Source organism: Streptomyces hoynatensis, from assembly GCF_003626535.1.
Lineage (GTDB): Bacteria > Actinomycetota > Actinomycetes > Streptomycetales > Streptomycetaceae > Streptomyces > Streptomyces hoynatensis.
This window is the reverse complement of sequence record NZ_RBAL01000026.1, coordinates 1-57,671: the sequence shown is the minus strand read 5'-3', so window position 1 is coordinate 57,671 and position 57,671 is coordinate 1. Positions and strand designations below refer to the sequence as shown.

40 protein-coding genes, 1 tRNA gene, 1 rRNA gene and 1 pseudogene (1 of these 43 running past the window's edge) are annotated in these 57,671 nt (G+C 73.3%); 17 read left to right on the top strand and 26 right to left on the bottom strand.

What is annotated here, in order from left to right:
* From D7294_RS28465 to D7294_RS28450, 4 genes are all read left to right on the top strand, one after another.
* Positions 1-346, top strand: the end of a protein-coding gene (locus D7294_RS28465; protein ID WP_120684683.1) for an LLM class F420-dependent oxidoreductase. It extends 527 nt beyond the left edge of the window; 346 of the gene's 873 nt are visible here — the last part of the coding sequence; the start codon falls outside the window, past its left edge; it ends in the stop codon at positions 344-346.
* 14 nt (positions 347-360) lie between these two features.
* Entirely contained in the window at positions 361-1,887 is a 1,527-nt protein-coding gene (locus tag D7294_RS28460) for an MFS transporter (protein WP_147450927.1), read from the top strand.
* A 35-nt stretch (positions 1,888-1,922) separates the two neighbouring features.
* Positions 1,923-3,248 carry a glycosyltransferase gene (locus D7294_RS28455; RefSeq protein WP_120684681.1) on the top strand — a complete coding sequence of 442 codons (1,326 nt, stop codon included), beginning with the start codon at positions 1,923-1,925 and terminating at the stop codon, positions 3,246-3,248.
* Positions 3,249-3,349: 101 nt separating this feature from the next.
* Positions 3,350-4,669, top strand: a complete 1,320-nt coding sequence (locus tag D7294_RS28450) for a phospholipase D-like domain-containing protein (RefSeq protein ID WP_147450926.1) — start codon at positions 3,350-3,352, stop codon at positions 4,667-4,669.
* A gap of 19 nt (positions 4,670-4,688) precedes the next feature.
* Here D7294_RS28450 and D7294_RS28445 read toward each other — a convergent pair whose 3' ends face one another.
* A complete protein-coding gene (locus D7294_RS28445) occupies positions 4,689-5,474 on the bottom strand; it encodes a thioesterase II family protein (RefSeq protein ID WP_120684679.1) in 786 nt (261 codons plus the stop codon).
* Positions 5,475-5,593: 119 nt separating this feature from the next.
* Entirely contained in the window at positions 5,594-6,139 is a 546-nt protein-coding gene (locus D7294_RS28440) for an allene oxide cyclase barrel-like domain-containing protein (protein WP_120684678.1), read from the bottom strand.
* 303 nt (positions 6,140-6,442) lie between these two features.
* On the opposite strand from D7294_RS28440, the gene D7294_RS28435 reads away from it, so the two are divergent.
* Positions 6,443-7,207: an AfsR/SARP family transcriptional regulator gene (locus D7294_RS28435; RefSeq protein ID WP_120684677.1), complete on the top strand. Its 765-nt coding sequence runs from the start codon at positions 6,443-6,445 to the stop codon at positions 7,205-7,207.
* A gap of 88 nt (positions 7,208-7,295) precedes the next feature.
* Here D7294_RS28435 and D7294_RS28430 read toward each other — a convergent pair whose 3' ends face one another.
* Positions 7,296-9,518: an MMPL family transporter gene (locus D7294_RS28430; RefSeq protein WP_120684676.1), complete on the bottom strand. Its 2,223-nt coding sequence runs from the start codon at positions 9,516-9,518 to the stop codon at positions 7,296-7,298.
* Between the two features lie 220 nt (positions 9,519-9,738).
* Here D7294_RS28430 and D7294_RS28425 point away from each other — a divergent pair, with 220 nt between their 5' ends.
* Positions 9,739-10,302, top strand: coding sequence for a TetR/AcrR family transcriptional regulator (locus D7294_RS28425; protein WP_158674708.1), 564 nt, complete (start codon positions 9,739-9,741; stop codon positions 10,300-10,302).
* A gap of 88 nt (positions 10,303-10,390) precedes the next feature.
* Here D7294_RS28425 and hflX read toward each other — a convergent pair whose 3' ends face one another.
* From hflX to miaA, 5 genes are all read right to left on the bottom strand, one after another.
* Positions 10,391-11,878 carry a GTPase HflX gene (gene hflX / locus D7294_RS28420; RefSeq protein WP_120684674.1) on the bottom strand — a complete coding sequence of 496 codons (1,488 nt, stop codon included), beginning with the start codon at positions 11,876-11,878 and terminating at the stop codon, positions 10,391-10,393.
* 198 nt (positions 11,879-12,076) lie between these two features.
* Complete coding sequence (locus tag D7294_RS28415; RefSeq protein WP_120684673.1) at positions 12,077-14,218, bottom strand: RelA/SpoT family protein; 2,142 nt, start codon at positions 14,216-14,218, stop codon at positions 12,077-12,079.
* 265 nt (positions 14,219-14,483) lie between these two features.
* Positions 14,484-15,386: a diaminopimelate epimerase gene (gene dapF / locus D7294_RS28410; protein WP_120684672.1), complete on the bottom strand. Its 903-nt coding sequence runs from the start codon at positions 15,384-15,386 to the stop codon at positions 14,484-14,486.
* 29 nt (positions 15,387-15,415) lie between these two features.
* On the bottom strand, positions 15,416-16,132 hold the full coding sequence (locus D7294_RS34065) for a hypothetical protein (protein WP_422070755.1): 717 nt from the start codon (positions 16,130-16,132) through the stop codon (positions 15,416-15,418).
* A gap of 111 nt (positions 16,133-16,243) precedes the next feature.
* Positions 16,244-17,191, bottom strand: a complete 948-nt coding sequence (gene miaA / locus D7294_RS28400; protein WP_120684671.1) for a tRNA (adenosine(37)-N6)-dimethylallyltransferase MiaA — start codon at positions 17,189-17,191, stop codon at positions 16,244-16,246.
* 299 nt (positions 17,192-17,490) lie between these two features.
* On the opposite strand from miaA, the gene D7294_RS28395 reads away from it, so the two are divergent.
* Entirely contained in the window at positions 17,491-17,700 is a 210-nt protein-coding gene (locus D7294_RS28395; protein WP_241562685.1) for an antitoxin, read from the top strand.
* Positions 17,701-17,722: 22 nt separating this feature from the next.
* On the opposite strand, the gene D7294_RS28390 is transcribed toward D7294_RS28395, so the two are convergent.
* The 3 genes from D7294_RS28390 to miaB all read right to left on the bottom strand — a co-directional run bounded on the left by D7294_RS28390 (position 17,723) and on the right by miaB (position 20,418).
* Positions 17,723-18,469, bottom strand: coding sequence for a class III extradiol ring-cleavage dioxygenase family protein (locus tag D7294_RS28390; RefSeq protein WP_120684670.1), 747 nt, complete (start codon positions 18,467-18,469; stop codon positions 17,723-17,725).
* A 65-nt stretch (positions 18,470-18,534) separates the two neighbouring features.
* A complete protein-coding gene (locus D7294_RS28385) occupies positions 18,535-18,825 on the bottom strand; it encodes a hypothetical protein (protein ID WP_120684669.1) in 291 nt (96 codons plus the stop codon).
* A 105-nt stretch (positions 18,826-18,930) separates the two neighbouring features.
* A complete protein-coding gene (gene miaB, locus D7294_RS28380) occupies positions 18,931-20,418 on the bottom strand; it encodes a tRNA (N6-isopentenyl adenosine(37)-C2)-methylthiotransferase MiaB (protein WP_120684668.1) in 1,488 nt (495 codons plus the stop codon).
* A 78-nt stretch (positions 20,419-20,496) separates the two neighbouring features.
* Between miaB and D7294_RS28375 the strand changes: the two genes are divergently transcribed.
* Positions 20,497-21,522 (top strand): TAXI family TRAP transporter solute-binding subunit, encoded by a 1,026-nt coding sequence (locus D7294_RS28375; protein WP_120684667.1) that lies wholly within the window; start codon positions 20,497-20,499, stop codon positions 21,520-21,522.
* Positions 21,523-21,766: 244 nt separating this feature from the next.
* The gene (locus tag D7294_RS28370) at positions 21,767-24,895 is read left to right on the top strand and encodes an alpha-mannosidase (RefSeq protein ID WP_120684666.1); all 3,129 of its coding nucleotides are present in this window, start codon (positions 21,767-21,769) and stop codon (positions 24,893-24,895) included.
* Here D7294_RS28370 and D7294_RS28365 read toward each other — a convergent pair.
* Both D7294_RS28365 and D7294_RS28360 read right to left on the bottom strand, forming a co-directional pair.
* Positions 24,861-26,330: a sensor histidine kinase gene (locus tag D7294_RS28365; RefSeq protein ID WP_120684665.1), complete on the bottom strand. Its 1,470-nt coding sequence runs from the start codon at positions 26,328-26,330 to the stop codon at positions 24,861-24,863. The two genes, D7294_RS28370 and D7294_RS28365, sit on opposite strands and share 35 nt — an antisense overlap.
* Before the next feature lie 15 nt (positions 26,331-26,345).
* Positions 26,346-27,038 (bottom strand): response regulator transcription factor, encoded by a 693-nt coding sequence (locus D7294_RS28360; RefSeq protein WP_120684688.1) that lies wholly within the window; start codon positions 27,036-27,038, stop codon positions 26,346-26,348.
* 218 nt (positions 27,039-27,256) lie between these two features.
* Here D7294_RS28360 and D7294_RS28355 point away from each other — a divergent pair, with 218 nt between their 5' ends.
* The 5 genes from D7294_RS28355 to D7294_RS28335 all read left to right on the top strand — a co-directional run bounded on the left by D7294_RS28355 (position 27,257) and on the right by D7294_RS28335 (position 32,289).
* Complete coding sequence (locus D7294_RS28355) at positions 27,257-28,042, top strand: amino acid ABC transporter ATP-binding protein (protein WP_120684664.1); 786 nt, start codon at positions 27,257-27,259, stop codon at positions 28,040-28,042.
* Positions 28,043-28,136: 94 nt separating this feature from the next.
* A complete protein-coding gene (locus D7294_RS28350; RefSeq protein ID WP_120684663.1) occupies positions 28,137-28,982 on the top strand; it encodes a glutamate ABC transporter substrate-binding protein in 846 nt (281 codons plus the stop codon).
* Between the two features lie 85 nt (positions 28,983-29,067).
* A complete protein-coding gene (locus D7294_RS28345; RefSeq protein WP_120684662.1) occupies positions 29,068-29,742 on the top strand; it encodes an amino acid ABC transporter permease in 675 nt (224 codons plus the stop codon).
* Positions 29,739-30,674 (top strand): amino acid ABC transporter permease, encoded by a 936-nt coding sequence (locus D7294_RS28340; protein WP_120684661.1) that lies wholly within the window; start codon positions 29,739-29,741, stop codon positions 30,672-30,674. Before D7294_RS28345 ends, D7294_RS28340 begins: the two co-directional genes overlap by 4 nt.
* A gap of 64 nt (positions 30,675-30,738) precedes the next feature.
* Complete coding sequence (locus D7294_RS28335) at positions 30,739-32,289, top strand: FAD-dependent monooxygenase (RefSeq protein WP_120684660.1); 1,551 nt, start codon at positions 30,739-30,741, stop codon at positions 32,287-32,289.
* Positions 32,290-32,349: 60 nt separating this feature from the next.
* Here the strand turns inward: D7294_RS28335 and recX are convergent.
* From recX to D7294_RS28320, 3 genes and pseudogenes are all read right to left on the bottom strand, one after another.
* Positions 32,350-33,051: pseudogene (gene recX, locus D7294_RS28330) on the bottom strand (recombination regulator RecX); the annotation flags it as partial.
* The gene (gene recA, locus D7294_RS28325) at positions 32,943-34,067 is read right to left on the bottom strand and encodes a recombinase RecA (RefSeq protein WP_120684659.1); all 1,125 of its coding nucleotides are present in this window, start codon (positions 34,065-34,067) and stop codon (positions 32,943-32,945) included. The gene recA and the pseudogene recX, both read right to left, overlap by 109 nt.
* A gap of 185 nt (positions 34,068-34,252) precedes the next feature.
* Positions 34,253-34,447 (bottom strand): DUF3046 domain-containing protein, encoded by a 195-nt coding sequence (locus D7294_RS28320; protein ID WP_120684658.1) that lies wholly within the window; start codon positions 34,445-34,447, stop codon positions 34,253-34,255.
* On the opposite strand from D7294_RS28320, the gene D7294_RS28315 reads away from it, so the two are divergent.
* Both D7294_RS28315 and D7294_RS28310 read left to right on the top strand, forming a co-directional pair.
* A complete protein-coding gene (locus tag D7294_RS28315; protein ID WP_422070754.1) occupies positions 34,446-35,468 on the top strand; it encodes a hypothetical protein in 1,023 nt (340 codons plus the stop codon). The genes D7294_RS28320 and D7294_RS28315 overlap by 2 nt on opposite strands.
* 237 nt (positions 35,469-35,705) lie before the next feature.
* Complete coding sequence (locus D7294_RS28310; RefSeq protein ID WP_120684656.1) at positions 35,706-40,451, top strand: Lhr family ATP-dependent helicase; 4,746 nt, start codon at positions 35,706-35,708, stop codon at positions 40,449-40,451.
* A 258-nt stretch (positions 40,452-40,709) separates the two neighbouring features.
* Here the strand turns inward: D7294_RS28310 and D7294_RS28300 are convergent, their stop codons facing one another.
* The 8 genes from D7294_RS28300 to D7294_RS28265 all read right to left on the bottom strand — a co-directional run bounded on the left by D7294_RS28300 (position 40,710) and on the right by D7294_RS28265 (position 54,512).
* Positions 40,710-41,099, bottom strand: a complete 390-nt coding sequence (locus tag D7294_RS28300) for a helix-turn-helix domain-containing protein (protein WP_120684654.1) — start codon at positions 41,097-41,099, stop codon at positions 40,710-40,712.
* A gap of 167 nt (positions 41,100-41,266) precedes the next feature.
* Positions 41,267-41,794 (bottom strand): CinA family protein, encoded by a 528-nt coding sequence (locus D7294_RS28295; RefSeq protein ID WP_120684653.1) that lies wholly within the window; start codon positions 41,792-41,794, stop codon positions 41,267-41,269.
* Positions 41,795-41,796: 2 nt separating this feature from the next.
* Positions 41,797-42,450, bottom strand: a complete 654-nt coding sequence (gene pgsA / locus D7294_RS28290; protein ID WP_120684652.1) for a CDP-diacylglycerol--glycerol-3-phosphate 3-phosphatidyltransferase — start codon at positions 42,448-42,450, stop codon at positions 41,797-41,799.
* On the bottom strand, positions 42,447-43,982 hold the full coding sequence (gene rimO, locus D7294_RS28285) for a 30S ribosomal protein S12 methylthiotransferase RimO (RefSeq protein WP_120684651.1): 1,536 nt from the start codon (positions 43,980-43,982) through the stop codon (positions 42,447-42,449). Before rimO ends, pgsA begins: the two co-directional genes overlap by 4 nt.
* A gap of 76 nt (positions 43,983-44,058) precedes the next feature.
* Positions 44,059-44,889: a helix-turn-helix domain-containing protein gene (locus D7294_RS28280; RefSeq protein WP_120684650.1), complete on the bottom strand. Its 831-nt coding sequence runs from the start codon at positions 44,887-44,889 to the stop codon at positions 44,059-44,061.
* 137 nt (positions 44,890-45,026) lie between these two features.
* Positions 45,027-47,798, bottom strand: coding sequence for a DNA translocase FtsK (locus D7294_RS28275; RefSeq protein ID WP_120684649.1), 2,772 nt, complete (start codon positions 47,796-47,798; stop codon positions 45,027-45,029).
* Between the two features lie 103 nt (positions 47,799-47,901).
* Entirely contained in the window at positions 47,902-48,573 is a 672-nt protein-coding gene (locus D7294_RS28270) for a response regulator (protein WP_120684648.1), read from the bottom strand.
* Positions 48,574-48,959: 386 nt separating this feature from the next.
* Complete coding sequence (locus tag D7294_RS28265) at positions 48,960-54,512, bottom strand: HAMP domain-containing protein (protein ID WP_241562684.1); 5,553 nt, start codon at positions 54,510-54,512, stop codon at positions 48,960-48,962.
* A 244-nt stretch (positions 54,513-54,756) separates the two neighbouring features.
* Here D7294_RS28265 and D7294_RS28260 point away from each other — a divergent pair, with 244 nt between their 5' ends.
* Positions 54,757-57,366 (top strand): SpoIIE family protein phosphatase, encoded by a 2,610-nt coding sequence (locus D7294_RS28260; protein WP_120684647.1) that lies wholly within the window; start codon positions 54,757-54,759, stop codon positions 57,364-57,366.
* A gap of 97 nt (positions 57,367-57,463) precedes the next feature.
* On the opposite strand, the gene D7294_RS28255 is transcribed toward D7294_RS28260, so the two are convergent.
* Both D7294_RS28255 and rrf read right to left on the bottom strand, forming a co-directional pair.
* Positions 57,464-57,539: transfer RNA gene (locus tag D7294_RS28255), tRNA-Thr, on the bottom strand.
* 4 nt (positions 57,540-57,543) lie between these two features.
* Positions 57,544-57,660 (bottom strand): 5S ribosomal RNA (gene rrf, locus D7294_RS28250).
* Between the last annotated feature and the right edge of the window lie 11 nt (positions 57,661-57,671).

Genomic DNA, 57,671 nt, shown 5'->3' with positions numbered 1-57,671 from the left:
GCCGATCATGATCGGCGGTTCGGGCGAGAAGAAGACGCTGCGGCTGGTCGCCAGGTACGCCCAGGCCTGCAACCTGTTTCCCTCCCCCGGCATGGGCCGGAAGCTGGAGGTGCTCCGGCGGCACTGCGAGGAGGTCGGCCGGGACTACGACGAGATCGAGAAGACCTGCTTCGTGCCGTTCAACGTCGGCGACAAGGGGATGTCGCCGCAGCAGATCGTGGACTTCCTCGGCCGTCTCGCGGAGCACGGGGTGACCACGGTGTTCGGCTCGGTCAACGAGGTGTGGGCGCTGAAGTCCCTGGAACTGGTCGGCGACAAGATCATTCCGGCCGTGGCCGGGCTGTGACGGACGGAGTGGACGTGTCCAGAACCGAGATGTCCGCCGCGGCCCCCGGCTCCCCCGAGTCCGGCGGGCCGGCCCCGGCGGGCGCCGGGGCCGCGGGAAGCGATTCCCGCACCGGCCCCAGGCTGCTGATCATCGCCGTCTGCCAGCTGATGCTGGTGCTGGACGGGACGATCGTGACCGTTGCGCTGCCCGACATCCACGAGCACCTCGGCTTCTCCCCCACCAGCCTGTCCTGGGTGGTGAACGCCTACATCCTCGCCTTCGGCGGCCTGCTGCTGCTCGGCGGCAGGGCGGGCGACATCCTGGGCCGCCGCCGGGTGCTGATGGCCGGCATCGCCCTGTTCGGCCTGGCCTCGCTCAGCGGCGGCCTGGCCGGGAACGAAGCGTGGCTGCTGGTGTCGCGGGCCCTGCAGGGGATGGGTGCCGCGATCGCCTCCCCGACGGCGCTGTCCCTGATCACGACCAACTTCCGCGAGGGCAGGGACCGCAACCAGGCGTTCGCCGGCTACGCCGCGGCCTCCGTCTCCGGCTCCGCCCTCGGCCTGATCCTGGGCGGCGTGCTGGTCTCCGGGGCGTCCTGGCGCTGGGTGCTGCTGGTCAACCTGCCCGTCGCGGCGCTGCTGCTGATCGCCGTGCCGCGGCTGATCAAGGAGTCGGAGCCGCAGCCGGGCCGCTTCGACGTGGCCGGGGCCGCCGCCTCCACCGGGGGGCTGCTCGCCGTCGTGTACGGGCTGATCAGGACGGGGGACGAGGGCTGGAGCGACGGCCTGGCGCTGGGGTCCTTCGCGGTGGGCGGCGTGCTGCTGGCCTCGTTCGCGCTGATCGAGAGCCGCGCCAGGCAGCCGATCACGCCGCTGCGGCTGTTCCGCGACCGGAACCGGGCCGGCGCCTACCTGCTGATGCTGCTGACCGCGGCCGCCATGGGCGGGATGTTCTTCTTCCTCACCCAGTACGTGCAGGAGGTCCTCGGCTACAGCGCCCTGCGCACCGGCATCTCGTTCCTGCCGGTGACGGTCGCGATCGTGGTGGCGGCGCAGGTGTCGAGTGGGCTGATGCCGCGGCTCGGCGCCCGGCCGTTCATGGCGGGCGGCGCGGTCCTGACGACCTGCGGGATGCTGTGGCTGGCGCGGCTGGCCGAGGACTCCGGCTACGTCACCGGCATCCTGCTGCCCGGGCTGCTGCTCGGGCTCGGCATCGGCGCGGTGTACGTGCCGGTGGCGCTGGTGGCGTTCCTCGGGGTGCGGCCGGAGGAGTCGGGGGCGGCCTCGGGGCTGCTCGACACCTCCCAGCAGGGCGGCTCCGCCCTCGGCCTGTCCGTGATGGTCACCGTGTTCGGCTCGGCCAGCCGCGGCGCGGCCGGGGACCTCCCGGCGGACGCGGGGCCCGGGGAGCAGGCGGGTCACCTGCTGGTCGAGGGCCTCCACTCGGCCTTCACGGTAGGGGCGCTGTTCACGGCCTGCGCCCTGGTCGTCGTCCTGGCCGCCACCCGCGTCAGGGCCGCCGACCTGCAGGCGGCGACGCCGCCCGGCGGCGGCGCCTGAGCGCACGCCCACCCACGCCTCTAAGGAGATTCGGCATGTCCCGATTCATGCTCGCCGCCGTGCCCGTGCAGGGCCACGTCAACCCGGTGCTTTCCCTGGTGCGGCCCCTGGTGGACGCCGGGCACGATGTCCGCTTCGTCACCGGGCGGCACTTCGAGGAGAAGGTCACCGAGGCCGGTGCGCGTTTCTTCCCGATCCCCGAGCAGCACGACTTCGACTGGCGCGACCCGGACGCCAAGTTCCCCGAGCGGGCGAAGCTGTCCCGGGTGCGCAAGCTCCAGTTCGACATGGAGAAGACGCTGGTCGCGCCCGCCGCCGACCAGGCCCGCAACATCCTGGGCCTGCTGGCGGAGGAGCCAGCCGACGCGCTGGTGGCCGACCTCGGCTTCGTCGGCGCCAACTTCGTGCAGGCGCTCGCGCCCCTGCCGCTGGCGCTGTGCGGGGTGACGCTGCTGCCCTACCTGAGTCCGCAGGTGCCGCCGCCGGGTCTTTCGCTGCGGCTGCGCACCGGCTGGGCCGGGCGGCTGCGGAACCGGCTGCTGAACGCCGTGATCAGGCGGGCGGTCTTCGGCGGCACCACCCGCGAGTACGCGGCGCAGCGGGCGAAGGTGGGGCTGCCGCCGGTCAAGGGCACCATCTTCGACGCCTCCGTCATCAGGCCCGAGCTGTTCCTCGAGTTCTGCGCGCCGGGGGCCGAGTACCCGCGCACCGACCTGCCGCCCACGGTGCACTTCGTCGGCTCGATGCCGCTGCCCTCCGGCGACTCCTGGGAGCCGCCCGCGTGGTGGCCTGAGCTGGAGGCCGCGCGCCGGGCGGGCCGGCCGGTGGTCGCGGTGTCGCAGGGCACCGTGGAGAACGATCCGGAGATGCTGCTGAAGCCGGCGATCGCCGGGCTGGCGGGCGAGGACGTGTTCGTCGTCGCCGTCATGGGCGGCGGCGACCCGGCGGCGCTCGGCGAGGTGCCGGCCAACACCCGGGTGGCGCGTTACCTGCCCTACGGGCGGCTGCTGCCGCTGTGCTCGGTGTTCGTCACCAACGGCGGGTTCGGCAGCGTGCAGACGAGCATCGCCGCCGGGCTGCCGCTGGTGGTGGCGGGCAAGGTCGACGACAAGGGCGACGTGGCCGCCCGGGTGGAGTACGCGGGCTGCGGGATCGACCTGCGTTCGGACCGGCCGCGGGCCGCCGCCGTCAGGTCCGCGGTGCTGCGGGTGGCGGGCGATCCCGCCTACCGGGCCAGGGCCGAGGAGATCCGCGCCCAGGCGCCGCCCGAGGAGGCGCCGGGCCGGGCGGTGGCGCTGCTGGAGCGGCTGGCGAGCACGGGTGCCCCGGTCCGCAACGCGGCGGCGGCGCAGCGCGCCTGAACTCCCGGCGGGCGCCGGGGGGTTCCCTGGGCGTCCGCCGGGGGTTCACCCTTGCTTGAGGTGAGCATGCTCACATGCGAAGCGAGGGAAGGAAGGTGCCCATGCGTGGACGGCGCGTGCTGCCGCCGGCGGCACTGGTGTGCTGCCTGCTCGCCTGGCTGCTGACGGCGGGGCCCGCACAGGCGGCGAGCCGGGCGGCGGAGCCGGACCCGGCCCCCGGGGCGGCGCAGGCGGCCGCCGGGCAGACGCGGCTGACCGCGGCCGGCGCGCAGGTGGTGCTGGACGGGCCGGTGTTCAACGACCCGGCGGCGGGGCCGGCGAGCGGGGCGGCCACGGCCGCGCAGCGCGCCGTCTTCGACCAGCTCATCGGCCTGATCGACGCGGTTCCCTCGGGCGAGCGCATCCGCCTGGCGATGTTCGAGTGGGTCGCGGGCGCCAGCGGCGCGCCGCAGCAGGTCGCCGAGCGCCTGATCGCCGCCCACGACCGGGGCGTCGACGTGCAGCTGGTGCTGAACACCTCGGCGAAGAATCAGCCGATGCGGGACCTGCTGGACGCCGCGCTCGGGCACGACGAGTCGGCCGCGTCCTGGGTGGTCGGCTGCGGCGACTACGCGTCCTCGGCCCGCGGCTGCCTCGCGCGGAACTACTCGCACGAGAAGTTCGCGCTCTTCTCCAGGGTCGCCTGGGCGGACGGCACCAGCACGCAGAACGTGGTGTGGCAGAGCTCGTCCAACCTCACCGACTGGTACGTCTTCACCTCGTACAACGACGCCTACACCCTCGCCGACGCCGCGATCCACCAGGCGTACCAGACCCACTTCGGCGACCTGCAGGCCGGCCGCAGGTCGGCGGTGGACCCGGACTACTTCTGGGCCACGCCCTCGGGCAGCACCTACAAGGCCCTGTTCTACCCGCGGGCCCTCGGCACGGGCGACCCCGTGGTGAACGTGCTGCGCGGCATCGAGTGCTCCTACCAGGACGGCGGCAGCACCCACCAGACCGACATCAGGCTGGTGATCTCCTCCTTCACCGGAAACCGCCAGGCGATCGCCGACGAGTTGCTGCGGCTGCGCGGCGAGAACTGCTGGATCGACGTCGTGTACGCCGCGCAGGGCATCGAGAGCGACGTGCTGAGCACCCTGCGCAGGACCGCGTCCAACGGCAAGGAGATCCAGCTGACGCCCTGCACCCACGACGTGGCCGCGGGGCACGAGGTGCGCCCGCACGCCAAGGTGATGCTCACCGACGGCTTCTACGACGACGACCTCGTGCCGCGGGTCTACACCGGCAGCGCCAACTTCACGCACCTGGAGAACTCGGACGATTCGCAGCTGCGCATCATGGGCCGCCAGGTCCACGACGCGTACCTGTCCTGGTTCTACGACCTGCGGGCCGCCTGCCAGGCGGGCGCCGCCGCGTAGCCGGGGCGCCCGCGCGGCCTCAGGCCAGGGAGCCGCGGCGCATCCCGCCTGCGGCCAGGCGCAGGCAGTCGGCGAGCCGGCCGAGGAAGACGTCGGGCGACTCCCAGGGGAAGAAGTGGCCCCCGGGGATGCGCTGAATGGTGAACGTCGCCCTGGTGTGCTCGGCCCACTCGTCCGCGTCGCCCTCCCGCATCAGCGGGTCCTCCTGTCCGGTGAACACGTCCACCGGGCAGGGCAGCGGCTCCCACGCGCGCAGCGGGGGGCCCGCGCACAGGGCGAGGTCGTCGCGGGCGAGGGAGGCGGCGGCGCGCAGCCATCGGGGGTAGGCCCGGACGGTGGGCGAGATCCCGCCGAGTTCGACGAGGCGCTGGGCGAACTCCTCCTCGCTCAGCCCCTCGTGGTCCACCGTCACCCGCGGCCGGTGCGGGGCGGGCAGCGCGCCGACCATCAGCCGCTCCGGCAGGGTCCGCCCGGCGGCGGCGCGGCGGCTGACGAGGGAGTAGGCCAGCAGGGCGCCCATGCTGTGCCCGTAGCAGGTCCACGGCGCCTGCAGCCAGGGGTCGAGCTCGGCGTCGAGCTCGGCGAGGAGGGTGGGCAGATGCCGCGGCCGCGGCTCGTCGTACCGGCGCTCGCGGCCAGGCAGCTGCACCGGGAGGACCGCGACGCCGGGGCCGAGGGCGCGCTGCCAGCCGGCGAAGACCGAGGCGGAGCCGCCCGCGTGGTGGAAGCACACCAGGCGCAGCGGCGCGTCGGGGACGGGGTCGCCCGGCAGGTACCCGGTGCGCTGGGGTGGGGTCGTTGCCATGGTGGTGTCCTGCTCTCCTTCCGCTGCCCGCGGCGCGGCGGGCGCCGATCGGCCCGGTGGCCGGGGGCGGGGCGCCTTTGCCCCGCGCTCCCGGCCCCGGGCCACGGGACGAGGAGTGGTCACCTGCCGCACAGGATGATGTGCGTGGCCCAGTTGACCGGCTCCTCCACGATCTCGAACTGCCGGCCGCCGACCTTGCCGCGGTAGACACCGCTGACGCCGAACGCCGGCAGGTAGGGGGTCTGCCCCTGGCTGACGGCGGTGTGGTCGATGATGCCCGCGGTCCGCAGGGTGCCGTCCTCCAGCGTGATCGTCTCGGTGATGTAGTAGAACCAGTGGTCGTTCGCCGGGTTCTGCCACAGCACCGTGACATCGGCGTCGACGGAGCCGATCTGCTCACCCTCGGAGTTCGACAGAATCGTCTGGTAAGTGCCCTGGTTTCCCGGCTCGATGACGCTGCCGGTGCCACCGGTCACGAACTCCGAGATGTCGTCGTGCGACACGCAGTTCGTGCCGATGGACCGGCCTCCGTTCCCGTGGTGCTCGGGCGCTGCCGCGGACGCGGTCTGCGGCGCGAGCACCGCCGCGAGAGAAATGGCCGAGGCGGCGGCCGCGATAACCGTGGCCCGCTTGCCGCGCGCCCGCCGCCTTTCCTTCACGTTCATCAGGTACCTCTCTGCTGGTCGACATCGTGGCCTGTCAAGTGCCGTCGGCAAGCGTCATTGAGGCGTCTAAAGCCGACCTAAGTGGCCCCCCGTAAGCCACTCAGGCCGGCTCCCCCCGGAGTTATCGCTCCAGGAGACATCATTCGACGCGCATCTAAAGCGGGTCTAAATCACTCTGCAATTTACATCGGGCAGGGGGCGTGCAGATTAGGGGTTGGGAGGTAAAGGAAGCGGATGGCAGGCTGTATGCGCCGCACGGCATGAGCACATTCGACCAGGGGGAACACGGGGAATGGGAGCGCCATGAGGTACGAAGTACTGGGGAATTTGCGGGTACTGGACGGCGGCCGGGAAGTTTTGATCAACGCACCCAAGGTGCAGGTCCTGCTGGCCGCTTTCCTCTCCCGCCCGGACGAGGTGCTGACCACCGACCAGCTCATCACCGAGGTGTGGCGGCACCACGCGCCGCGCCGCGCCGAGGCCTCTCTCTACGTGCACGTCTCGCAGTTGCGGAAGGCCCTCGACCGCCCGGGCGCGGCCAATCCGATCGTGACCAGGCCGCTGGGCTACCTCCTCGACGGGGCCTCGGGCGAGCGGGACGCGGTGGACTTCCGGCGGCTCCTCGACGAGGGGCGGCAGGCCCTCAGGGAACGCCGGGCCACCGCGGCGGTGCCGGCCTGCGAGGCGGCGCTCGCGCTGTGGCGCGGGCCCGCGCTGGACGACCTGCCGGTCGGGCCCCTGGCCGGGGCCTGGGCGGGCAGTCTCACGGAGTCGCGGGTGGAGTGCACGGAGCTGCTGATGGAGGCGTACTTCCAGCTGGGCCGCCACCGGGAGACGGTGGGCCAGCTGTACTCGCTGATCGCGGAGCACCCGCTGCGGGAGTCGCTCTACCGCTACCTGATGCTGGCGCTGTACCTGTCGGAACGGAAGGCGGACGCCCTGGAGGTGTACCGCAGGGCCCGCAGAACTCTCCGCGACGAGGCGGGAGTCGAGCCGGGGCGCCGGCTGCGGGCCGCGCACCAGGCGATCCTCGCCGGCGGGGCGGTCGCCGCGAGGTCGGGGGCCTGAGCCGGCCGGGGACCGGGCCGGTCCGCGGGCGGCCGGCGAAGGAGGGTACGCCGACCGCCCTGGGACCGGCCCGATCCCTCCGGCGCGGTCAGTGCCCGGACCCGACCGGCGCGGAGGCGTCCGCGGCCGGCGCGGCCGTGGCCCCGGCGGGCGGGCGCGCGGCCGGGGAGCCGGGGCGTTCCACGGACAGGTGCGGCAGGACGCGGTCGAGCCACCCGGGCAGCCACCAGTTGGAGCGGCCCAGGACGTGCATCGCGGCGGGCACGAGGACGGTCCGCAGGATGAAGGCGTCCAGCGCGACGGCCACCGCGAGCCCGGCGCCGAACATCGAGATGACCCGCTGGCCGCCCAGGATGAAGGCGAGGAAGACGGCGATCATGATGGTGGCGGCCGCCGTGATGACCCGGCCGGTCTCCGACTGCCCGACGATCACGGCCCGCCGGTTGTCCCTGCCGTGCACCCATTCCTCGTGCATGCGGCTGACGAGGAAGACCTGGTAGTCCATGGAGAGCCCGAACAGCACCGGCAGCATCAGCACGGGAAGGAAGGGCTCCACCGGGCCGGTGCCCATGCCCACCGCGTCGGACACCCAGCCCCACTGGAAGGCGGCGACCACCACGCCGAACGCGGCCAGCGCGGCCATCAGGTTCATCACCGCCGCGGTCAGCGGGATCACCAGGCTGCGAAAGGCCAGCAGCAGCAACAGGCAGCCCAGGGCGACGATCACGCCGATGAACAGGAACATCCGGTCGGCGATCGTGTCGGAGAAGTCGTCGTTGACCGCGGTCTGGCCGCCGACGTAGACGTGCAGGTCCGTGCCCTCCGCGGCCTGGGGGATGACCTCCTCGCGCAGCCGCGAGATGAGCTCCGAGGTCTCCTCGGCCTGGGGCGAGGTGCGGGGGGTGACCTGGACGATGCCGATCGGCGAGCCGGCCTGCATCGGGTAGGCGTGCACCTCGGCCACGCCCGGCACGCCCGGCAGGTCCCGGGTCAGCGCGCCGAGCGCCTGCCGCCCCGCCTCGTCCCCGGCCTCGGCGACCAGCAGCAGCGGCCCGTTGAAGCCGGGTCCGAAGCCCTCGGCGAGCATGTCGTACGCCTTGCGGCTGGTGAAGGAGTCGGGGTTGGTGCCCTGGTCCGAGTTGCCCAGCCGCAGCGAGAGGGTGGGCGCCGCCAGCACCGCGATGACCAGCACGGCGACGGCGGAGAGCAGCAGCGGGCGGCGCTCGACGACGGCGGCCCAGCGGGCGATCAGGCCGGGCCTGGCGGGCGCGGCGGCCGGCCCCTGCTCGGCGAGCTCGCGGCGTTCCCGCGGCCTGAGCACCCGCATCCCCATGAAGCCGAGCAGCGCGGGCAGCAGGGTCACCGAGGCGAGGACGGTGCACAGGACGGTGAGCGCGGCGGCGATGGCGACGCCGTTGAGGAAGCCCATGCCGAGGGCGAACAGGCCGAGGACGGACAGGATGACGGTGATCGCGGCGAAGACCACCGCGCGGCCCGCGGTGTCGAGCGCCGTGACCACGGACTCCTCGGGGCCGAGCCCGGCCTTGAGCCCCGACCTGTGCCTGGTCACGATGAACAGGGCGTAGTCGATGCCGACGCCGAGGCCGATCAGCGCGCCGAGGGTGGGCGCGATGTCGGCGATGCCGATGCCGTGGGCGAGCAGCCCCATGGAGAGCATCGCGGTGCCGACCCCGGCCACGGCGATGACCAGGGGCACGGCCATCCCGACGAGCGAGCCGAAGGCGACGAACAGCACGACGGCGCCGAAGACGACGGCGACGATCTCGCTGGCCGCGGCCGAGGGCTCCTCCGCGACGGAGATCGCCTCCCCGCCGAGTTCCACGGTGAGGCCCTCGGTCGCGGCGGCCCGCGCGGTGTCGATGACGTTCTGGACCAGGCCCTTGTCCAGCTCGTAACTCTGCTCGGTGAAGGCGATTCTGGCGTAGGCGATGCGTTCGCCCGCCCCGATCTGGCCCGCGCCGCCCTCGTCCCAGGGGCCGACGACCGAGCCGACGCCCGGCAGGGCCGCGATCTGCGCGAGCGCCGCCTCGACGCGGTCGCGCGGCGCGGCATCGGCGACCGAGCCCTCGTCGACCTCCCACACGACGCCGGCGGTCGCGCCGGCCGTGTCCGGGGTCGCCTCGCTCATCAGGTCGAGCGCGGTGCTCGACTCGCTGTCCGGCAGGGTGAAGTCGGTCCGGTAGCCGTCACCCGCGACGCCGCTTGCGACGCCGAGGCCGACGAGGCAGGCGAGCCAGAGTAAGAGGACCAGGAGCCGGCGGCGGTGGCACCAGCGGGCGAGTGTGGACATCGGGTCTCCAAGGGTGCGTCAGGCCGGGGCGAGACGGCTCGCGTTGGCCGGAACGGGCCGGACCCGGGCCCCGGTATCGTTGATGGGCATGCCAGGTGTCCCTGCTGCGCAAGGGAGTTCCCCACGAACAGACACCTATAGTGAACCATCATTCATGTTAGGCGGGCAACACGCACCACGGAGTTGCGAGCCATCTGCGAACGACGAGGCGGAGGTTGGGATGACTACCGCACCACACCGGCTGCGCGCCGACGCCGCACGCAACCGGGAAAAGATCCTGCGCACCGCGCGCACCCTCTTCGCCGCGCGCGGCGGCTCGGTGGGCATGGACGAGATCGCCAAGGAGGCCGGCCTCGCCGTCGGGACCCTCTACCGGCACTTCCCGACCAAGGCCGACCTCATCGGCGCCATCACCTCGGAGCTGTCCGACCGCATCTTCACGGCGCTCGACGAGGCCGTGGCGCGCATCGACGCCGGGGGCAGCGCCCTGGAGGAGCTGACCACCCTCACCGAGCGGATCAGCACGGCCGCCGGCGAGGACCGCACGGTGAAGGCCGCCATGAGCAACCTGGGCATCGAGGCGGCCCCCGAGCTGAAGGACCGCGCCATGGCCGGGCTCGCCCGCATCGTCGAGGCGGGCCACGCCGAGGGCACCCTGCACCCCGACGTCACCGCCGCCGACCTCGTCCTGACGATGAGCACCCTGCCCGGGGACGAACTCCCCGAGCCCGCCCGCCGCCGCTGGGTCACCCTCATCCTGCGCGGCCTCACCCACCGCTCCTGAGGCCACGGCGCACCACGCCCGCGCCCCCGCCTCCCGTGGGACGGGAGAGCGGGGGCGCGGGCGTGAGGCGGGGCCGGCGCGGCCTCGATCAGCTCCTGGCGGCGGGCGCGTACGGCTCCAGCAGGGCCGCCAGCTCCTGGTGCACCTGGGCCTTCAGCAGGGTCCCCTCGGGCGTGTGCTCCTCGGAGAGCACCTCGCCCTCGGCGTGCACCCGCGAGACCAGCGCCCCCTGCGTGTAGGGCACCAGCACCTCAAGCTCGACGCCCGGCCGCGGCAGGTCCGCGTCGATCCACGCCAGCAACTGCTCGATGCCGAGCCCGGAGTGCGCGGAGACCGCGATCGCCCGCTTCTCCTGCCGCAGCAGCCGCTGCACGGTCAGCTCGTCGGCCACATCCGCCTTGTTGACGACGACGATCTCGGGAATGTCGTGCGCGCCGACCTCCCTGACCACCGAGCGGACCGCGGCCAGCTGCTCCTCGGGCGCCGGGTGCGAGCCGTCCACCACGTGCAGGATCAGGTCGGCCTCCCCGACCTCCTCCATCGTGGAACGGAAGGCCTCCACCAGGTCGTGCGGCAGGTGCCTGACGAAGCCGACGGTGTCGGTCAGCGTGTAGACCCGGCCGCTCGGCGTCTCGGCCCGGCGCACCGTCGGGTCCAGGGTGGCGAACAGCGCGTTCTCCACCAGCACGCCCGCCCCGGTCAGCTGGTTGAGCAGCGAGGACTTGCCCGCGTTGGTGTAGCCGGCGATGGCCACCGAGGGCACCCGGTTGCGCTTGCGCTCCTGCCGCTTGACCTCGCGGTCGGTGCGCATCTCGGCGATCTCGCGGCGCATCTTCGCCATCTTCTCGCGGATGCGGCGCCGATCGGTCTCGATCTTGGTCTCACCGGGACCGCGGGTGGCCATCCCGCCGCCCCCGCTGCTGGAGCCACCGCCGCCCATCTGCCGGGACAGGGACTGACCCCAGCCGCGCAGCCGCGGCAGCATGTACTGCATCTGCGCCAGCGAGACCTGCGCCTTGCCCTCGCGGGACTTGGCGTGCTGGGCGAAGATGTCCAGGATCAGGGCGGTCCTGTCGACCACCTTCACCTTGACGACGTCTTCGAGGTGGATCAGCTGCCCCGGCGTGAGCTCGCCGTCGCACACCACCGTGTCCGCGCCGGTCTCCAGCACCACGTCACGCAGCTCCTGCGCCTTGCCCGAGCCGATGTAGGTGGCCGGGTCCGGCTTGTCACGGCGCTGGATCACGCCGTCGAGCACCAGCGCGCCCGCGGTCTCCGCCAGGGCGGCGAGCTCCGCCAGGGAGTTCTCCGCGTCCTTGACCGTGCCGGAGGTCCAGACCCCGACGAGGACGACGCGCTCCAGCCGCAGCCGGCGGTACTCGACCTCGGTGACGTCCTCGAGCTCCGTGGAGAGCCCGGCCACGCGGCGCAGCGCGGCCCGGTCCTCGCGGTCGAACTGCTCGCCGTCGCGCTCCTCGTCGCTCTCGCTCCAGGCCACGTCCTCATCCATCAGGGCGTCGGCCCGGCGGCCCGCGGTGCGGCGCTGGTGGTCCTGAGGAAGGGAAGAAAAGGTCAAGGGAATCCTTCGCGTAGACGGGTCCGGCGGGCGGGGAGCGCCGCCGGGTTCTCAGCCGGGACAACGCCTGTGCAAGGCGGAGAATTCCCGGCGGGCCCTTGAGGGGCCTCCCACATGGTGGCACGCCACCATCGACGCGTCACCCGGATAACGCCGCCCCCGCGCGCGCCTCCCCGGGGCGCGCGGGCGCGCGCCGCCTCAGCTCGACGGGGGCCGCACGGCGCGCGAGACGTCGTACACGCCGGGCACCCGGCGCATCGCCCGCATCACCCGCGGCAACTCCGAGGCGTCGGCAAGACGCAGCGTGTAGGTGTGCCGCACCCGCTGCTGCCGCGGCGGCTCCACCGCGGCCCGGAGCACGGCCGCTCCCTCGGCGGCCAGCGCCTCGGTCAGGTCGGCGAGCAATTCGGGGCGGCCGAGGGCCTCGGCGTGGAGGGTGACCCGGCAGCCCACCAGGCCGGAGGTCCAGCCCACCTCCAGGGCCCGCCGGCCCGCCGCCGCCATCCGCAGGGCGGCCTGGCAGCTCTCCCGGTGCACGGTGACGGTGCCCCCGCGCACCAGGAAGCCCAGGGCGCGGTCCGGGGGCACCGGGGTACAGCAACGCGCCAGGCGCACCGGCGCACCGGGGGCGCCCGCGACCACGACGCCCGCCTCGCGCGGGGAGGTGCGCTGCCTTTCGCGCGCCACGGGCGAGGGCGGGTGCTCCGGCGCCTGCGCGGCCTCCGCCCCCGGCTCCGCGCCCGGCCCGGCCTCCCCGGCCCCCCCGCTGTCCAGCCAGCGCCGGATGGGAATCCTGGCCGCCGGGGTGATGGCGTAGCCGAGCCACTCCGGGGAGGGACCCGAGCTCCCGTCGGGCGCCAGCAGCAGCTGCAGCGTGTCCCCGTCCCGCAGCACGGTGCGCAGCGTGGCGAGCCGCCCGTTGACGCGGGCCCCGATGCAGGCGTGCGCCGCCTCCCCGTGCCGGGCGTAGGCCGCGTCCACGCAGGTCGCGCCCGCGGGGAGCTGGAGGGGGCCCTCCTCGGGGGCGGCGGCGAAGACGGTGATCTCCCGGTCCCGCGCCAGCTCGTCGCGCAGCTCGGTCCAGAAGGTGTCCGGGTCCGTCGCCTGGCGCTGCCACTCCAGCAGCCGCGACAGCCAGCCGGGCCGCGTCGGATCGGCGCGCTCCCCCTCCTCCCCCGCGGCCTCGCCCTCGGCGGACCGGTGCGGGTCGCCGAGCGCGACGACGCCGGTCTCCGCCACCCGGTGCATCCGGTGGGTGCGGACCAGGATCTCCGCGACCCGGCCCGACTCGTCGGCGACGGCGGTGTGCAGGGACTGGTAGAGGTTGAACTTGGGGGCGGCGATGAAGTCCTTGAACTCCGAGACGATCGGCGAGAAACAGGTGTGCAGCTCGCCGAGCGCCGCGTAGCAGTCCGCGTCCTCCGCCACCAGGATCAGCAGCCTGCCGTAGTCGCAGGGGCCGAGCGAGCCGCGTTTGAGCCGGGCCCGGTGCACGGACAGCACGTGCCGCGGCCGGATCAGCACCTCGGCGCTGATCCCCGCCTCGCGCAGCACGCCGCGCACCGCCTCGGCGACCTCGGCCAGCGGCTCCGGCTCGCGGCCGTGCTCCAGGATCAGCTCCCGGGCCCTGGCGTGCTCCTCGGGCTGGAGGATGGCGAAGACCAGGTCCTCCAGCTCGGTCTTCACGGCCTGCACCCCGAGCCGCTCGGCGAGCGGGATCAGCACGTCCCCGGTGACGCGGGCGATCCTGGCCTGCTTCTCCGGGCGCATGACGCCCAGGGTGCGCATGTTGTGCAGCCGGTCGGCGAGCTTGATCGACATCACCCGCACGTCGCTGCCCGTCGCCACCAGCATCTTGCGGAAGGTCTCCGGCTCGGCGGCGGCGCCGTAGTCGACCTTCTCCAGCTTGGTGACCCCGTCGACCAGGTGGCAGACCTCCTCGCCGAAGTCCGCGCGGACCTGGTCCAGCGTCACCTCGGTGTCCTCGACGGTGTCGTGCAGCAGCGAGGCGGTCAACGTGGTGGTCTCGGCGCCGAGTTCGGCCAGGATGAGGGTGACCGCGAGCGGGTGGGTGATGTAGGGCTCGCCGCTCTTGCGGAACTGGCCGCGGTGTGCGGACTCGGCCAGCAGGTAGGCCCGGCGCAGGATGCCGAGGTCGGCCCGTGGATGGTGCCTGCGGTGCACCTGCGCGACGTGCTCGATCGCATCGGGCAGCCGGTGCGAACGGTCGGCGCTCCCGAAGACGGCGGCACGGCCCAGCTGACGCAGCCTCAGCACGTCCCTGCGGTGCCCCCTCCGCCCGCGGGCCATCCCGCTCGACGTGCTCGCCTCAGCGCTCATGGGGTGCGCACCTCCCGCGGTCTCCTGACCGGACCGCGGCGCGGATTGCCCCGGATCGTCCGGGTGGTGTCCGTGACCCGTGTTTCCGCAGCGGCGCCGGTGCTTGATGCTACCGAGCCCACCACGCCCGGCCGCCCGGCGGCCGCCCCTAACGTGGTGGATCACCCATCCGAGTGACTTATGTCCGAGGAAAGCTGGCCGAAAGACGCGGGCGGGCGGCCGGGATTGGCGCCTTCGCGCCCGCGAACCCTCGGGGCCCGGCGCCTCAGGCCGGGAGGTGGACCGTGCCCTCGGCCACGATGACGGCGGGACCTGCCAGGGTGACCGTGCCGTCGGGCGCCTCGGTCACCCGCAGCCTGCCGCCCGGCACGTCCACGAGGTACTCGGCCGGGCGGCCGTCGGCCGCGGGGTCGAGCCCGTCGCGGCGGGCGGCGGCGACCGCGACCGCGCAGGCGCCGGTGCCGCAGGACCTGGTCTCGCCCGAGCCGCGTTCGTGCACCCGCAGCGCGAGGTGGCGCGGTCCGCGGTCGACGGCGAACTCCACGTTGGCGCCCGCCGGATACGCCTCTGCCGGGGCCAGGCCCGGGGGATCGAGGAGCCGCCCGGCGTCCTCCAGCCGGTCCACGAAGGCCACCGCGTGCGGGTTGCCCATGTCCACGTGCCTGGCCGGCAGGCTCAGGCTCCCCACGGTGACGGTGACCGAGGGCTCGGGGCCCGCGGGCAGCCCGGCCCGCCCCATGTCCACGACGATCTCTCCACCGTCTCCGGCGTCTCCACCGCCTCCGGCCGCCGCGCCGGTGAAGCGCACCCGTCGCAGCCCGGCCCTGGTGGCCACCGCGAACTCGGCGTCCTTGACCAGCCCGGCCCGCCGCAGGTAGTGGGCGAAGACCCGGGCGCCGTTGCCGCACATCTCGGCGATGCTGCCGTCGGCGTTGCGGTAGTCCATGAACCACTCGGCGCCGGCGGCCTGTTCGCGGGCGGCGGGGTCCGCGGCCGAGCGGACCACCCGCAGGACCCCGTCCGCGCCGATCCCGGCGCGCCGGTCGCACAGCCACGCGACCGTCTCGGCGGACAGCTCCAGGCGCCCCTCCGGGTCGGGGATGATCACGAAGTCGTTCTCGGTGCCGTGCCCCTTGAGGAAGGGCACGGGCTGCGGTGCGGCGGTCACGGGCCCGATCCTACGGCGCGCCGCTCCGCTCAGCGCAGCTCGGCCACCCGCCAGACGGCCAGGGCGCCGAGGATGACGAGCCCCAGGCCGTAGAGCAGGAGCAGCCGCCAGTCGGGGCGGCGGCCCGAGCCGCGCGGCGGCAGCCCCGGCCAGGTGTATCCCACGCGGCGGGCCGCCATCATGCCCCACCCGGCCGCGCTGCACCCGATGAGCAGGCCGAGCATGGCGACCACGGCGCCCGCCTCGTCGAAGGCGAAGGCGAGCGGGAAGGCGAACATGAGCGAGCCGAGCAGGCTCAGCAGCACGATCGGGGCGAAGAGCGAGGGCCGCAGCCGCCGCGGCGGGCGCAGTTCGGCATAGGACTCGGCCTGGTCCGCGGCGTCGAGCGCCTCCCCCGCCTCCCCGGGCTCTCCCCGGCCGGGGCCGCCTCCTGGCCCCGGGTAGGCGCCAGGAAGCGGCGCGGGCCCCGTGGGCTGGGCGGCGAAGTCCGCGGGGCCCGTGCCCTGCGGCGGGACGGTCTCCTGCGGCTCCTGGTCCGTGGGGGCGCCGAGGCCGGCGGCGCCAGGGGGGGCCTCGGCGGTCGAGTGCGCGGGAGTGGGCGGCTCGTGCCCGGGGGCGCCGGGCTCGGGGCCCGCGGCCTCCCGGCCGGCCTTGTTCCCGGTCCGTTCTGCCCCAGCGAGCCCGGACCGCGAGGGCCGCGGAACGCCTTCGGCGGTGCCGTTGCTTTCGCGAGGGCCGGCCTCCATCGCCACGCGCCCTCCTACTCCACGGCTTCACGGCTGCTGGTGCATTGCTCGATAATGGCACGCGCGCGGGCCGCTCCCGGTCGCTTGGAGCGTCCCGATGCCATCACGTGATCAGGATGTGACCGTCCGTTCGAGCGCTTCCCAGGCCCGTTCCAGGAGCGCCTCCGGGCCCTCCTGCGCCCCGCTCAGCCAGCGCACGCGCGGGTCGCGGCGGAACCAGCTCTCCTGCCTGCGGGCGAAGCGCCGGGTGGCGCGAACCGTCTCCTCGCGCGCCTCCTCCGCGGTGCACTCCCCGGCGAGCGCCGCGAGCACCTGCTGGTAGCCGAGCGCGCGCGAGGCGGTGCGCCCGGCGCGCAGTCCCGCGCGCTCCAGGCCGCGCACCTCCTCGACCAGTCCCGCCTCCCACATGCGGTCCACGCGCGCCGCGATCCGCTCGTCGAGGACCGGCCGGTCGAGCGCGATGCCGAACTGCACGGTGGGGTAGACGCTGGGGTCCTCCCCCGGCCCTGGCAGCTGCGCGGTGAACGGGCGGCCGGTGAGCTCCACGACCTCCAGGGCGCGCACGATCCGCCGGCCGTTGCTCGGCAGGATGGCCTCGGCGGCGCGCGGGTCGGCCGCGGCCAGCCTGGCGTGCAGCGCCCCGCTGCCCTCCGCCGCCAGCTCGGCCTCCAGCCTGGACCTGATCGCGGGGTCGGTGCCGGGGAAGTCGAGGGCGTCGAGGGCGCCGCGCACGTAGAGCCCGGAGCCGCCGACCAGGACGGGGGTGCGCCCGGCCGCCAGCAGGCGGTCGATGGTGTCGCGGGCGAGCCGCTGGTACTCGGCCACGCTCGCCGTCCTGGTCACCTCCCAGACGTCGAGCAGGTGGTGCGGGACGCCCTGCCGCTCGGCGGGGGTGAGCTTCGCGGTGCCGATGTCCATGCCGCGGTACAGCTGCATCGAGTCCGCGTTGACCACCTCGCCGCCCAGCCGCCTGGCGAGCGCGACGCCGAGATCCGACTTGCCGACCGCGGTGGCCCCGACGACGGCGACGACCAGGGGGGCGGACGAAGACGCGTTCACCCGGGCAGTCTCCCAGACCGGGCGCGGGGCCGCTTGACGTGCGGGATTTCACCCGATTGCCTAGCATGGAAAGCTGATATGCACCTTATGTCCGGTGCGGGGTGTCCGGTGCGAGGCGCCCGGCGTGAGCTGCCCGGCTTGCGCGTCGGCTTCGTTCGTGCGGCCGGCGCCTTCGGCCGGTGTCAGGCACGGGCCACCCGCGCGTCCGGCTCCCCGCCGGGACAACGCGGCGGGAAACCCGCCGGGAAACCGCGCCGGGGAAACGTGCCGGGGAAACGTGCCGGTGAGAGGAGAGGACCGTGAACTTCACGGAGCGCATGAGGGAGAAGCTCGTGCAGAACCGCGGCAAGGTGGAGAGCGGCATGGACCGGGCCGCCCACGCGGCCGACTCGGCCACCAAGGGCCGCTTCAAGCGCCAGATCGTCGACGGGACGGACAAGGCGAAGACCGCCCTGGGCCGCGTCGCCGGCGAGGGCAGGCACCGCAAGGGCTCCCGGCCGGGCAGCTGAGCCCCCGGCCCGGGGGCCGCCGTCAGGACCAGGCGGCCACGAAGTACCCGACGCCGTAAGGGGCCTCGTCGTAGAGCAGCCGGCCGGCGAGCCCGCTCCCGGCCGCCGCTCCGGCGAGCACCTGCCAGCAGGACCTTCCCGCGGCGTGCAGCTCCGCGGCAAGGTCGGCATCGAGCGCCGCGAGCGCCGCGGTGTCGGCCGCGCCCAGGGCGCGCGCCACGGCCTCGTCGAAGGCCGCCGCGCGCCCGTCGAAGGCGCCCGGCGCCTTCGCGGAACGGCAGGCGCTGCCGTCGCCGAGCACCAGCAGCGCGAGCCGCTCGCCACCGGCGGACAGCTCGCGCCCGGCCGCGGCGCAGCGCTCCGGGTCCAGCGGCTCCCCCACGCCGAGCCCCTCGACGGGCGCGGCCTGCCAGGCGGTCCGCTCCAGCAGCCAGGCCCCCACGGTCAGCGAGGGCGGCAACTCGCGCGCGGCCTCCTCCGGCCCGCTTCCTGGCGCCGCCTTCTCCGCCTGGGCGGGGGCGGCCCCGAGGGTCACCTCGACGTCCACCCCGAAGCCACGCAGCGAGCCCGGGGTCCCGGCCGGAAAGGGGCCGCGCCCCGGCCGCTCGGCCGGGCCCACCAGGACCAGCCGCTCGGGCCTTGCGGCCGCGAGCACGGCGAGCGCGTCGTCACAGGCGGCCCGTGCGGCGTCCAGTTCGTGGGCCGCGCCCGCGGCGACCTCGGGCACGAGCAACGGGGGGCAGGGGCAGACCGCGGCGGCGACAAGCATGCGGGCAGCCTAACGCCGCGCCGCCCGCCCCTCGGCCGCTGCCGCCCGTTGCGGCAGGCGGGGCGCTATCCGTCCCTCTCCGAGTCCCAGACCAGCCGCCGCACCAGGAAGGTGTAGACGTAGTGGCCGCCCGCGGAGCCGAGGTAGCGGGCCAGGTACCCGTCCGCGTCCCGGTAGATCCACCGGCGGCGCGCCTGGAGCGGGCGCGGCGGGTTGTACAGGTGGACGTGCCGCCACAGGGCCTCCATGGCCTGCAGGTGGGTGCCGCGCACCTCTTCCAGGACCTGGCAGTCGTAGTGGCCCATCGTGATGCGGCCCTCCACGGTGAGCAGCCAGTCGGCGCTCTCCTCGCTCATCTCCGCCCCCTGCGCGGCGTATCCCCGCGGTCTCTTCCCGGTTACTCCGCGCTCACCCGGTGCTCCCGCGCGCCCGGCGTCCTCGTGGCCGCCGGCGGCCCCGGCTCAGGCCGCGCCGCAGCCCCCGGCCGGCTCGGGCAGCGGGGCGGGAGCGCCCACCGAGGGCAGCCCCAGCATCACCCCGGCCGGCCGCGCGGGCGCGGCGTTGCGCAGCTCCCAGGCGTCCCCGGCGCGGGTGCGGCGCACCGCCCTCGCCTCGCCCTCGGCCAGCAGGTGGTGCGGGGCGGCGTAGGTGATCTCCACCGTGGCCACGTCGCCCGGCCTGACCGGCTCGGCCGGGCGGCTGAAGTGCACCAGCCTGTTGTCCGGGGCGCGTCCGCTCAGCCGCCTGGTGGTCTCGTCCTTGCGGCCCTCGCCCTCGGCGACCAGCACCTCCACCGTGCGGCCGACCTGGCGCTTGTTCTCCGCCCAGGAGATGTCGTCCTGGAGGGCGACCAGGCGCTCGTAGCGGTCCTGCACGACCTCCTTGGGCACCTGCCCCGGCATCTCGGCGGCCGGGGTGCCCGGCCGCTTGGAGTACTGGAAGGTGAACGCCTGGGCGAAGCGGGCCTCGCGCACCACGTGCAGCGTCTCCTGGAAGTCCTCCTCGGTCTCCCCGGGGAAGCCCACGATGATGTCCGTGGTGATCGCGGCCTCCGGAATGGCCGCCCGCACCTTCTCGATGATCCCCAGGTAGCGCTCCTGCCGGTAGGAGCGGCGCATGGCGCGCAGCACCCTGGAGGAGCCGGACTGCAGCGGCATGTGCAGCTGCGGCATGACGTTCGGCGTCTCGGCCATCGCCTCGATCACGTCGTCGGTGAAGTCCCTGGGGTGGGGCGAGGTGAAGCGGACCCGCTCCAGGCCCTCGACGCGCCCGCAGGCGCGCAGCAGCTCGGAGAAGGCCCGGCGGTCGCCGATGTCCGAGCCGTACGCGTTGACGTTCTGCCCGAGCAGGGTGATCTCCACGACCCCCTCGGCGACCAGCGCCTCCACCTCGGCGAGGATGTCGCCCGGCCTGCGGTCCTTCTCCCTGCCGCGCAGGGAGGGGACGATGCAGAAGGTGCAGGTGTTGTTGCAGCCCACGGAAATGGCGACCCAGGCCGCGTAGGCGCTCTCGCGGCGGGTGGGCAGGGTGGAGGGGAAGGCCTCCAGGGACTCGGCGATCTCGACCTGCGCCTCGCGCTGGATCCTGGCCCGCTCCAGCAGGGCGGGCAGCCGGCCGACGTTGTGGGTGCCGAAGACCACGTCCACCCACGGGGCGCGGCGCACGATCGCGTCGCGGTCCTTCTGCGCCAGGCAGCCGCCGACGGCGATCTGCATGCCGGGGCGGGCGTTCTTCTTCGGGGCGAGCTGGCCGAGGTTGCCGTACAGCCGGTTGTCGGCGTTCTCCCGCACCGCGCAGGTGTTGAAGACGACGACGTCGGCGCTCTCCGCGCCCTCCTCGGCCCGGACGTAGCCCGCGGCCTCGAGGAGCCCGGCCATCCGCTCGGAGTCGTGGACGTTCATCTGGCAGCCAAACGTCCTGACTTCGTAGGTGCGCGCGACTTCCGGCATGCGAGAACTCGATCCAAATCGACGGGAGACCAGCGGTGGGCAGTCCCCAAGTCTACGTTCCGCTGGTAGCTTGCGAGGATGGCTCCCAGCTCGCCGGTTCGCGGCCGCCTCGCCGCGCTCGACCTGCGCAGGCGGCCCGTGCAGGTGCTGCTGTGCGCGGTGCTCGCGCTCGCCGTGGTGACGGGGGTGCTGTGGCGCCCGGTCCTCGCGGACGATCACCGCCCGCGCGGCTCGGTCGTGCTGAGCACCGGCGTGACCACGGGGGTCTACGCCCGCTACGGGCAGTTGCTGCGGGGGCAGCTCGCCGCGGACGCGCCGGGGCTGACGATCACGCTGCGGTCGAGCGAGGGCTCGGTGGAGAACATCGAGCGACTCGTGTCGGGCGAGGCGGACTTCGCCATCGCCACCGCGGACGCGATCGCCGCCTACCAGACCTCCGGCGGCCCGGGCGCCGCACACCTGCGGGCCTGCGCGCGGCTCTACGACGACTACATCCAGCTGGTGGTCCCCGCCGACTCCCCGGTCACCGAGGTCTCCGACCTGGCGGGGCTGCGGGTGGGGGTGGGCCAGGACCAGTCCGGGGTGCAGCCGGCCGCCCGGGAGCTGCTGGCCGCGGCCGGGCTCGACATGGAGACGGACATCCAGCCGGTCAACGCGGGCATCGACACGATGCCGACCATGCTGGAGGCCAAGCGCCTGGACGCCTTCTTCTGGTCGGGCGGGCTGCCCACCTCGGCCATCGAGCAGCTCGCCGAGTACACCGACATCCGGCTGGTGCCGCTCGGCGACCTCCTCCCGGAGCTGAACCGCCTCGGCCCGCAGAACGCCTACTACCGGGCGGCGGTGCTGCCGCCCGACGCCTATCCCGACATCGTCGGCTCCCACGTGATCGACACCCTGGCGGTGGCCAACCTGCTGATCACCATGGACTCGACCGAGCACGACATCGCCGAGCAGCTCACCCGCTCGGTGATCAACGGCCGCGACCGCATCGGGCAGGAGGTGCACGCGGCCCAGCGGGTGGACCTGCGCACCGCGATCTACACCGGGCCGCTCGAACTGCACCCCGGGGCCCGCGACTACTACCGGTCGGTCAAGTACTAGGCCCCTCACCCGCCGCCGGGGCCGCCCCCGCGCCGCGTTCGGCCTGCACGCAACCGCGGGACAGTAAGAACCGTCACATACCGGGGCGAATCCCGCCGAGATGACCGAGAATCCTCACTGACCTCATCGCCGACCCCACCCAGAACGCCCCGACGAAGCACCCCTCGCGCGCCTTCCCGTGCCCGCATACCCGGCGCACGCGCGCGCAACTCCCCCGCACCCGCACCTCCCACGGAGTCGCACCATGCATGACGACCGCAGCCTCGTCGAACAACGCCTGCGCCGGGCCCTGACCGAGCGGATCAGGCCCGCGGTCCACCGGGACCCGGTGCCGTTGACCATCGAACGCTGGGACGCCCCGGGCGAGCCGGTTCCCGTCGCCGAGGGGCTCTCGGCCCCCTACCGGCCGGCCGCCGCGGGCGATCCGTGGGGGCCCGCCTGGGGAACGACCTGGTTCCGGGTGAGCGGCCGGGTGCCCCGGGAGTGGGCGGGCCGCACCGTGGAGGCGGTGCTCGACCTCGGCTTCGACCGCGGGTTGCCCGGGTTCCAGTGCGAGGGCCTCGTCTACCGGCCCGACGGGGAGGCGGTCAAGGGCCTGCACCCGTTCAACGACTGGGTCCGCGTCGGCGAGAACGTCAAGGGCGGCGAGGAGGTCCTCCTCTACGTGGAGGCGGCGGCCAACCCGATCCTCAACGAGCCGCGGCCGACCCGGCTCGGCGACCGGCTGACGGCCGGGGACCGGCCGCTGTACCTGGTGGAACGGATGGACCTCACGGTCTTCGAGCCGCAGGTGTGGGAGCTGACCCTCGATCTGGAGGTGCTCGGCGGGCTGATGGCCGAGCTGCCGGCCGAGGACGCCAGGCGCTACGAGGTGCTGCGGGCCGTCGACGCCGCGCTCGACGCGCTCGACCTGACCGACCCCGCCACCGTGGCGGCCACCGCGCCCGCCGCCAGGCAGCGGCTCGCGGGCGTGCTGCGCGCCCCGGCGCGCGCCTCGGCGCACCGCATCTCCGCCGTCGGCCACGCGCACATCGACTCGGCCTGGCTGTGGCCGCTGCGCGAGACCGTGCGGAAGGTCGCCCGCACCTCGGCCAACGTGGTGGCGCTGATGGACGAGCACCCCGAGTTCGTCTTCGCGATGTCCCAGGCGCAGCAGCTCGCCTGGATCAAGGAGCACCGGCCCGAGGTGTTCGCGCGGGTCAAGAAGAAGGTGGCGGAGGGCACCTTCGTGCCGGTGGGCGGCATGTGGGTGGAGTCGGACACCAACATGGTCGGCTCCGAGGCGATGGCCAGGCAGTTCGTCTACGGCAAGCGCTTCTTCCTGGAGGAGTTCGGGATCGAGACCCGCGAGGTGTGGCTGCCCGACTCCTTCGGCTACACCGCGGCGCTGCCGCAGCTGGTGCGGCTCTCCGGCTCCTCCTGGTTCCTGACGCAGAAGATCTCCTGGAACCGCACCAACGACTTCCCGCACCACACGTTCTGGTGGGAGGGGATCGACGGCACCCGCGTCTTCACCCACTTCCCGCCCGTGGACACCTACAACTCCGACCTGAGCGGCCGGGAACTGGCCCACGCCGCCCGCAACTACCGCGAGAAGGGCAGGGGTTCGCGTTCCCTGGTGCCCTTCGGCTGGGGCGACGGCGGGGGCGGCCCCACCCGCGAGATGCTGGCCAGGGCCCGCAGGACGCGCGACCTGGAGGGCTCGCCGCGGGTGGAGATCGAGCCGCCCACCGCCTTCTTCGAGCAGGCGCACGCCGAGTACCACGAGGCCGCGCCGGTGTGGGTGGGCGAGCTGTACCTGGAGCTGCACCGCGGCACGTACACCTCGCAGGCCAAGACCAAGCAGGGCAACAGGCGCAGCGAATCCCTGCTGCGCGAGGCCGAGCTGTGGGCGGCGACCGCCGCGCTGCGCGTCCCCGGCTACGCCTACCCGTACGAGGACCTGGAGCGGCTGTGGAAGACGGTGCTGCTGCACCAGTTCCACGACATCCTGCCCGGCTCCTCGATCGCCTGGGTGCACCGGGAGGCCCGGGAGACCTACGCGCGGGTGCGCGGCGAGCTGCTCGGCCTGGTGGACGCGGCCCAGCGGGCGCTGGCCGGCGAGGGCGAGGACGGGGGCGAGGGCACCGTGGTGTTCAACGCCGCCCCGCACGCCAGGGGCGGCGTCCCCGCGGGCGGCGCGGTCGTCCGCCGGGGGGCGGCGCAGGAGGCGCCGGTCGCCGCGACGCGGCGCGAGGACGGCGGCTTCGCGCTGGACAACGGCCTGCTGCGGGTGGAGATCGACGCCCGCGGCCTCGTGGTCTCCGCGGTCGACCTGACGGCCGGCCGCGAGGCCATCGCGCCCGGCCAGGCGGGCAACCTGCTCCAGCTGCACCGCGACCTGCCCAACGACTGGGACGCCTGGGACGTGGACGAGTTCTACCGCAACAGCGTGACCGACCTGGTGGAGGTGGACTCGCTGACGCTTCAGGCCCAGGGCGGGGCGGCCACCGTCGAGGTGACGCGTTCCTTCGGCTCCTCCCGGGTGACGCAGCGCCTGACGCTGCGCGCCGGGGAGCGGGTTCTCGACGTGGACACGGACCTCGACTGGCACGAGCGGGAGAAGATCCTGAAGGCCGCCTTCCCGCTGGACGTGAAGGCCGACCACTCCGAGGCCGAGACCCAGTTCGGCCACGTGCGGCGGCCCACCCACACCAACACCTCCTGGGAGGCTGCCAAGTTCGAGATCTGCGCGCACCGCTGGCTGCGGGTGGCCGAGACGGGCTGGGGCGCCGCGGTGGTCAACGACTCCACCTACGGGCACGACGTCACCCGCACCGTGCGGCCCGACGGCGGGCAGACGACCACCGTGCGGCTGTCCCTGCTGCGGGCGCCGCGCTATCCCGACCCGGAGACCGACCAGGGCGCCCACCGGCTGCGGTACGCCCTGGTCCCCGGCGCCACGCTCGCCGACGCCGTCCGGGAGGGGCACCGGATCAACCTGCCCGAGCGCGCGGTGCCCGGCGGCCGGGAGGTCGCGCCGCTGGTGACGCTCGACGGCGAGGGGCTGGGCGGCCCCGGGAGCGAGGAGCACCTCGTGGTGTCGGCGGTGAAGCTGGCGGACGACCGCAGCGGCGACCTCGTGGTCCGGGTGTACGAGGCCTCGGGCGGCAGGTCGCGCGGGCGGCTGCGGGCCGCCTTCCCGGTGGCCGCGGTCACGGCCACCGACCTGCTGGAGCGGCCCCTGGCCGCGTCGGCCGAGGCGGCGGGCCCGGCGCGCGAGGCGGCGGCGGCGCAGGAGGGCACCTGGCGGGCCACCGGCGACGGCGTGGAACTCGCGCTGCGGCCCTTCCAGGTCCTCACTCTGCGGCTGACACCCGGCGCGGCAGGCTGACCTGGGCGGGGACCGTCCCGGTGCCCTCGTTCCCCGGTGGTTCCTCCGGTTTGGCCCTGGGCACCGAGATGGTCACCCGCAGCCCGTGCGGCTGGTTGTGGGCGTAGGAGATGGCCGCGCCGCCGGCGGCGAGCAGGGCGTCGACGATGGAGAGGCCGAGCCCGGAGCCGTTGACGTTCTGGTGGCGGCCGCTGCGCCAGAAGCGGTCGCCGATGCGTTCGAGCTCGGCGTCGTCGAGTCCTGGCCCGTCGTCGGCCGTCTCGATGGCGACGTGGTCGCTGTCGCGGGTGACGGTCACGGTGACGCTGCCGCCGCCCGGGGTGAACTTGAGCGCGTTGTCCACGACGGCGTCCAGCGCGCTCGACAGGCTCACCGGGTCGGCCCAGCCGGTCACCGCGATCGCGCCGGCGACCCGCAGCGTCACCCCGCGCCGGTCGGCGACCGGGCGCCAGGCGTCCACCCGCTCGCCGGCCAGGCGCGCGACGTCGGTCACCCGCAGGTCGGCGGAGCTGTGCTCGGCCAGCGCCAGGTCGAGCAGGCCGTCCAGCACCTTGGCCAGCCGCTTGCCCTCGGCGCGGACCGAGGCGAACTCCTCGCTGTCCTCGGGCAGTTCGAGACCGAGCAGGTCGATGCGGAGCAGCAGCGCGGCCAGCGGGTTGCGCAGCTGGTGGGAGGCGTCGGCGACGAAGGCGCGCTGCTGCTCCAGGACGTTCTCGACGTGGTCGGCCATCTCGTTGAAGGACAGCGCCAGCCGCCGCAGTTCCGGCGGGCCGCCCGCCGGGGCCACGCGGGCGGTCAGCCGGCCGGTGGCGATCGCGTGGGTGGCCCGGTCGAGGACCCGCACCGGGCGCAGCACCCAGCGGGTCAGCTGGAAGGCGGCGACGACCGCGAGCAGCATCGCCGCGGCCTCCCCGCCCACGGTGGGCAGCCAGCTGTGCAGGATGTGCGAGCGCAGCGGCCCGGTGGGCGAGTCGGTGAAGACGACGGCGATCACGTCGCCGTCCCTGATCACCGGGGAGGCGACGAGCAGCCGCCGGTCGCTGTTCCACGGCCACACCTGGCTGGGGCCCGAGCTGCGGCGCCCGGCGAGCGCCTCGCCGAACTCCTCGCCGTCCGCGCCGCCCGGCGGGGACCAGCCGTGCGGGGCCACGGCGATGGGGCGGCCGTCGCGCTGGAAGACGCCGGCCTTGATTCCGTAGACCTCGTAGTAGCGGTCGAGCTCGTCCTGGAGGGCGGAGATCTGCTGGCTGTGCCGCCCGGTCCCGGTGTCACTGGCGAACTGGGCGTGCGAGGCGAAGCGGGCGGTGTCGTCGATCCGGTCGACGACGACGCGCTGCTGCGCGCTGTGGGCCTGGCTGACGGCGAGCGGGATGCCGAGCGCGAGGAGCACCCCGGCCAGCAGCACGATGAGGAGCGGAAGGAGACGTGAGCGCATGGGGAAGGGGTCCGGTCACGGGGTGGGGGGCAGGGCCAGCCGGTAGCCGACGCCGCGGACGGTCTCGACGAGCTCCGGCCTGCGCAGCTTGGCCCGCAGCGAGGCGATGTGCACCTCAAGCGTGCGGCCGGTTCCCTCCCAGCTGGTCTGCCACACGTCGCTGATGATCTGCTCGCGGCGGAAGACCACGCCGGGCCGCTGGGCCAGCAGCGCGAGCAGGTCGAACTCCTTGCGGGTGAGCGCGATCTGCTCGCCGTCCACCGACACCTGGCGGGTGGCGGTCTCCACCGTGATCGGGCCGAGCGTCAGCACCCCGGCGGGTTCCTCCTGTCCGGCCGGCTCCTCCTCGGGCCCGGTGCGCCTGCTCACGGCGTGGATGCGGGCGAGCAGCTCCCCGGTGTCGTACGGCTTCACCACGTAGTCGTCGGCGCCGAGGTTCAGGCCGTGAATCCTGGACCTGACGTCGGAGCGGGCGGTCACCATGATCACCGGCACCGAGGCGATGCGGCGGATGCGGCCGCACACCTCGAAGCCGTCCACGTCGGGCAGCCCCAGGTCGAGCAGGACGACGCCGAAGCTGCGATCCCGCACCTGCGCGACGGCCTCCTCGCCGCCCCGGGCGCGGACCACTTCGAAGCCGTGCCTGGAGAGTACGGCGACCAGGGCCGCGGCGACGTGCTCGTCGTCCTCGACCAGCAGCAGTCTCATCTTGGCATCCACGCCGATGAGCGGGGTGCACGTCAAGAGGCCGCCCAGGAGCTGAACGCTACCGTTATCCGCCGCTCACAAGCGGTCACCGAATGGCACGGTGCGCAACGAGACCGCGATCACATCGTGATGCTCAATTTCCGCTCAGATCTGCTGACGCTGCGTTGCGTAGCTGGCTATGGTCCGGTGCCAACCGACGAGGACGGAGCAAGCCAACGATGAGCGACGCGTCGCTGACCAAGGAAATCGAGGACGCCGCGCCTCTCGCCGAGGACCTGGTCATCCTGGACGGCGTGAACAAGCACTTCGGTGCGCTCCACGTGCTCCAGGACATCAACCTGACCATCAAGCGCGGCGAGGTGGTCGTGGTGATCGGCCCGTCCGGCTCGGGCAAGTCCACGCTCTGCCGGACGATCAACCGCCTGGAGACCATCGACTCCGGCACGATCACCATCGACAACAATCCGCTGCCCGCGGAGGGCAGGGAACTGGCCCGGCTGCGCGCCGACGTGGGCATGGTCTTCCAGTCCTTCAACCTCTTCGCGCACAAGACCGTGTTGCAGAACGTGATGCTCGGCCCGATCAAGGTCAGGCGTCAGGACAAGGCCCAGGTCGAGGCCCGGGCCAGGATGCTTCTCGACCGGGTCGGCGTGGGCAGCCAGGCCGACAAGTACCCCGCGCAGCTGTCCGGCGGCCAGCAGCAGCGGGTGGCCATCGCGAGGGCCCTGGCGATGGAGCCGAAGGTGATGCTCTTCGACGAGCCCACCTCCGCGCTCGACCCGGAAATGATCAATGAGGTGCTTGAGGTCATGCGGCAGCTCGCCAGCGAAGGCATGACCATGGTCGTCGTCACCCATGAGATGGGCTTCGCCCGCTCCGCCGCGAACCGCGTGGTGTTCATGGCTGACGGCCGGATCGTCGAAGAGGCAGACCCCCACCAGTTCTTCGACAATCCGCGCAGCGACCGGGCCAGGGACTTCCTCTCGAAGATCCTCGCGCACTGACCGGCCCGGCCGTTCCACCCGCGCAAGACCCGCGCGTTCCCCGCACGCGCATCCCCCCGCGACTCACCGCCTGAAGACAACAAGGGAACACCACATGAAACTCCGTAAGGCAAGCGCTCTGGCCGCCGCGGTCCTCGCGCTCTCGCTGACCGCCACCGCTTGTGGCTCCAACGATGACGACGAGGGCTCGGGCGGGGGCGGCAGCGGCGACGGCGACTCCCTGACCATCGGCATCAAGTTCGACCAGCCGGGTCTCGGCCTGAAGACCCCGGAGGGCGACTACACCGGCTTCGACGTCGACGTCGCCACCTACATCGCCGGCAAGCTCGGCGTCTCCCCGGAGAACATCGAGTGGGTCGAGGCGCCGAGCGCCGAGCGCGAGAACCTGCTCAAGCGCGGCGATGTCGACTTCATCGTCGCCAGCTACTCGATCACCGACGAGCGCAAGGAGCAGGTCAGCTTCGCCGGGCCGTACTTCATGGCCCACCAGGACCTGCTGATGCGCGCCGGCGAGGGCGTCTCCAACCCGGACGAGATCAACGACCTGACCCTCTGCTCGGTCACCGGCTCGACCTCGGCCCAGCACGTGCACGACGACTTCGCTCCCGACGCGCAGCTGCAGGAGTTCGGCACCTACTCCGAGTGCCTGACCGGCCTGGAGAGCGGCGCGGTGGACGCCCTGACCACGGACGACTCCATCCTCGCCGGCTACGCCGCCCAGGAGCAGAACCAGGGCAAGTTCGAGCTCGCCGGCCTGGAGCTGAGCGACGAGCCCTACGGCGTCGGCATCCCGCACGGCGACACCGAGCTGCAGGAGCAGATCAACGACGCGATCCGGGAGATGGAGGAGGACGGCTCCTGGCAGGAGGCCATCGAGCGGAACTTCGGCCCCGCCAACTACGAGGCTGAGGAAGCCCCCGAGATCACGGAAACCAGCTGACCCCTCCGGGTCCCCCGGTGGCGCGCCGCCACTCTGGCGGCGCGCCACATCCATTCCACCCCCCTAGTCGAGGCTGAGAGACTCCGTGTTCGACTTCCTAGATCTCGATGAATACGACCTTTTCGGGGCGTTCTGGACAACGATCCAGCTGACGTTCTTCGCCGGGGTCGGCTCCCTCATCTGGGGGACCGTCCTCGCGGCCATGCGCGTCAGCCCGGTGCCCGTCATGCGTGCCTTCGGCACCGCGTACGTGAACATCTTCCGGAACATCCCCCTGACCCTCATCATCGTCTTCTGCTCGATCGGGCTGGGCCAGACGCTGCGGGTGACGATGTTCACCGACGGCTCGGTCGACCCGACGAACTACCGGCTGGCGATCCTCGGCTTCGTCGTCTACACCTCGGCCTTCGTCTGCGAGGCGCTGCGCTCCGGCATCAACACGGTGCCCGTCGGCCAGGCGGAGGCGGCCAGGGCGCTCGGCCTGAGCTTCTCGCAGGTGCTGCGGCTGATCGTGCTCCCGCAGGCCTTCCGCTCGGTGATCGCACCGCTGGCGAACATCCTGATCGCCCTGACGAAGAACACCACGGTGGCCTCCGCCATCGGCGTGGCCGAGGCCGCCGCCCTGATGAGCGAGATGATCGAGAACGAGGCCCAGCTGATCCCGATTGCCCTGCTCTTCGCCCTCGGGTTCATCATCCTCACCCTGCCGACCGGACTGCTCCTCGGCTGGGTGGCCAAGCGCATGGCGGTGAAGCGATGACCAACCTGTCCGTCCTCTACGACGCGCCGGGGCCGCGCGCCAGGCGCTGGCACGCCGTGTACGCCGTGGTGTTCGTCCTGCTGTTCCTCGCCCTCGCCTGGTGGGTGTACGGCGAACTCGACGACAAGCACCAGCTCGACGGCGAGAAGTGGGAGCCGTTCATCAACGACGGCAACGTCTGGACGACCTTCCTGCTGCCCGGCCTGCGCAAGACGCTGGAGGCCGCCGGCCTCGCGCTGGTGATCGCGCTCCCCCTCGGCGCGATCTTCGGCATCGGGCGGCTCTCGGACCACTGGTGGATTCGCCGGCCCTGCGACGTGGTCGTCGAGTTCTTCCGGGCGATCCCCGTACTGCTGATGATCGTCTTCGCCAACGAGGCGTACGCGCAGTGGTCGACCGTCGACCGCGACATAAGGCCGATGTACGCCCTGGTGACCGGCCTGGTGCTGTACAACGCCTCGGTGCTGGCCGAGATCGTCCGCGCCGGCGTGCTCTCGCTGCCCCGCGGGCAGGAGGACGCGGGCCGCGCGCTCGGCCTGCGCAAGGGCCAGATCATGACCAACGTGCTGCTCCCGCAGGCGGTCACCGCGATGCTGCCCGCGATCATCAGCCAGCTGGTCGTGATCGTGAAGGACACCACGCTCGGCGGGGCCATCCTGAGCTACCAGGAGCTGCTGAGCGCCGCGCGCCTCATCTCCTCGAACTACTCGAACACGATCGCCGCCTACACCGTGGCCGCCGCGATATTCGTGGTGATCAACTTCCTCCTCAGCCAGCTCGCCGGCTGGCTGGAGCGGCGCATCAGGCGCGGCACCCGCGGCACCGGGGCCGTCGTGGCCCAGGGACCGGCGGACCTCGGGGACGGCGCCACGGGGAACCTCGAGACGACGGTGGCGCCCCCGGCTCCCCCCGCCACGGTGGCCAAGGGTTAGGGACCGGTCACCGGGCACCGGACCCGACTTGACGCCTGATCACCCGCTGGGTTGCATACGTGCTGTGCTCCCCGTGATCATTGCCGGCGCGGGCCCCACGGGGCTCGCGCTGGCGCTTGCCCTGGCCGGGTACGGGGTACCGGCCGTCGTCCTCGACGGCACAGGCGAGCCACCCGCCAGGCGCCTGGCCAGGACCTGCGTCCTGACGGGCGACGCCGAACGCCTCCTCGCCCTGCCGGGCGTCGGGCGGCACGCGGCGGCCTGGCGGGGCTGGCGCACCACGCACCGCGAAAAGACCGTCTGGCACGAGGAGTTCACCGAGGCCGCGGCGCCGCGCCACGTGCCGCAGCACGTGCTGGAACTCGCCCTGCGCGAGGCGGCCGAAGGCCACCAGCTGGTGACCCTCGTCGCCGGCCACCGCCTCACCGACCTCGAACAACGCGAGACCGACCTCACCGCCCACGTCGTGCGCCGGGCCCCCGAGGGCCGCCGCGGGCAGGCCAGGACCTACCGCGGCAGCTACCTCGTCGGCTGCGACGGCGCCCGCTCCACCGTCCGCAAGCTGCTCGGCGCCGGATTCCCCGGCCGCACGGACGTCGAGCGCTACGCCGTGGCCGCGCTCCGCGCCGAACTGCCCTGGCCCGGCGAGGCGGGACTGCACCGGGCCCCCGGCTACGGGGAGGTCACCGCCCGCCCCCTGACGGAGGACAGGTGGCGGCTCGACTGGCCGCTCCCGCCGGACGGCGCCCTGGTGACCCCGGAGTCGATGCTGGAACGCGTCCACGGCACCCTCACCGCCTGGCACGGCGGGGAACTTCCCCCCTACGAACTCCTCGACACCGGCGTGCACATCTGCCACCAGCGCCTGGCCCGCCGCTGGCGCGCGGGGCGCGTCTTCCTGGCCGGCGACGCCGCCCACCTGCTCGGAGCGCTCGGCACCCAGCAGGTCGCCGAGGGCCTGCGGGACGTCGAGAACCTCGCGTGGAAACTCGCCGTCGCCTGCCACGAGGGCAACGCCGAGACCCTGCTCGACAGTTACGAGGCCGAACGCCGCACCGCCGTGGGCGCCCGGCTGCGCGCGGTCGACCAGGCCCTGCCGCTGGTGCGCGGCGGCGGGCTGGCCGCCCGGCTCACCGGCCGGGGCCGCGGGCGCCTCACCCTCCTCGCCGAGGGCCACCTGGGCCGCGGCTCGCTCGGCGGCCCGAAGGGCCATCCCGCCTCGCCCCTCTCCTGCACCCCCCGCGTGCCCGTGGCGACGCACACCCCCGTCGGCTCCCCCGTGGCCGACGTGCCGGTGATCGCCCTCGACGGCACCCAGAGCCGCCTGCGCGACCGGCTCGGCGGCCCGCTGCTGCTGGTGCTCACCGCGCCGGGCTCCCGGGTGTGGGACGCCAGGCACTGGCTGACGGCCGGCCTGATGCCGGAGCTGGCCGCCGCGGCGCGCACGCTCCCGCTGCCCGCCGAGCTGCTGGTCACCGAGGAGTACCCGGGTGCCCCCGCGCACACCCTGCTCCTCGTCCGCCCCGACGGCCACCTGGCCGCCGCGTTCCCCGGCGCGGACCAGCAGTCCCTCGAATCCTGCGCCCGCTCCCTCAGAGGCACCCCGGCCGGGTGACCACCGGGCCCCCCCGCGGCCCCGTGAACGCCCGGCCCCCGAGGCGGAGGCCGGCTCCTGCTACGCCCCGCCCCCCAGGTACTCGTCGAGCAGCTCGGGGTCCTCGTCCTCCGCCGCCAGGGCCTCGCGAACCACCCGCAGGGCCAGCCCTTCCGGATAGCCCTTGCGGCCCAGCATCCCGGCCAGCCGCCGCATCCGCTTCTCCGGGGGCAGCCCCCGCGTGGCGGGGAGCCTGCGGGCCACCAGGGCCCTGGCGGTCGCCTCCTCCCGCTCGGCGTCCAGCAGGCCGACGGCCTCGTCGATCAGTCCCTGCGCCACTCCCTTCGTCCGCAACTCCCTGGCCAGCGCCCGGCGCGCCAGCCCCCGCCCGTGGTGGCGGGACTCCACCCAGGCCCCCGCGAAGGCCGCGTCGTCGATGAGCCCCACCTCCTCGAACCTGTCGAGCACCTCGGCGATCGCCGGCTCGGGGATCTCCCGCGCCCGCAGCGCCTCGGCCAACTGCCGCCGCGTGCGCGGGGTCCCGGTGAGCAGCCGCAGGCAGATCGCCCGCGCCCGCTCCACCGGGTCCCGCGGCGAGGCGCCCGCCGCCCGCCGCGGGGCCTCGCCGCCCGCGCCCGCCGGCGGCTCGGGCCACTCGCTGCGCCGCGTCACCGTCAGCTCTTGGCAGCCGCAGGCGACTTGGCCGCCCGCGGTGCCTTGACGGCGGTGGCCGCCGCCGCGGCCGGAGCGGCGGAGACGTCCCCGGCCGCATCCTTGCCCGGCTCGCCCTCGGGAGCCTCGGCACGCGGCCCGATGCCGAGCTTCTCCTTGATCTTCTTCTCGATCTCGTTGGCGAGGTCGGGGTTGTCGCGCAGGAAGTTCCGCGCATTCTCCTTGCCCTGGCCGAGCTGGTCGCCCTCGTAGGTGTACCAGGCGCCCGACTTGCGGATGAAGCCGTGCTCGACGCCCATGTCGATCAGGCCGCCCTCCCGGCTGATCCCGATGCCGTAGAGGATGTCGAACTCGGCCTGCTTGAAGGGAGGGGCCACCTTGTTCTTGACCACCTTGACCCGCGTGCGGTTGCCCACCGCCTCGGTGCCGTCCTTCAGGGTCTCGATCCGGCGGATGTCCAGCCGCACCGAGGCGTAGAACTTCAGCGCCCGGCCGCCCGTCGTGGTCTCCGGCGAGCCGAACATCACGCCGACCTTCTCGCGCAGCTGGTTGATGAAGATCGCCGTGGTCTTCGACTGGTTGAGCGCGCCGGTGATCTTCCGCAGGGCCTGGCTCATCAGCCGGGCCTGGAGCCCGACGTGCGAGTCGCCCATCTCGCCCTCGATCTCCGCGCGCGGGACCAGCGCCGCGACGGAGTCGATGACGATGAGGTCGAGCGCGCCCGAGCGGATGAGCATGTCGGTGATCTCCAGCGCCTGCTCGCCGTTGTCCGGCTGGGAGAGGATCAGCTGGTCCACGTCCACGCCGAGCTTCTTGGCGTACTCGGGGTCGAGCGCGTGCTCGGCGTCCACGAAGGCGACCGTGCCGCCCGCCCGCTGGGCATTCGCCACCGCGTGCAGCGTCAGCGTCGTCTTGCCCGAGGACTCGGGCCCGAACACCTCCACGACGCGCCCACGCGGCAATCCGCCGACGCCCAGGGCCACATCGAGGGCCGTGGAGCCGGTGGAGATCACCTCGACCGGCTCGTTCGGCCGCTCCCCCAGGCGCATCACGGCGCCTTTGCCGAACTGCCGCTCAATTTGTGCGAGAGCCGCGTCCAGCGCCTTCTCGCGGTCCGTACCTGCCATGGGTGCCACCCGGTCCGTCTGATTCGATCGCTTCACGTCCACGGACGCTAGCGCCTGCCACTGACAATCGGCCTCACCGCCGATCCGGACGCCGCGCCCGCCCCTACATGAGAATGGCTGTTCGATTTTCGTGTCAAGCCGGGCCCGCAACCTGTGGATAACTCAAAAAGCCCAGGTCAGAGGCGTCAGCGCAGGTGCCGGGGCACATCCATTGCCGCGCAGACCACGCGCCAGACGTCCTTCGCGTCCCACCCCGCGTCCAGCGCCTCGTAAACGGTTCGGCCGCCGAGCTCCGACATCACGTGGTCCCTGGCGAAGGAATCCGCGTACGCGGGACCGAAGTGCTCCGCCATTCGCTGCCAGAAGTCCGTCAACCGCATGCCACCAGTATCCCGCCGCGCGGGTGCAACCGCGGCCGTTCCCCTGCCCGGGGGCCGTCCCGGCCCTACGGTCACCAGAGTGCCCCCAGGAAGATCCCTCCTCGCCCGCGCCGAGCACTTCGTGTGGCTCACCGCCCGGGTGCTGGAGCAGCGACGATTCGCCCACCTCTTCCTCGACGGCCCGCCCGAGGCCGTGGAGACCGCGCTCGCCGCCTACCGCAACCCCGACCACGGCTTCGGCCACGCCCTGCTGCCCGACCTGCGCGGCCCGCTCAGCCAGCCGCTGCACACGGTCGCCGCCCTGCAGATCCTGGACGAGACGGGCCGCTGCCACGGCCGGCACACCGAGCGCATCTGCCGCTACCTCACCTCCGTCTCCACCCACGAGGGCGCCCTGCCCGCCGTGCACCCGAGCCAGCGCGGCTACCCCGCCGCCCGTTTCCTGCCGATCCCCTCCACCGGAAGCGACCTGCTCGCCACCGGCCCCGCCGTCGGCCTGCTGCACCGCAACGACGTCTGGGACGCCTGGCTCTTCCGCGCCACCGACTACTGCTGGTCGGCGATCGAGCGCCTGGGCCACACCCACCCGAGGCAGGCGCTGGCCGCCCTCGCCTTCCTCGACAGCGCCCCCGACCGGGCGCGGGCCGAGACCGTGGCCGACCGGCTCGGCGGACTGGTGCGCGACCAGCGGCTGGTCGTCACCGATCCCGACCGGGCGCACGCCTTCGCGCCCCCGGCCGGGTACGGGCCCGACGAGCTGCACTTCGTCTGCGACTACGCCCGCAGCCCGAACTCGCTGGCGCGGCGCTGGTTCTCCGAGGCCGAGCTGGCCCGCGGCGTCGCCCACCTCGCCGCCCGGCAGTGCGCGGACGGCGGCTGGCCCGCCAGGCACCCGGCCTGGGCCCCGGGCAGCGTGGTCGAGTGGCGCCCGATTCACACCATCGAGGCACTGCTCACCCTCCGCGCCTTCGGCCACGACCTCGCCGCCCCCGCCCCGGCCCCGCCTTCGGCCTCCCCCTGACCCGCCCCGGAACCCCGCACGTTCCCGCTCCCCCGCGCGGCGCCCCCGGCCGGCCCACGCGGGGCGTCCGGGCCGCCCCCACCGCAGCCCAGGGCCGTGCCCCCCACCACGACCCAGGGCCGCCCCCGCACGGCATCCACGACGGGCCCCACGCGGCGTCCCGTGCCTGCCCCTCGCACGGCGCCTCCCGGGCCGGCGGCCGGTGCCGCTGTCAGTGCCGGGGTGCACGATGGGCACATGGCACGGCACGGCGAAGGACAGGCACCACACCCCCGCGAAGGACGGAGCGCTCCCGGCGAGGCGAGCGCGCTCGCCGCCTTCTCGCCTGCCACCCGCGCGTGGTTCTCCGGCGCCTTCCACGCGCCCACGGCGGCGCAGGAGGGCGCCTGGCAGGCCATCGCCGAGGAGGCGGACGCCCTGGTGGTCGCGCCCACCGGCTCCGGCAAGACCCTGGCCGCCTTCCTCGCCTCCCTCGACCGGCTGGCCGCGACCGCCCCGCCCGCCGAGCCCCACAAGCGCTGCCGGGTGCTCTACGTCTCGCCCCTGAAGGCCCTGGCCGTCGACGTCGAGCGCAACCTCCGCAGTCCGCTCACCGGCATCAGGCAGGAGTCGGTCAGGCTCGGCCTGCCCGAGCCCGACATCAGGGTCGGCATCCGCACCGGCGACACCCCGGCCGCCGATCGCAGGTCCCTGGCCAGGAGGCCCCCGGACATCCTGATCACCACCCCCGAGTCCCTGTTCCTGATGCTCACCTCGGCCGCGCGCGAGGCCCTGGCCGGGGTGGAGACGGTGATCCTCGACGAGGTCCACGCCGTGGCCGGCACCAAGCGCGGCGCCCACCTGGCCCTCTCCCTCGAACGGCTCGACGCCCTCCTGCCCCGGCCGGCCCGCCGCATCGGCCTGTCCGCGACGGTGCGGCCGGTGGACGAGGTGGCCAGGTTCCTCTCCCCCCAGCGCCGCGCCAAGATCGTCCAGCCGCCCTCCGGCAAGGAGTTCGACCTCTCCGTGGTGGTCCCCGTGGCCGACATGGGCGAGCTCGGCGGCTCCCCGGTGCCGGACGCGCCGGGTTCGGGCGAGCTGCCCTCGATCTGGCCCTCGGTCGAGGAGCGGATCGTCGACCTCGCCCAGGCCCACCGCTCCACGATCGTCTTCGCCAACTCCCGCCGCCTCGCCGAGCGCCTGTGCAACAGGATGAACGAGATCGCCCACGAACGCGCCACCGGCGAGCCGCTCCCCGAGGAGCACGCGCCGGCCGCGCTGATGGGCGGCTCGGGCGCGGCCAGGGGTGCGCCCGGCCTGCTGGCCAGGGCGCACCACGGCTCGGTCTCCAAGGAGCAGCGTGCCCACATCGAGGAGGACCTCAAGGCCGGCCGGCTGCCCGCCGTCGTCGCCACCTCAAGCCTCGAACTCGGCATCGACATGGGGGCGGTGGACCTCGTCGTCCAGGTCGAGTCGCCGCCCTCGGTGGCCTCGGGGCTGCAGCGCGTCGGCCGCGCCGGCCACCAGGTGGGGGCGGTCTCCACCGGCGTGGTCTTCCCCAAGTACCGCGGGGACCTCGTGCAGTCCGCCGTCGTCACCGAGCGGATGCGGGCCGGGGCCATCGAGTCCCTGCGCATCCCGGCCAACCCGCTGGACGTGCTGGCCCAGCAGATCGTCGCGATGGTGGCGATGGACAGCTGGGACGTGGACGAGCTGCTCGCCCTCGTGCGCCGGGCCGCGCCGTTCGCCGCCCTGCCCGAGTCGGCCTACCACGCGGTGCTCGACATGCTGGCCGGCCGCTACCCCTCGGACGCCTTCGCCGAGCTGCGCCCCCGCCTGGTGTGGGACCGGGTGGCCCACACGGTCACCGGGCGCCCCGGCGCCCAGCGCCTCGCGGTGACCTCGGGCGGCACCATCCCCGACCGCGGCCTCTTCGGGGTCTTCCTGGCGGGCGCGGACCCGAAGCGGGGCGGCGGCCGGGTCGGCGAGCTGGACGAGGAGATGGTCTACGAGTCCAGGGTGGGCGACGTCTTCACCCTCGGCACCACCTCCTGGCGGATCGAGGACATCACCCGCGACCGGGTCCTGGTCAGCCCGGCCCCCGGGGTCCCGGGGCGGCTGCCGTTCTGGAAGGGCGACCAGCTGGGGCGCCCCCTGGAGCTGGGCCGCGCCCTGGGCGCCTTCCTGCGCGAGATCGGCGGCCTCGCCCCCGAGGCGGCCCGCGAGCGGCTGTCGGCCGCCGGCCTCGACGCCTGGGCCGTGGACAACGTCCTGGCCTACCTGGAGGAGCAGCGCCAGGCCACCGGCCACCTCCCCGACGACCGCACGATCGTGGTCGAGCGCTTCCGCGACGAGCTTGGCGACTGGCGGATCGTGGTGCACTCCCCCTTCGGGGCCCAGGTCCACGCGCCCTGGGCGCTCGCCCTGGGGGCCAGGCTCACCGAGCGCTTCGGCATGGACGCCCAGGTGCTGCACGCGGACGACGGCATCGTGCTGCGCCTGCCCGACGCCGACCTGTCGGCGGCCGGGGCCGGGCTCGCCGGGGAGGGCGGGCCGGCCGGGGCCGAGCCGGGCGCCGGGCTGTTCGACGACGGCCGCGCCCCGGTCGGCGCGGAGGACGTCCTCTTCGACAAGGGCGAGGTCGAGCAGCTGGTCACCGACCAGGTGGGCGGATCTGCGCTGTTCGCCTCCCGCTTCAGGGAGTGTGCGGCCCGGGCCCTGCTGCTGCCCCGGCGCGACCCCGGCCGGCGCACGCCGCTGTGGCAGCAGCGCCAGCGCGCGGCGCAACTGCTGTCCGTGGCCAGCGAGTTCGGCTCCTTCCCCATCGTGCTGGAGGCGGTCCGCGAGTGCCTGCAGGACGTCTTCGACGTGCCGGGCCTCACCGAGTTGATGGCCGACGTGGAGGCGCGGCGGGTGCGGCTGGTCGAGGTGACCACCAAGGACCCCTCGCCCTTCGCCCGTTCCCTGCTCTTCGGCTACGTCGCGCAGTACCTCTACGAGGGCGACTCGCCCCTGGCCGAGCGCCGGGCCGCCGCCCTCTCCCTCGACTCCAGGCTGCTCGCCGAGCTGCTCGGCCAGGCGGAGCTGCGCGAGCTCCTCGATCCGGGCGTCCTGGCCGATCTGGAGAGGGAGTTGCAGTGGCTGACCGAGGAGCGCCGGGTGCGGGACGCGGAAGGCGTCGCCGACCTGCTGCGGGTCCTCGGCCCGCTCGGCGAGGCGGAGCTCGCCGAGCGGGGAGCGCGTCCGGAGTGGGCCCGCGAGCTGGCCGCCGCCCGCCGCGCCATCCGGATCAGGTTCGCGGGACAGGAGCGCTGGGCCGCCGTCGAGGACGCGGGGCGGCTGCGGGACGCGTTGGGCGCCGCGCTGCCCGTGGGCGTCCCCGAGGCGTTCACCGAGCCGCTCGCCGACCCCCTGGGCGACCTGCTCGCCCGCTACGCCCGCACGCACGGCCCCTTCACCTCGGCCCAGGCCGCGGCCCACTTCGGCCTCGGCACCGCGGTGGCCGACGGGGTCCTGCAGCGGCTGGCCGCCGACGGCCGCCTGGTCCAGGGCGAGTTCAGGCCGGGCGGCGTGGGCCACGAGTGGTGCGACCCGGCCGTCCTGCGGCGGCTGCGGCGGCGTTCGCTCGCCGTGCTGCGCGAGGAGCTCGAGCCGGTGGCGCCGGCCGCGCTCGCCGCGTTCCTGCCCCAGTGGCAGCACGTCGGCCCGCTCCCCGGCCGCGGCGGGCTGCGCGGCATCGACGGACTGGTGCGCGCCGTCGAGCAGTTGCAGGGCGCCCCGGTGCCCGCCTCGGCCCTGGAGCGGCTGGTGCTGCCCTCGCGCGTGTCCGGGTACGCGCCGCCGCTGCTCGACGAGCTGACCGCCTCGGGAGAGGTGGTGTGGGCGGGCGCCGGTGCGCTGCCCGGCAAGGACGGCTGGATCTCGCTGTACCCGGCCGACTCCGCTCCGTTGCTGCTGCCGCCCCCGCATCCCCTGGAGCTGTCCCCGGCGCACTCGGCGGTGCTCGCGGCCCTGTCCGGCGGCTACGGGCTGTTCTTCCGGCAGATAGCCGAGCAGGTGCGGGCCGCGGGCGAGGAGGTGCAAGACGCCAGGCTCGCCGAGGTGATCTGGGAGCTGGCCTGGTCGGGCCGCCTGACCAACGACACCCTGGCCCCGCTGCGCGCCCTGCTCGGTTCCGGCCGCACCGCGGGCTCGGTCGCCCACCGCGGCAGGCGCCAGGTCCCGCGCGGCAGGTACGGCTCCCTGGCCATCGGCACCGGCCAGGCCAGGCGCCCCACGGCCGGGCGGAACGGCCCGCCGACCGTGGGCGGGCGCTGGTCCCTGCTGCCGCCCCGGGAGGAGGAGACCACGCTGCGGGCCCACGCCCTGGCCCGTACGCTGCTCGACCGGCACGGGGTGGTCACCCGGGGCGCGGTGGCCGCGGAGGGCGTCGAGGGGGGCTTCTCGGCCGCCTACCGGGTGCTCTCGGCCTTCGAGGACAGCGGCCAGGCCAGGCGGGGCTACGTGGTGGAGGGGCTCGGCGCCGCCCAGTTCGCGATGGACGGGGCGGTGGACCGGCTGCGGGCCATCGCCTCGGCGGCGGAGCGCGGCGCCCCGGCGGCCGAGCCGCGCGCCACCGTGCTGGCCGCCGCCGACCCGGCGAACGCCTACGGGGCCGCCCTGCCCTGGCCCGAGCCGCCGCACGGGGCAGGGCACAAGCCGGGGCGCAAGGCGGGGGCGCTGGTGGTGCTGGTGGGGGGCGAGCTGGCGCTCTACCTGGAGCGCGGGGGGCGCACGCTGCTCGCCTGGCCCGGGCAGCGTGGCCGGGAAGAGCCGGGGGCGGCCCTGGAGGCGCTGCGGCCGGCCGCCGAGGCCCTGGCCCAGGCCGCCCGCGAGGGCTCACTCGGCACGCTGACGGTGGAGCGGGTCAACGGCTCCCCGGTTCTGGCCGACCCGTGGTGGACCGGGCTGCTGGAGGGGGCGGGCTTCCACGCGACCCCCCGCGGGCTGCGGCTGCGTCCCTGAGCCACGCCGCAGGGCCCCGGTGCCCGCGGCGAAGGGAAGGGCCGGTGCCCGCCGGCCCGGCTCGGGCACCCGTGGCGGGCCCGCTCCCTCGGCCAGGCGCGTTCATCCGGCCGGGGCCGGGGCGGGGCGGCGGACCGCGCTTGGTTCCACGGGCGGCGGGCCCCCGCGCCCGGGCATGCGAAACCGCCGCGACCCCAAACGGGAGGCGGCGGTTGGCGGGTGACCGGCCCCGGGCGCAGACCCGGTCACCGTGCGCACTCAGGCGGCTACGACGTCGACTGCCTCGCTGGGAGCCTTGATCGTGACCCGCTCGTCGGGGTGGTGCGTCACCGACGTCACCCGCGGCACACGCACGGGGTTGAGCATCGGGCGCATCGGGGACGGAACGGTGTCGCTCGCGGCGGACTGGGCGAGCTCCGCCAGGGCCAGCTCGTCGCTGACCTCACGCAGCAGCTCGGACATCCGCAGATCGAGCGCATCGCAGATGGCGGCCAGCAACTCGGATGAGGCTTCCTTCTGCCCGCGTTCCACCTCGGAGAGATATCCGAGGGAGACCCGTGCCGAGGAGGACACTTCACGCAGAGTGCGGCCCTGACGTTGGCGCTGCCGACGCAGCACGTCACCCAGCAGGCGACGGAGCAGGATCATCGGTGGCTCCCTCCTCGGACCGTTGGCCTCGCTTGCTTCATGCCCCACCGTACCGCCTCGGACTCCCACCGCGCGGGGAGCGATGTCTTGTTCACTCAGGGCTGCAAACATCCATCCCCTCCGTTCTGTTCCGTATCCTGCCCCTCCCCGGCGGCCGGAGTGGTGGCTCAGTCGGAGTGGATCAGCCGACCTCGCAGCAGGCCCAGCACCGCTTCCACGCTGCCCGTCCTGACCGCGGTCCGGTCCCCGCGCAGCCGCAGTCGCTGACTGACGGCTCCCCCGCATCCCGGCCCCGAAACCGCCACGTGCACCGTTCCCGCCGAGTGGCCGTCCTGCGGCCCAGGACCGGCCACCCCCGTGGTGGCCAGTCCCCAGTCGGCCCCCAGCAGCCTGCGCACCCCCGCCGCCAGCTGCCGGGCCACCTCGGCGTCCACCGGCCCCCTGGCGGCGAGCAGCGCGCCGTCCACGGCCAGCACGTCCCGCTTGACGTCCGTGGCGTAGGCGGTGACCGAGCCGCGGAAGACCCGCGAGGCGCCGGGGACCGCGGTCAGCGTCCCGGCGACCAGCCCGCCGGTCAGCGACTCGGCGACGGCGAGGGTCTGCCCCCTCCCCGCCAGCAGCTCAAGCACCTCCGCCGCCACGCCGAGGGCGTCCCCGGCCGGGCCCAGGGCGTCCCCGGGCGGCTGCCCGCCCATCGCTACCCGCCGTCCGCCGGCCGCGCCGCCCGCTGCCTGGCCAGGCCGGCCCGCCGCAGCACCACCGCCTGGCGGATGTAGTCGAGCCCGGTCACCACGGTCAGCACCACGGCCGCCGCCATCGCCCACCACCGCATCGAGGCGAGCGGCCCGGTCAGCGCCAGGATGTACATGCCCACGGCGACGCCCTGGGTCAGCGTCTTGAGCTTCCCGCCCCTGCTGGCGGGGATCACGCCGTGCCTGATCACCCAGAACCGCAGCGCCGTGATGCCCAGCTCCCTGACGAGGATCACCACGGTCACCCACCACGGCACGTCGTCGAGCAACGACAGGCAGATCAGGGCCGCCCCCATGATCGCCTTGTCGGCGATCGGATCGGCGATCTTGCCGAAGTCGGTGACCAGGTTGCGCCGCCTGGCCAGCTCCCCGTCGAACAGGTCGGTGATCATGGCCACGGTGAACGCCGCCCAGGCCAGCGAGCGCCAGGCGGGATCGTGTCCGCCCTCGGCGAACATCAGCAGGACGAATCCGGGCACCAGCAGGAGCCGGACCATGGTCAGGATATTGGCGATGTTCCACAGCGCGGGAGCCGCGGCGGCCCGCCCCTGATCTGCCACCCGTCCCCTCCCGGCGGCCGAGGCCGGCATGTCGGTCATCTGCCGGCCCCGGCGGCGCCGCCGTCGGCCGGTGGCACAAGCGCGGCGACCAGGTCGACTCCCTGCGCCGCGACGATCTCGACGTCCACGAAGTGGCCGACGGAGAGTGCCGGGCCCTCCCCCTTCACGTCGACGATCTTGACGTGCCCGTCCGTTTCCGGTGCCTGGTGTGCCGCACGGCCCACCGCGATCACCTCCCCCTCCGGCTCGTCGTCCGGGTCAAGCGACTCCACCAGCACGCGCGCCCGCTCGCCGATGCGCTCCTCGGCGCGCTGCGCGATGAGCTCGTCGGCGAGCTCGGACACCCTGGCCAGCCGCTCGGCCACCACCTCGGGGTCGTGCTTGCCCTCGTACCCGGCCGCCTCGGTGCCCTCCTCGTCCGAATACCCGAAGATCCCGATGGCGTCCAGCCTGGCCGCGCTCAGGAACCGGATCAGCTCCTCCACATCCTCCTCGCGCTCCCCGGGGAAGCCGACGATGAAGTTGGACCTGACCCCGGCCAGGGGCGCCTTGGCCCGGATGCCGCCGAGCAGTTCGAGGAAGCGTTCGGTGTCGCCGAAGCGCCGCATGGCGCGCAGCACTTGGGGAGCGGAGTGCTGGAAGGAGAGGTCGAAGTACGGGGCCACCTTCTCGGTGCCCGTCAGCACGTCGACCAGCCCCGGCCGCAGCTCGGCAGGCTGCAGATAGCTGACGCGGATGCGCTCCAGGCCGTCCACGGCGGCCAGTTCCGGCAGCAGGGCCTCCAGCAGCCTGATGTCGCCCAGGTCCTTGCCGTAGGACGTGTTGTTCTCCGAGACCAGCATGATCTCCTTCACGCCCTGCCCGGCCAGCCAGCGCGCCTCGGCGAGGACGTCGGCGGGGCGGCGGGAGACGAAGGAGCCGCGGAAGGAGGGGATGGCGCAGAAGCTGCACCGCCGGTCGCAGCCCGAGGCCAGCTTCAGCGAGGCCACCGGGCTGCTGCCCAGCCGCCTGCGCAGCGGCGCCCGGGGCCCCGAGGCGGGGGCAAGACCCGCCGGCAGGTCGGCTATGGCCTGGCCCTGCGCGGCGGCCTGCCCGTGCCCGGGCAGCGCCACCTCGGCCCCCTGTCTGTCCACCGGGCTCAGCGGCAGCAGCTTGCGCCGGTCCCGCGGCACGTGCGGGGCGTGGACGCCGCCGGCCAGGATGGTGCGCAGCCGCTCGGAGATGTCGGCGTAGTCGTCGAAGCCGAGCACGGCGTCGGCCTCGGGCAGGGCGTCGGCGAGCTCCTTGCCGTAGCGCTCGGCCATGCAGCCGACGGCGACCACGGCCCGCGTCCGCCCCCCGCCCTCGCCCGCGGCGGCCTTCAGCTCCCCCGCCTCCAGCAGCGCGTCGACGGAGTCCTTCTTGGCGGCATCGACGAAGCCGCAGGTGTTGACGACCGCGACCTCGGCCTCCGCGGCATCGGCCACGAGCTCCCAGCCGTCCGCGGCCAGGCGCCCCGCCAGCTCTTCTGAATCCACCTCATTACGGGCGCAACCAAGGGTGACCAGGGCGACGGTACGGCGTTCGGACATGGGCTCAGCCTACTTCGTCCCGGGCCGGTCGCCCCCGCCCACCGGGTGACCCCGGGCGGGCCGGCCCAGGGAACCCTCAGCCCTCCTCGGGGTCGCCCGGCGTGTAGCTCAGGCGCTGTACCTGCCCCATTTCGAAGTCGTCGTGGATCTCCCGCCCGTTGACGTGCAGTTGCACGGCGCCCGCGTTGCCCAGGACCAGATCGATCCGGTCGTCGTCGGTGAACGTCTCGGAGTCCCCGCCGTGCAGCACCCCCTCGAAGATCAGCTGGCCGCTGCTGTCCTTCGCGGAGATCCAGCTGCTGCCGTCCTCGACGGTGACCTTCACGGTGACCTTGTCGGCGGGCGCCGCCGCCACCGCGCTCTCGGAGGAGTCGGGGTCGTCGGGGCCCGGCTGGGCCGGCTCGTTGACCGGCTGCTCCCCGGTGCCTTCCTCGCGCGCGCTGTGATCGGGCGAGGGGGTGTCCTCGGCCACGGAGCCCGGGTCGGAGGAGTCGCCGCCGCTGAAGAAGGTGAAGCCGACGAAGCCGATCACCGCGACGATCGCGGCCACCATGGCCGCCGTCCAGTTCGGGCGGCGCGGCTCGGGCCGGATGCGCTCGGCTTCGAACAGCGGTCCGGAGGACAGGTCGAGCGGCTGGGGGTGGGTGCCCTGCTGCTCGTTGTACATCGTGACCAGCTCGGCCGGGTCGAGACCGACCGCGCGCGCCAGCGTTCTGATGTGCCCACGGGCGTAGACATCGCCACCACAGCGCGAGAAATCGTCCTGCTCGATGGCCTGAACGATCGGAATGCGCACTCGCGTGGTCGAACTGACGTCATCCACGGTCAGCTTTGCCGCGATGCGCGCTTGGTGGAGGGTTCGACCGACGGAAGGCCGGTCCTCGGCGAAGGAGTTGCCACTGGACACGGGGTCGCCTTTCGAGCGTGAAGCCACGTGCTGTGCATATAAGTCTAGGGGGGCCGCGGAGAAAACGAGCAACCGGGCCGAGCCCGTTTGTCCGCCAACGGGATGGCCCGCCCACGCCGCGCCGGCGCCCCCCTACCTCATTCTTCTCCCCGGATCACCGCGAGCACGCCATCCAGCTCGTCCGGCTTGACAAGCACGTCCCTCGCCTTCGAGCCCTCGCTGGGCCCCACCACGCCGCGCGACTCCATCAGGTCCATCAGCCGGCCCGCCTTGGCGAAGCCCACCCGCAGCTTGCGCTGCAACATGGAGGTGGATCCGAACTGGGTCGACACGACCAGCTCGGCCGCCTGGCACAGCAGGTCCAGGTCGTCGCCGATGTCCTCGTCGATCTCCTTCTTCTTCGCGGTGCCCACGGCCACGTCGTCCCGGAAGACCGGCGCCATCTGCTCCTTGCAGTGCGCCACGACCGCGGCCACCTCCTCCTCGGTGACGTAGGCGCCCTGCATGCGCACCGGCTTGTTCGCGCCCATCGGCAGGAACAGCCCGTCGCCCTTGCCGATGAGCTTCTCCGCCCCGGCCTGGTCGAGGATGACCCGGCTGTCGGCCAGCGAGGAGGTCGCGAAGGCGAGCCGGGAGGGCACGTTCGCCTTGATCAGCCCGGTGACCACGTCCACGCTCGGCCGCTGGGTGGCCAGCACCAGGTGAATCCCGGCGGCCCGCGCCAGCTGCGTGATGCGGACGATCGCGTCCTCCACGTCGCGCGGCGCCACCATCATCAGGTCGGCCAGCTCGTCCACGATGACCAGCAGGTACGGATAGGGCGACAACTCCCGCTCGCTGCCCGGCGGCGGGCTCACCTTCCCGCTGCGCACCGCGGCGTTGAAGTCGTCGATGTGCCGGTACCCGTAGGCCGCGAGGTCGTCGTAGCGCAGGTCCATCTCCCGCACCACCCACTGCAGGGCCTCGGCGGCCCGCTTGGGGTTGGTGATGATCGGCGTGATGAGGTGCGGGATGCCCTCGTAGGCCGTCAGCTCGACCCGCTTGGGGTCCACGAGCACCAGCCGCACGTCCTCCGGGGTGGCCCGCATCATGATCGAGGTGATCAGGCAGTTGATGCAGGAGGACTTGCCGGACCCCGTCGCGCCGGCCACCAGCAGGTGCGGCATCTTCGCCAGGTTGGCCATCACGTAGCCGCCCTCGACGTCCTTGCCGAGGCCGACCACCAGCGGGTGCTCGTCGCCGACCGCGTCCGCCGTGCGCAGCACGTCGCCCAGGTTGACCATCTCGCGGTCGCTGTTGGGGATCTCGATGCCGACGGCCGACTTGCCCGGGATGGGGCTGATGATCCGCACGTCCGGGCTGGCCACCGCGTAGGCGATGTTCTTGGTCAGCGCGGTGATCTTCTCCACCTTCACGGCGGGGCCGAGCTCGACCTCGTAGCGGGTCACCGTCGGGCCGCGGGTGAACCCGGTGACCCGCGCGTCCACCTTGAACTCGCGGAACACGGTGGTCAGCGAGTCGACCACCGCGTCGTTGGCGGCGCTGCGGGTACGGCCCGGGCCGCCGCGCACCAGCAGCTCCACCGAGGGCAGCGCATAGGTGATGTCCCCGGAGAGCTGCAACTGCTCGGCGCGCGGCGGCAGCGGCTCCGCCGGCGGGGGAGCCGCCTTCGTCAGGTCGGGGACCGCGCTGCCCACGCCCTCCGAGGGCGAGGCCGCCTCGCTCGCGGGCTCCTCGGCGCGCGGGTCGGGAAGCTGCGCGCCCTCCTCCTCGGGCTGCCGCCCGCGCCGCTCCTGGCGGGACCTGCCGCTGACCACGCGGCTGCTGAGGTCGGCGACCAGCGGCGAGGGCTGCACCCCGTGCAGGACCGCCCCGTCCAGCGAGGCCGCCGCCGCGGCGGCCACGTCCACCGGGTCGGGCTCGGAGTCCCGCCGCGGCCTGCGGCGCGGCCCGCGGCGGGACTCCAGCGCGGAACGCTCGGCCCGCTCCCTGGCCTCCTCCGCCCCGTCCCGCTCCCCGGCGGGCCGGCGGCGTCCGCGACCGCGGCCGGCCGGCCGGTCCGCGTCCTCCAGGTACCGTTCGGGCGCGAACCCGGCCTCCTCCGCGGCGTCTTCCTCACCCGGAAGGGTGAGGTCCTCGCGGTCCTTGGCGGGCTGCGGCATCAGGCCGAGCCGGACGGCGGCCGCCCGCAGCCGCCGCGGGATGGCGTTGACCGGCGTGGCCGTCACCACCAGCAGCCCGAAGGTGGTCAGCAGCGCCAGCAGCGCCGCCGCCAGCGGCTCGCCCACGGCCAGGATGAGCGGGCGCGAGGCCGCCCAGCCGAGGTTCCCGCCGGTGTCCCGCAGCGCCTGGGCGCCCTCGCCGCGGTCGGGCGCGCCCGTGGCGATGTGCACCAGGCCGAGCACCCCCACCAGCAGGGCGGTCAGGCCGATGACGATGCGCCCGTTGGCGTCCTGCTGCTCCGGGTGCCTGATCAGCCGCACCGCGATGAAGCCGAGGATCAGCGGGAAGATCAGGTCCAGGCGGCCAAGCGCGCCGGTCACCACCGTCGTCACCAGGTCCCCGACCGGCCCCTGCAGGCTCGACCAGGTGCCCACGGCCGAGACCAGCGCGAGGCCGAGCAGCAGCAGCGCAAGACCGTCCTTGCGGTGCGCCGGGTCCAGGCCCTTGGCGCCACGCCCTATCCCGCGCAGCAGCGCACCCACCGGGTGCGCGATCCCCAGCCAGAGCGCCTTGAGGACGCGGAAGGCGACGTTCGCGGCGGGCGGCGCGGGCGGCTTCGGCGGCGCCTTCTTGGCGGGTGCCTTCTTCGCCGGCGCCTTCTTGGCCGGCGCCTTCTTCGCCGCTCCCCCGCCGGTGCGCCCGGCGCGCGCGCCCTGGGAACCCTTGCCGGACGTACGTGAGGCCATGGGGGTGAGCGTACCGGGGCGAACGCGCCTGAGCACGGAGGGCGCAGGCCGACGCCGCGTCAGCAGCCCGCCGCCCGGGTCCGGGTGGGGGGAGGCGGCCGGCCTACCTCGTCTCGACCGAGTGCGGCTCGCCCGCGCCCGGCTGCAACGCGTCCAGGGCCCGGCGCAGGCCGGCCAGCTTGCGCTCCAGGTGGGCCGCCGTCGACACCGCGGCTCCGCCGCCCGACTCGGCCAGCTCCTTGGAGAGCACCTCGGCCTGCTCCTCGACCGCGGCCAGCCTCGCCGAGAGCTCGGGCAGCAGGCCGCCCGCGCCGTGCTCGGCGTCCGGGGCCGTCTGGCCGCCCTCCAGCTCGCGCCGCAGCAGCGCCGCCTGCTCGCGCAGCTGCACGTTCTTCATGTGCAGTTCGACGAAGACCGAGACCTTCGCCCGCAGCACCCACGGGTCGAAGGGCTTGGAGATGTAGTCGACCGCGCCCGCCGCATACCCGCGGAAGGTGTGGTGCGGGCCGTGGTTGATCGCCGTCAGGAAGATGATGGGGATGTCCCGCGTCCGCTCGCGCCGCTTGATGTGCGCGGCCGTCTCGAAGCCGTCCATGCCGGGCATCTGCACGTCGAGCAGGATGACCGCGAAGTCCTCCGTCAGCAGCGCCTTGAGCGCCTCTTCCCCTGACGATGCCCGGACGAGTGTCTGGTCGAGCGCGGAGAGGATGGCCTCCAACGCCAGCAGATTCTCGGGCCGGTCATCGACCAGAAGGATCTTGGCCTTCTGCACCATGGCCCGTCCTCCTCGCCCCTGCGGCACCCCGCGGCACCGCCGTAGTGGACGGCACCCTCACGCCGTCCGGTCCTGTGCCGGACATGGTGGCATCCTCACCGGCGGCCATGCCAGTGAGCCCGTCCAGCGCGCAACCGTACGCGATGGTCTCCGAGAGCCCTCGCCCCGTCGCGAGGAGCCGCTGCCCTTCCGGCCTTGACCCCCGCTGCACCGACGATCGTTCCACCACCTGCCAGGTGGCCGGAACGCAAGGCGCCCGGTGATCAGCGCATCGCGCTGCGTCACGATACCACGCACCCCAGGACCCGGCGAACCGCGTTGATACGCACTACCACAACGCCCCCGGCCGCCCGCAAGTTCCCCGCGGGCGGCCGGGGTGTGGCAGATCACGCCCGGCTGCCCTCCCCGATCCACTGGCTCATCACCGACAACAACTGATCCGTGTCGACCGGCTTCGTCACATAGTCGGAGGCCCCCGACTCCAGGCTCTTCTCCCGGTCCTCCTGCATCGCCTTGGCCGTCAGCGCGATGATCGGCAGCCCCGCGAACTGCGGCATCCGCCGGATCGCCGCCGTCGTCGCATAGCCGTCCATCTCCGGCATCATGATGTCCATCAGCACCAGCAGGACGTCCTCATTGGACTCCAGGACCTCGATCCCCTCCCGGCCGTTCTCCGCGTACAGCACCCGGAGCCCGTGCTGCTCCAGCACGCTGGTCAGCGCGAAGACGTTGCGCACGTCGTCGTCCACGATCAGCACCTTGCGGCCCCTGAAGTCCCGGTACATCCGGCGCCGCCTCGCCTCCTCCTCGGCCGAGGCTCCGGCGGCGGCCTCCTCGCCCTCCTGCCTGCCCTCGTGCGAGCCGTTCTCCTGGAAACGCTCCCGGTGCCGGCGCGTCAGCGACTCCGCCGCCCGCTCGGCCGCGATCGAGGCCTGACGGCGCTCCCGCTCGCCGTCAGACAGCGACTCGGGCTCCCGGCCGGCCGGCGCGGCAGGCTCCTCCTCGACGCCGAGGTCTTCCGTGTCCGGCACCGCGGCCTCGATCGCGGGCGGCGGCTCCTCCGCCGCCCGCGGCGTCTCACCCGAGAGGGTGCCGGTCGTCAACTGCCCGTACCCGGGCGGCGGCAGCTCCGTGGGCTGCTGCGGCAGGTACAGCGTGAACGTCGACCCGCGGCCCGGCTCGCTCGCGGCGTGGATCTCCCCGCCAAGCAGCCGCGCGATCTCCCTGCTGATCGACAGGCCGAGCCCGGTGCCGCCGTACTTGCGGCTGGTGGTGCCGTCCGCCTGCTTGAACGCCTCGAAGATCACCCGCATCTTGCTCGCCGCGATCCCGATCCCGGTGTCCGAGACCGCGAAGGCCACCAGCGGCGCGTCCGCCGTCCTGATCGACCCGTTCTCCAGCATCTGCTCGCGGATCTCGTCGGGCACCCCGGGGCCGGCCGGCCTGATCACCAGCTCCACCGACCCCGTGTCGGTGAACTTCACCGCGTTCGACAGCAGATTCCGCAGCACCTGCAACAGCCGCTGCTCGTCGGTGTGCAGGGTCGGCGGCAACTCGGGCGAGACCCGCACCGAGAACTCCAGGTTCTTCTCCGCCGTCAGCGGCCGGAACGACGCCTCGATGTAGTCCACCAGCTGCACCAGCGCGATCCTGGTCGGGCTGACGTCCATCTTCCCCGCCTCGACCTTCGACAGGTCGAGAATGTCGTTGATCAGCTGCAACAGGTCGGACCCCGCGCCGTGGATCGTCTCGGCGAACTCCACCTGCTTGGGCGAGAGATTGCCCTCCGCGTTGTCCGCCAGCAGCTTGGCCAGGATCAGCAGCGAGTTCAGCGGCGTGCGCAGTTCGTGCGACATGTTCGCCAGGAACTCCGACTTGTACCGCATCGAGATCGCCAGCTGCTCGGCACGCTCCTGCAGGCCGCGCCTGGCCTCCTCGATCTCCGAGTTCTTCACCTCGATGTTGCGGTTCGTCGCCGCGAGCAGGTCCGCCTTCTCCCGCAGCTCCGCGTTCGAGTCCTGCAGGGCCTTGCGCTGCTCCTCCAGCTCCCGCGAACCGCTCTGCAACTGCTCGGCCAGCTCCTGCGACTGCTTCAGCAGCATCTCCGTACGGGTGTTGGCGCTGATCGTGTTGACGCTCGTGGCGATCATCTCCGCCATCTGCAACAGGAAGTCCCGCTCGATCTGCGTGAACGGCTTGAAGGACGCCAGCTCCAGCACCCCGAGCACCCGGTCCTCGAACAGCACCGGCAGCACGATCACCTGCGCCGGCGGCGCCTCGCCGAGGCCCGAGGAGATCTTCAGGTAGCCCTCGGGCGTCGGCCCCATCTGGATCATCCGCCGCTCCTCGGCCGCGGTGCCCACCAGCGACTCGCCCGGCCGGAAGGACATCGCCTGCTGCCCGACCGCGTACCCGTAGGACCCCAGCATGCGCAGCTCGTAGTCGCCGGTCGCCCCCGGCTGCGTCGTCAGCAGGTCGCCGTCCGCCGGCACCGCGAGGAAGAACGCCCCGTGCTGCGCCGTGACCGCGGGCACCAGCTCGCTCATGATCAGGCTCGCGACGTCCTTCAGGTCCCGCCTGCCCTGCAACAGCGCCGAGATCCTGGCCAGGTTGCTCTTGAGCCAGTCCGTCTCCTTGTTGGCCAGCACCGTCTCGCGCAGGTCGTGGATCATCTTGTTGATGTTCTCCTGCACGACCAGGATCTCGCCCGCGGCGTCCGTGTCGATCCGCACGCTGTGATCGCCGCGGCTCACGAACGCCGCCACCCTGGCGATGCCGCGCACCTGACGCGTCAGGTTGCCCGCCATCTCATTCACCGAATCGGTCAGGTCCTTCCAGGTGCCGGCCACGCCCGGCACCCGCGCCTGCCCGCCCAGCTTGCCCTCCGTGCCCACCTCGCGGGCGACCTTCGTCACCTGCTCGGCGAACAGCGACAGCTGGTCGACCATCGTGTTGAGCGTGTCCTTCAGTTCGAGGATCTCGCCCCGCGCGTCGATGTCGATCTTCTTGGTCAGATCGCCCTTGGCGATGGCCGTGGTCACCTGCGTGATGTTGCGGACCTGCCCGGTCAGGTTCGACGCCATCGAGTTCACCGACTCGGTCAAATCCCGCCAGGTACCGGACACGCCGGGCACCTGCGCCTGGCCACCCAGCCGCCCCTCGGTGCCCACCTCACGCGCCACCCTGGTCACCTCGGCGGCGAACGAGGACAGCGTCGTCACCATCCGGTTCACCGTGTCGGCCAGCTGCGCGACCTCGCCCTTCGCCTCGACCGTGACCTTCTTCGACAGGTCACCGTTCGCCACCGCCATGGCGACCTCGGAGATGTTGCGGACCTGCCCGGTCAGGTTCCTGGCCATCAGGTTGACGCTGTCCGTCAGGTCCTTCCAGGTCCCCGAGACCCCGTGCACCTGGGCCTGCCCGCCGAGCTGGCCCTCGGTGCCCACCTCGCGGGCCACCCGCGTCACCTGGTCCGCGAAGGAGGACAGGTTGTCCACCATCGTGTTGACCGTCGTCACCAGCTCCAGGATCTCGCCCGCGGCATCGACGGTGATCTTCTTCGTCAGGTCGCCGCGCGCGACGGCCGTCGTCACCTCCGCGATGTTCCGCACCTGCGAGGTGAGTTTGTCCGCCATGCTGTTGACCGACTGGGTCAGGTCCTTCCACGTGCCCGCGACCCCGGAGACCTGCGCCTGACCGCCCAGCCGCCCCTCGGTACCCACCTCGCGGGCCACCCGCGTGACCTGCTCCGCGAACGAGGACAGCTGATCGACCATCGTGTTCAGCGTGTCCTTCAGCTCCAGAATCTCGCCCTTGGCGTCCACGGTGATCTTCTGCGACAGGTCACCGCGCGCCACCGCCGTGGCCACCTGCGCGATGCTCCGCACCTGATCGGTCAGGTTCGACGCCATCCCATTCACGGAACCGGTCAGGTCACGCCACACGCCGGCCACTCCGGAGACCTGCGCCTGACCGCCCAGCCGCCCCTCGGTACCCACCTCGCGCGCGACCCGCGTCACCTGGTCCGCGAACGAGGACAGCTGATCCACCATCGTGTTCACGGTGTTCTTCAGCTCGAGAATCTCCCCGCGCGCGTCCACCTCGATCTTCTGCGACAGATCGCCGCGCGCCACCGCCGTCGTCACCTGGGCGATGTTGCGCACCTGGTCGGTCAGGTTCCCCGCCATCTGGTTCACCGAGTCCGTCAGCGCCTTCCACGTGCCGCTGACGCCCTCCACCTGGGCCTGACCGCCCAGCCTGCCCTCGATGCCCACCTCGGTGGCCACCCGGGTCACCTCGGCCGCGAACGAGGAGAGCTGGTCCACCATCCGGTTGACCGTGCTCTTGAGTTCGAGCATCTCGCCCGAGACGTCGACGGTCACCTTCTGCGACAGGTCGCCGTTGGCCACCGCCGTCGTCACCTGCGCGATGTTCCGCACCTGACCGGTCAGGTTGCGGAAGGCCGTGTTCACCGAGTCGGTCAGGTCCTTCCAGGCACCGGCCACCCCCAGCACCGAGGCCTGCCCGCCCAGCACGCCCTCGTCGCCGATCTCCCGCGCCACCCGCGTGACCTCGGACTGGAAGGACGAGAGCTGGTCGACCGTGCGGTTGACCGTGTTCTTCAGCTCGAGCATCTCGCCCGAGACGTCCACCGTCACCTTCTGCGACAGATCGCCGTTCGCCACCGCCGTCGTCACCTGCGCGATGTCGCGGACCTGCGCCGTCAGATTGCGGAAGGCCGTGTTGACGGAGTCCGTCAGCTCCTTCCACACCCCGGCCACGCCCTGCACCCGCGCCTGGCCGCCCAGCGTGCCCTCGGTGCCGATCTCCCGCGCCGTGCGCGTCACCTCGTCGGCGAACGCGCTCAGCGTCTCCGTCATGTCGTTGATCGTGTCCGCGAGCTGCGCGAACTCGCCCCGCGCCCGCACCGTGATCTTCTGCGACAGATCGCCGTTGGCCACCGCCGTCGTCACCTGGGCGATCTCCCTGACCTGCTTCGTCAGGTTCCCCGCCATCGTGTTCACGGACTCGGTGAGGTCCTTCCAGACCCCGTCCACGCCCTCCACCTGGGCCTGGCCGCCGAGCACGCCCTCCGTGCCCACCTCCCGGGCGACCCGGGTCACCTCGGACTGGAACGAGGAGAGCCGGTCCACCATCCCGTTGACGGTGTCCTTCAGCTCCTGCATCTCCCCGGCCACGTGCACCGTGACCTTCCGCGAGAGGTCCCCGCCCGCCACCGCCTTGGTCACCTGCGAGATGTCCCTGACCTGGGCGGTCAGCCGCGCCGCCATCTGGTTCACCGAGTCCGTCAGGCCCTTCCAGGAACCCGACATCCCCCGCACCTGCGCCTGGCCGCCGAGCTTGCCCTCGGTGCCCACCTCGCGGGCCACCCGGGTCACCTCGTCGGTGAACTGCGACAGGTGGTCGACCAGCCCGTTCACCGTCCTGCCCACCCGCAGGAACTCGCCGCGCGCCGGACGCCCCGTGCCGTCGCTCGCCTCGACCCGCAGCTCCATCCGCGGGGACAGGTCGCCCTCGGCCACCGCCGTCAGCACCCGCCCCACCTCGGACACCGGCCGCGCCAGGTCGTCCACCAGGTCGTTGGCGTCGTCGATCGCCTTGCCCCAGGCGCCCTCGCAGACCCCGCGCTCCATCCGCTCGGTCAGCTTGCCCTCGCGCCCCACCAGCCGGCGCACGCCCGACAGCTGCCCGGTCAGGTGCAGCCCCCGGTCGGCCACCTCGTTGTACACCGCCGCGATCTCCGCCATCGGGCCCTCGCCGACGACCGTGAGACGCTTTCTGAGGTTGCCGTCCCGCATCGCCTCCAGGGCCAGGAGCAGGCGGTCGAGCGCGGCGGCGTCCACCTCGACGGTGCCGCTGACCCGGGACCGCCTCGTCCGGCCACGCGTACCGGCGCGCGCAACTGCTCCCTCAGACACCACTGTGTCCCTCCCGCAGGATCGACCATTCCGCCCGGGCAACTCTCACGTCGAGCCCTCCCAGTGTTTCACTCTCGACCGACCGGGCGATAACAGTTCGGCAGCATCGCATACCACTGTTTTCCCGGTGAGGGGGAAATCGGCGGATGCGCCGTCCGCGTGGCCGGGCAACGTCAGTAACCTGGCATCCAGCTGCCCGTGAGGGACCGGACAGCGAAGCGAGAACGACCCTTGGGGGAACGACGTGATCACCGCGCGAGCTGCGGCCACCTTCGAACCGGTTGGGCGCTCCGTGGCGACCGCGCGAGGCTTCGTCCGGGACACCCTCCAGGGCTGGGGACTCACCGACCTCACCGAGGACGCCGTCGTCCTCACCAGCGAGCTGGTCACCAACGCCGTCGTCCACGCCGGCACCGCCGCCGAGGTCCACTGCCTGCGCGACAAGGACGGCGTCCGCATCGAGGTCGTCGACCGCCACCCGGAGCGCGAGCTGCCGCTCGCCGAGGTCTCCCGCGGCCAGCTCGACCTCAGCAGCGAGGGCGGCCGCGGCCTGATGCTCTGCGCCGCGCTCGCCTCCCGCTGGGGCGTCGACTACACGGCCTCCGACAAGCGCGTCTGGTTCCGCCTCGACCAGCAGGCCATGCCGGTCGGCACGAGATCCGCCGGGCCCGTGCTGCCCGACGAGGCCCTGCCCGTCAGCGAGACCAGGGTCCACGTCGCCGTCGTCCAGGTCGACCGCGCCGACACCATCAGCGTCTGGAACGACGACGCCACCGCCCTCTTCGGCTACACCGCGGAGCAAGTCGTCGGCAAGCCGCTCTCCGACCTCGCCGCCTGGCCCCAGACCCCGGGCACCGGCACCGGCATCGCCGAGGCCCTGGCCCTCTCCCGCTGGGAGGGCAGCTACGGCCTGCGCGACTCCGCGGGCCGCACCGTCCCCGTCTACGCCTGCCACCTCCGCGTCCGCGACGCCAACGGCGAGCCCACCACCGTCTGCCTCATCGTCCGCGACCAGGAACGCGCCATCCTCCAGAGCCCCACCCGGCTCCCCGTGCACGCCGGCGGGCAGGAGGTCCTCGACCGCACCGGCGATCCGCTCGACGCCCTCATCGGCTCCCCGCCGCCCGACGACCTCGACGGCCTGCTGCAGCGCACCGTCGAACGGGCCCGTGACATGCTCGACGGCGATGCCGCGTTCCTGCTGCTCGCCACCGACGACGAGACCGAGCTCGAGGTCCGCGCCACCACCGGCCTGCCCTCCGCCCGCCAGCGCTTCGCCCGCGTCCCCGTCGAGACCGGCAGCGGACGCTACGGCTCGGCCCGGATGCCCTCCGTCCACGACGACCTGGCCGCCGCGCCCGGCGCCGTCCCACTGCTGTCCGGCACCGGCATGCACGCCGTCGTCACGGTCCCGCTCAAGGTCGAGGGCAGGCTCACCGGCTCCCTCGGGGTCGCCTCCGAAACCCCGGGCCGCTACAGCAACGAGGAGGCGCTGCGCCTCCAGTTCGCCGCCGACCGCATCGCCCTGGCCGTCGAGTCGGCCCGCCTCACCGAGCTGGAACGCCTGCGCCGCGGCTCGCTCGCGTTCCTCGTGGAGGCCTCGGAGCTGCTCGCCGGCACCCTCGACCGCAACCAGACCCTCGCCCTCATGGCGCAGATGACCGTCCCGACCCTCGCCACCTGGTGCGCGGTCTACACGATCTCCGAGTTCGGCTCCGAACCCGTCCTCTCCTACGTCCTGCACGAGGACGAGGAACGCATCGACGGCATCAAGGCCCTCCTCGAACGGGTCCCGCCGCCCGACCCCGACATCGAGCTCGGCGTCCGCCCCTGGGCCGCGCCGGCCGACGCGGCCCGCAACACCGCGCTGCGCACCTCGCTGCGCAGCCTGTCCCTCGGCAAGCCGCCCTCCTCCCAGGAGGCCCCTGGCACCAGCCTCGCCACGGCCGCCGCGGTCGGCGGCGAGACCATCGTCCTCCCGCTCAACGCGAGGAACCGCGTGATCGGCCTGCTCGCCCTGGGGAAGCCCACCGACGAGCGCTTCCGCCAGGACATCCTGGAACTCGCCGAGGACCTCGCCCGCCGGGCGGCACTCGCCCTGGACAACGCCCGGCTCTACAGCGAGCGCACGGCGATCAGCCAGTCCCTGCAACGCAGCCTGCTGCCGCCCGAGTTGCCGGCGATCGACGGCGTCGAGGTGGAGGTCATCTACCGCGCGGCGGGCGAGGGCAACGAGGTCGGCGGCGACTTCTACGACGTCTTCCCCATCAGGGACGGCGCGTACGGCTTCGCGATCGGCGACGTCTGCGGCACCGGGCCGCTGGCGGCCGCGGTCACCGGGCTGGCCAGGCACGCGCTGCGCCTGCTGGCCAGGGAGGGCCTCGGCGGGCCTGCCGTGCTGGAACGGCTCAACTCCGCGATCCTGGAGGAGGGTTCGCGTGGCCGTTTCCTGACTCTGCTCTACGGGGAGCTGTGGCCGCAGCCCGAGGGCGGCGCGGAGCTGAAGATGGTGTGCGCCGGGCACCCGCTGCCGCTGCGCCTCACCCCGGACGGCGAGGTGGAGCCGGCGGCCAGCCCGCAGCCGCTGCTCGGCGTGCTGGAGGACCTGGAGCTGTACGAGCAGACCACCAGGCTCAATCCGGGGGATGTGCTGCTGTGCGTGACCGACGGCGTCACCGAACGCCGGGAGGGCACCCGGATGCTGGGCGACGACGGCCTGACGGACGTCCTCAGCACCTGTACGGGGATGACGGCCGGCGCCGTGGCCGCCCGCGTGCTGCGGGCCGTCGAGCGTTTCGCCTCCGACGCCCCGTCCGACGACATGGCCATTCTGACGCTGCGCATCCCCGAGTAATCAGGAACGACGGAAAAGGCCCCCGCCGCATGGCGAGGGCCTTTTCCGTATCCTCACTGTCTTCCATTGCCTTTTCCCGATGCCTGGACCGGGTGGCTGGAGCCCCAAAACGGAATCGAACCGTTGACCTTCTCCTTACCATGGAGACGCTCTGCCGACTGAGCTATTGGGGCAGAATTCCGGCGGTGTCCTACTCTCCCACACGGTCCCCCGTGCAGTACCATCGGCGCTGGAAGGCTTAGCTTCCGGGTTCGGAATGTAACCGGGCGTTTCCCCTCCGCCATGACCACCGGAACACTCAGAGA

Bases quoted from the DNA above. Each gene is read 5' to 3' on its own strand.
- D7294_RS28320 (WP_120684658.1), bottom strand. From the start codon at position 34,447: ATGCGGTTGACGGACTTCTGGCAGCGAATGGCGGAGCACTTCGGTCCC.
- D7294_RS28415 (WP_120684673.1), bottom strand. From the start codon at position 14,218: ATGAGCGCTGAGGCGAGCACGTCGAGCGGGATGGCCCGCGGGCGGAGG.
- D7294_RS28310 (WP_120684656.1), top strand. From the start codon at position 35,706: ATGGCACGGCACGGCGAAGGACAGGCACCACACCCCCGCGAAGGACGG.
- D7294_RS28270 (WP_120684648.1), bottom strand. From the start codon at position 48,573: ATGGTGCAGAAGGCCAAGATCCTTCTGGTCGATGACCGGCCCGAGAAT.
- D7294_RS28295 (WP_120684653.1), bottom strand. From the start codon at position 41,794: ATGGGCGGGCAGCCGCCCGGGGACGCCCTGGGCCCGGCCGGGGACGCC.
- rimO (WP_120684651.1), bottom strand. From the start codon at position 43,982: ATGTCCGAACGCCGTACCGTCGCCCTGGTCACCCTTGGTTGCGCCCGT.
- recA (WP_120684659.1), bottom strand. From the start codon at position 34,067: ATGGCAGGTACGGACCGCGAGAAGGCGCTGGACGCGGCTCTCGCACAA.
- D7294_RS28435 (WP_120684677.1), top strand. From the start codon at position 6,443: ATGAGGTACGAAGTACTGGGGAATTTGCGGGTACTGGACGGCGGCCGG.
- pgsA (WP_120684652.1), bottom strand. From the start codon at position 42,450: ATGACCGACATGCCGGCCTCGGCCGCCGGGAGGGGACGGGTGGCAGAT.
- D7294_RS28445 (WP_120684679.1), bottom strand. From the start codon at position 5,474: ATGGCAACGACCCCACCCCAGCGCACCGGGTACCTGCCGGGCGACCCC.
- D7294_RS28385 (WP_120684669.1), bottom strand. From the start codon at position 18,825: ATGAGCGAGGAGAGCGCCGACTGGCTGCTCACCGTGGAGGGCCGCATC.
- miaB (WP_120684668.1), bottom strand. From the start codon at position 20,418: ATGCCGGAAGTCGCGCGCACCTACGAAGTCAGGACGTTTGGCTGCCAG.
- D7294_RS28440 (WP_120684678.1), bottom strand. From the start codon at position 6,139: ATGAACGTGAAGGAAAGGCGGCGGGCGCGCGGCAAGCGGGCCACGGTT.
- D7294_RS28360 (WP_120684688.1), bottom strand. From the start codon at position 27,038: ATGAGACTGCTGCTGGTCGAGGACGACGAGCACGTCGCCGCGGCCCTG.
- D7294_RS34065 (WP_422070755.1), bottom strand. From the start codon at position 16,132: ATGGAGGCCGGCCCTCGCGAAAGCAACGGCACCGCCGAAGGCGTTCCG.
- D7294_RS28430 (WP_120684676.1), bottom strand. From the start codon at position 9,518: ATGTCCACACTCGCCCGCTGGTGCCACCGCCGCCGGCTCCTGGTCCTC.
- D7294_RS28300 (WP_120684654.1), bottom strand. From the start codon at position 41,099: ATGATCCTGCTCCGTCGCCTGCTGGGTGACGTGCTGCGTCGGCAGCGC.
- D7294_RS28275 (WP_120684649.1), bottom strand. From the start codon at position 47,798: ATGGCCTCACGTACGTCCGGCAAGGGTTCCCAGGGCGCGCGCGCCGGG.
- D7294_RS28455 (WP_120684681.1), top strand. From the start codon at position 1,923: ATGTCCCGATTCATGCTCGCCGCCGTGCCCGTGCAGGGCCACGTCAAC.
- D7294_RS28390 (WP_120684670.1), bottom strand. From the start codon at position 18,469: ATGCTTGTCGCCGCCGCGGTCTGCCCCTGCCCCCCGTTGCTCGTGCCC.
- D7294_RS28365 (WP_120684665.1), bottom strand. From the start codon at position 26,330: ATGCGCTCACGTCTCCTTCCGCTCCTCATCGTGCTGCTGGCCGGGGTG.
- D7294_RS28370 (WP_120684666.1), top strand. From the start codon at position 21,767: ATGCATGACGACCGCAGCCTCGTCGAACAACGCCTGCGCCGGGCCCTG.
- D7294_RS28425 (WP_158674708.1), top strand. From the start codon at position 9,739: ATGACTACCGCACCACACCGGCTGCGCGCCGACGCCGCACGCAACCGG.
- D7294_RS28450 (WP_147450926.1), top strand. From the start codon at position 3,350: ATGCGTGGACGGCGCGTGCTGCCGCCGGCGGCACTGGTGTGCTGCCTG.
- D7294_RS28355 (WP_120684664.1), top strand. From the start codon at position 27,257: ATGAGCGACGCGTCGCTGACCAAGGAAATCGAGGACGCCGCGCCTCTC.
- D7294_RS28340 (WP_120684661.1), top strand. From the start codon at position 29,739: ATGACCAACCTGTCCGTCCTCTACGACGCGCCGGGGCCGCGCGCCAGG.
- D7294_RS28375 (WP_120684667.1), top strand. From the start codon at position 20,497: ATGGCTCCCAGCTCGCCGGTTCGCGGCCGCCTCGCCGCGCTCGACCTG.
- D7294_RS28350 (WP_120684663.1), top strand. From the start codon at position 28,137: ATGAAACTCCGTAAGGCAAGCGCTCTGGCCGCCGCGGTCCTCGCGCTC.
- D7294_RS28315 (WP_422070754.1), top strand. From the start codon at position 34,446: ATGCCACCAGTATCCCGCCGCGCGGGTGCAACCGCGGCCGTTCCCCTG.